At 61.6% G+C, this 55,069-nt stretch carries 58 protein-coding genes, 2 tRNA genes and 2 pseudogenes (1 of these 62 cut by a window edge); 35 read left to right on the forward strand and 27 right to left on the reverse strand.

Translation table 11 applies throughout. The features are described 5' to 3' along the window. The first annotated feature begins 269 nt into the window (after positions 1 to 269). Complete coding sequence (locus tag AUR66_RS04860; RefSeq protein WP_058571368.1) at positions 270 to 1,265, forward strand: radical SAM protein; 996 nt, start codon at positions 270 to 272, stop codon at positions 1,263 to 1,265. A gap of 608 nt (positions 1,266 to 1,873) precedes the next feature. On the opposite strand, the gene AUR66_RS04865 is transcribed toward AUR66_RS04860, so the two are convergent. Further along, positions 1,874 to 2,542, reverse strand: a complete 669-nt coding sequence (locus tag AUR66_RS04865) for a hypothetical protein (protein WP_058571369.1) — start codon at positions 2,540 to 2,542, stop codon at positions 1,874 to 1,876. 90 nt (positions 2,543 to 2,632) lie between these two features. Here AUR66_RS04865 and AUR66_RS04870 point away from each other — a divergent pair, with 90 nt between their 5' ends. The 3 genes from AUR66_RS04870 to AUR66_RS04880 all read left to right on the forward strand — a co-directional run bounded on the left by AUR66_RS04870 (position 2,633) and on the right by AUR66_RS04880 (position 4,541). Continuing rightward, positions 2,633 to 3,100, forward strand: a complete 468-nt coding sequence (locus tag AUR66_RS04870) for a TRAM domain-containing protein (RefSeq protein WP_058571370.1) — start codon at positions 2,633 to 2,635, stop codon at positions 3,098 to 3,100. 76 nt (positions 3,101 to 3,176) lie between these two features. Then, positions 3,177 to 3,671, forward strand: a complete 495-nt coding sequence (locus tag AUR66_RS04875; RefSeq protein WP_058571371.1) for a Tfx family DNA-binding protein — start codon at positions 3,177 to 3,179, stop codon at positions 3,669 to 3,671. 84 nt (positions 3,672 to 3,755) lie between these two features. After that, positions 3,756 to 4,541, forward strand: coding sequence for an SDR family oxidoreductase (locus AUR66_RS04880; RefSeq protein ID WP_058571372.1), 786 nt, complete (start codon positions 3,756 to 3,758; stop codon positions 4,539 to 4,541). A gap of 17 nt (positions 4,542 to 4,558) precedes the next feature. On the opposite strand, the gene AUR66_RS04885 is transcribed toward AUR66_RS04880, so the two are convergent. Then, positions 4,559 to 5,563, reverse strand: a complete 1,005-nt coding sequence (locus tag AUR66_RS04885) for a mannose-1-phosphate guanylyltransferase (RefSeq protein ID WP_058571373.1) — start codon at positions 5,561 to 5,563, stop codon at positions 4,559 to 4,561. Positions 5,564 to 5,611: 48 nt separating this feature from the next. Further along, on the reverse strand, positions 5,612 to 5,896 hold the full coding sequence (locus AUR66_RS04890; RefSeq protein ID WP_058571374.1) for a DUF7091 family protein: 285 nt from the start codon (positions 5,894 to 5,896) through the stop codon (positions 5,612 to 5,614). Between the two features lie 172 nt (positions 5,897 to 6,068). Here AUR66_RS04890 and AUR66_RS04895 point away from each other — a divergent pair, with 172 nt between their 5' ends. From AUR66_RS04895 to AUR66_RS04905, 3 genes are all read left to right on the forward strand, one after another. Beyond that, the gene (locus AUR66_RS04895) at positions 6,069 to 7,004 is read left to right on the forward strand and encodes a replication factor A (protein ID WP_058571430.1); all 936 of its coding nucleotides are present in this window, start codon (positions 6,069 to 6,071) and stop codon (positions 7,002 to 7,004) included. Further along, on the forward strand, positions 7,005 to 7,595 hold the full coding sequence (locus AUR66_RS04900; RefSeq protein WP_058571375.1) for an RPA family protein: 591 nt from the start codon (positions 7,005 to 7,007) through the stop codon (positions 7,593 to 7,595). Between the two features lie 155 nt (positions 7,596 to 7,750). Continuing rightward, complete coding sequence (locus AUR66_RS04905) at positions 7,751 to 8,173, forward strand: ribbon-helix-helix protein, CopG family (RefSeq protein ID WP_058571376.1); 423 nt, start codon at positions 7,751 to 7,753, stop codon at positions 8,171 to 8,173. 36 nt (positions 8,174 to 8,209) lie between these two features. On the opposite strand, the gene AUR66_RS04910 is transcribed toward AUR66_RS04905, so the two are convergent. Then, entirely contained in the window at positions 8,210 to 8,671 is a 462-nt protein-coding gene (locus AUR66_RS04910; protein ID WP_058571377.1) for a DUF5814 domain-containing protein, read from the reverse strand. A gap of 95 nt (positions 8,672 to 8,766) precedes the next feature. Between AUR66_RS04910 and AUR66_RS04915 the strand changes: the two genes are divergently transcribed. The 4 genes from AUR66_RS04915 (at position 8,767) to AUR66_RS04935 (ending at position 11,282) form a co-directional block, all read left to right on the forward strand. Further along, positions 8,767 to 9,411 carry an NADPH-dependent F420 reductase gene (locus AUR66_RS04915; RefSeq protein WP_058571378.1) on the forward strand — a complete coding sequence of 215 codons (645 nt, stop codon included), beginning with the start codon at positions 8,767 to 8,769 and terminating at the stop codon, positions 9,409 to 9,411. A 95-nt stretch (positions 9,412 to 9,506) separates the two neighbouring features. Further along, positions 9,507 to 9,579 (forward strand) — tRNA-His (locus tag AUR66_RS04920). A gap of 224 nt (positions 9,580 to 9,803) precedes the next feature. Further along, entirely contained in the window at positions 9,804 to 10,175 is a 372-nt protein-coding gene (locus AUR66_RS04925; RefSeq protein ID WP_058571379.1) for a hypothetical protein, read from the forward strand. A gap of 342 nt (positions 10,176 to 10,517) precedes the next feature. After that, entirely contained in the window at positions 10,518 to 11,282 is a 765-nt protein-coding gene (locus AUR66_RS04935) for a competence/damage-inducible protein A (RefSeq protein WP_058571381.1), read from the forward strand. Here the strand turns inward: AUR66_RS04935 and AUR66_RS04940 are convergent. Beyond that, complete coding sequence (locus AUR66_RS04940; protein WP_058571382.1) at positions 11,279 to 12,451, reverse strand: CBS domain-containing protein; 1,173 nt, start codon at positions 12,449 to 12,451, stop codon at positions 11,279 to 11,281. The genes AUR66_RS04935 and AUR66_RS04940 overlap by 4 nt on opposite strands. A gap of 87 nt (positions 12,452 to 12,538) precedes the next feature. On the opposite strand from AUR66_RS04940, the gene AUR66_RS04945 reads away from it, so the two are divergent. The 5 genes from AUR66_RS04945 to AUR66_RS04965 all read left to right on the forward strand — a co-directional run bounded on the left by AUR66_RS04945 (position 12,539) and on the right by AUR66_RS04965 (position 17,867). Next, complete coding sequence (locus AUR66_RS04945; RefSeq protein WP_058571383.1) at positions 12,539 to 12,922, forward strand: cupin domain-containing protein; 384 nt, start codon at positions 12,539 to 12,541, stop codon at positions 12,920 to 12,922. An 84-nt stretch (positions 12,923 to 13,006) separates the two neighbouring features. Further along, complete coding sequence (locus AUR66_RS04950; RefSeq protein ID WP_058571384.1) at positions 13,007 to 15,061, forward strand: DEAD/DEAH box helicase; 2,055 nt, start codon at positions 13,007 to 13,009, stop codon at positions 15,059 to 15,061. A 50-nt stretch (positions 15,062 to 15,111) separates the two neighbouring features. Further along, the gene (locus AUR66_RS04955; protein ID WP_058571385.1) at positions 15,112 to 16,968 is read left to right on the forward strand and encodes an SLC13 family permease; all 1,857 of its coding nucleotides are present in this window, start codon (positions 15,112 to 15,114) and stop codon (positions 16,966 to 16,968) included. Positions 16,969 to 17,017: 49 nt separating this feature from the next. After that, positions 17,018 to 17,090 (forward strand) — tRNA-Pro (locus tag AUR66_RS04960). 507 nt (positions 17,091 to 17,597) lie between these two features. Then, entirely contained in the window at positions 17,598 to 17,867 is a 270-nt protein-coding gene (locus AUR66_RS04965) for a DUF7571 family protein (protein WP_058571386.1), read from the forward strand. A 90-nt stretch (positions 17,868 to 17,957) separates the two neighbouring features. Here the strand turns inward: AUR66_RS04965 and AUR66_RS04970 are convergent, their stop codons facing one another. The 3 genes from AUR66_RS04970 to AUR66_RS04980 all read right to left on the reverse strand — a co-directional run bounded on the left by AUR66_RS04970 (position 17,958) and on the right by AUR66_RS04980 (position 21,074). Next, entirely contained in the window at positions 17,958 to 18,203 is a 246-nt protein-coding gene (locus AUR66_RS04970) for a DUF7861 family protein (protein WP_058571387.1), read from the reverse strand. Between the two features lie 3 nt (positions 18,204 to 18,206). Continuing rightward, a complete protein-coding gene (locus AUR66_RS04975) occupies positions 18,207 to 19,802 on the reverse strand; it encodes a spermidine synthase (RefSeq protein ID WP_058571388.1) in 1,596 nt (531 codons plus the stop codon). A 90-nt stretch (positions 19,803 to 19,892) separates the two neighbouring features. Next, on the reverse strand, positions 19,893 to 21,074 hold the full coding sequence (locus AUR66_RS04980; protein ID WP_058571389.1) for an inorganic phosphate transporter: 1,182 nt from the start codon (positions 21,072 to 21,074) through the stop codon (positions 19,893 to 19,895). A 337-nt stretch (positions 21,075 to 21,411) separates the two neighbouring features. Here AUR66_RS04980 and AUR66_RS04985 point away from each other — a divergent pair, with 337 nt between their 5' ends. Next, positions 21,412 to 22,098 carry a CRISPR-associated protein Cas4 gene (locus AUR66_RS04985; RefSeq protein ID WP_058571390.1) on the forward strand — a complete coding sequence of 229 codons (687 nt, stop codon included), beginning with the start codon at positions 21,412 to 21,414 and terminating at the stop codon, positions 22,096 to 22,098. On the opposite strand, the gene AUR66_RS04990 is transcribed toward AUR66_RS04985, so the two are convergent. From AUR66_RS04990 to AUR66_RS05005, 4 genes are all read right to left on the reverse strand, one after another. Next, positions 22,037 to 23,335 carry an RNA-guided endonuclease InsQ/TnpB family protein gene (locus AUR66_RS04990; protein WP_058571391.1) on the reverse strand — a complete coding sequence of 433 codons (1,299 nt, stop codon included), beginning with the start codon at positions 23,333 to 23,335 and terminating at the stop codon, positions 22,037 to 22,039. The genes AUR66_RS04985 and AUR66_RS04990 overlap by 62 nt on opposite strands. Positions 23,336 to 23,497: 162 nt before the next feature. Next, on the reverse strand, positions 23,498 to 24,094 hold the full coding sequence (locus AUR66_RS04995) for an L-threonylcarbamoyladenylate synthase (protein ID WP_058571392.1): 597 nt from the start codon (positions 24,092 to 24,094) through the stop codon (positions 23,498 to 23,500). 114 nt (positions 24,095 to 24,208) lie between these two features. Beyond that, a complete protein-coding gene (locus AUR66_RS05000) occupies positions 24,209 to 24,715 on the reverse strand; it encodes a redoxin domain-containing protein (protein ID WP_058571393.1) in 507 nt (168 codons plus the stop codon). After that, on the reverse strand, positions 24,715 to 24,984 hold the full coding sequence (locus AUR66_RS05005) for a glutaredoxin family protein (protein ID WP_058571394.1): 270 nt from the start codon (positions 24,982 to 24,984) through the stop codon (positions 24,715 to 24,717). The genes AUR66_RS05000 and AUR66_RS05005 overlap by 1 nt, the downstream gene beginning before the upstream one ends. Before the next feature lie 160 nt (positions 24,985 to 25,144). Between AUR66_RS05005 and AUR66_RS05010 the strand changes: the two genes are divergently transcribed. Next, positions 25,145 to 26,539: a hemolysin family protein gene (locus AUR66_RS05010; RefSeq protein WP_058571395.1), complete on the forward strand. Its 1,395-nt coding sequence runs from the start codon at positions 25,145 to 25,147 to the stop codon at positions 26,537 to 26,539. A 28-nt stretch (positions 26,540 to 26,567) separates the two neighbouring features. Here the strand turns inward: AUR66_RS05010 and AUR66_RS05015 are convergent, their stop codons facing one another. Genes AUR66_RS05015 through AUR66_RS21770 form a run of 3 tightly spaced genes read right to left on the reverse strand, consistent with a single transcriptional unit; the run spans position 26,568 to position 28,246 of the window. After that, positions 26,568 to 26,843, reverse strand: a complete 276-nt coding sequence (locus AUR66_RS05015; protein ID WP_058571396.1) for a hypothetical protein — start codon at positions 26,841 to 26,843, stop codon at positions 26,568 to 26,570. Then, positions 26,840 to 28,036 carry an inorganic phosphate transporter gene (locus AUR66_RS05020; protein WP_058571397.1) on the reverse strand — a complete coding sequence of 399 codons (1,197 nt, stop codon included), beginning with the start codon at positions 28,034 to 28,036 and terminating at the stop codon, positions 26,840 to 26,842. The genes AUR66_RS05015 and AUR66_RS05020 overlap by 4 nt, the downstream gene beginning before the upstream one ends. 42 nt (positions 28,037 to 28,078) lie before the next feature. After that, the gene (locus AUR66_RS21770) at positions 28,079 to 28,246 is read right to left on the reverse strand and encodes a DUF7859 family protein (protein ID WP_191965806.1); all 168 of its coding nucleotides are present in this window, start codon (positions 28,244 to 28,246) and stop codon (positions 28,079 to 28,081) included. 96 nt (positions 28,247 to 28,342) lie between these two features. On the opposite strand from AUR66_RS21770, the gene AUR66_RS05025 reads away from it, so the two are divergent. Continuing rightward, positions 28,343 to 29,371, forward strand: coding sequence for an ArsR/SmtB family transcription factor (locus tag AUR66_RS05025; protein ID WP_058571431.1), 1,029 nt, complete (start codon positions 28,343 to 28,345; stop codon positions 29,369 to 29,371). Positions 29,372 to 29,583: 212 nt separating this feature from the next. Here AUR66_RS05025 and AUR66_RS05030 read toward each other — a convergent pair whose 3' ends face one another. After that, positions 29,584 to 30,105 carry a metallophosphoesterase gene (locus AUR66_RS05030; RefSeq protein ID WP_058571398.1) on the reverse strand — a complete coding sequence of 174 codons (522 nt, stop codon included), beginning with the start codon at positions 30,103 to 30,105 and terminating at the stop codon, positions 29,584 to 29,586. A 131-nt stretch (positions 30,106 to 30,236) separates the two neighbouring features. On the opposite strand from AUR66_RS05030, the gene AUR66_RS05035 reads away from it, so the two are divergent. Further along, complete coding sequence (locus AUR66_RS05035; protein ID WP_058571399.1) at positions 30,237 to 31,181, forward strand: cation diffusion facilitator family transporter; 945 nt, start codon at positions 30,237 to 30,239, stop codon at positions 31,179 to 31,181. Between the two features lie 23 nt (positions 31,182 to 31,204). Here the strand turns inward: AUR66_RS05035 and AUR66_RS05040 are convergent, their stop codons facing one another. After that, complete coding sequence (locus tag AUR66_RS05040; RefSeq protein WP_058571400.1) at positions 31,205 to 32,230, reverse strand: threonine aldolase family protein; 1,026 nt, start codon at positions 32,228 to 32,230, stop codon at positions 31,205 to 31,207. Positions 32,231 to 32,346: 116 nt separating this feature from the next. Between AUR66_RS05040 and AUR66_RS05045 the strand changes: the two genes are divergently transcribed. Further along, the gene (locus AUR66_RS05045; protein ID WP_058571401.1) at positions 32,347 to 33,432 is read left to right on the forward strand and encodes an aminopeptidase; all 1,086 of its coding nucleotides are present in this window, start codon (positions 32,347 to 32,349) and stop codon (positions 33,430 to 33,432) included. 471 nt (positions 33,433 to 33,903) lie between these two features. Next, positions 33,904 to 34,056 carry a hypothetical protein gene (locus AUR66_RS21775; RefSeq protein ID WP_197409676.1) on the forward strand — a complete coding sequence of 51 codons (153 nt, stop codon included), beginning with the start codon at positions 33,904 to 33,906 and terminating at the stop codon, positions 34,054 to 34,056. Position 34,057: 1 nt separating this feature from the next. Here the strand turns inward: AUR66_RS21775 and lrp are convergent. Further along, positions 34,058 to 34,525, reverse strand: a pseudogene (lrp, locus tag AUR66_RS05055) (HTH-type transcriptional regulator Lrp); the annotation flags it as partial. A 117-nt stretch (positions 34,526 to 34,642) separates the two neighbouring features. Here lrp and glnA point away from each other — a divergent pair. Then, a complete protein-coding gene (gene glnA / locus AUR66_RS05060; protein WP_058571404.1) occupies positions 34,643 to 36,013 on the forward strand; it encodes a type I glutamate--ammonia ligase in 1,371 nt (456 codons plus the stop codon). Positions 36,014 to 36,080: 67 nt separating this feature from the next. Further along, positions 36,081 to 36,302, forward strand: coding sequence for a hypothetical protein (locus tag AUR66_RS05065; RefSeq protein ID WP_058571405.1), 222 nt, complete (start codon positions 36,081 to 36,083; stop codon positions 36,300 to 36,302). A gap of 67 nt (positions 36,303 to 36,369) precedes the next feature. Here AUR66_RS05065 and AUR66_RS05070 read toward each other — a convergent pair whose 3' ends face one another. The 3 genes from AUR66_RS05070 to AUR66_RS05080 all read right to left on the reverse strand — a co-directional run bounded on the left by AUR66_RS05070 (position 36,370) and on the right by AUR66_RS05080 (position 39,857). Next, positions 36,370 to 37,314 carry a phosphatase PAP2 family protein gene (locus tag AUR66_RS05070; protein ID WP_058571406.1) on the reverse strand — a complete coding sequence of 315 codons (945 nt, stop codon included), beginning with the start codon at positions 37,312 to 37,314 and terminating at the stop codon, positions 36,370 to 36,372. 2 nt (positions 37,315 to 37,316) lie between these two features. Then, positions 37,317 to 38,660 carry a YihY/virulence factor BrkB family protein gene (locus AUR66_RS05075; RefSeq protein WP_058571407.1) on the reverse strand — a complete coding sequence of 448 codons (1,344 nt, stop codon included), beginning with the start codon at positions 38,658 to 38,660 and terminating at the stop codon, positions 37,317 to 37,319. A gap of 66 nt (positions 38,661 to 38,726) precedes the next feature. Beyond that, the gene (locus AUR66_RS05080; protein ID WP_058571408.1) at positions 38,727 to 39,857 is read right to left on the reverse strand and encodes a tRNA (guanine(26)-N(2))-dimethyltransferase; all 1,131 of its coding nucleotides are present in this window, start codon (positions 39,855 to 39,857) and stop codon (positions 38,727 to 38,729) included. A 132-nt stretch (positions 39,858 to 39,989) separates the two neighbouring features. On the opposite strand from AUR66_RS05080, the gene AUR66_RS05085 reads away from it, so the two are divergent. The 4 genes from AUR66_RS05085 (at position 39,990) to AUR66_RS05100 (ending at position 43,356) form a co-directional block, all read left to right on the forward strand. Beyond that, on the forward strand, positions 39,990 to 40,334 hold the full coding sequence (locus AUR66_RS05085) for a hypothetical protein (protein ID WP_058571432.1): 345 nt from the start codon (positions 39,990 to 39,992) through the stop codon (positions 40,332 to 40,334). 424 nt (positions 40,335 to 40,758) lie between these two features. Continuing rightward, positions 40,759 to 41,580: an HVO_0234 family beta-propeller protein gene (locus AUR66_RS05090; protein WP_058571409.1), complete on the forward strand. Its 822-nt coding sequence runs from the start codon at positions 40,759 to 40,761 to the stop codon at positions 41,578 to 41,580. Positions 41,581 to 42,180: 600 nt separating this feature from the next. Further along, positions 42,181 to 42,753 carry a DUF7344 domain-containing protein gene (locus AUR66_RS05095; RefSeq protein ID WP_058571410.1) on the forward strand — a complete coding sequence of 191 codons (573 nt, stop codon included), beginning with the start codon at positions 42,181 to 42,183 and terminating at the stop codon, positions 42,751 to 42,753. A 15-nt stretch (positions 42,754 to 42,768) separates the two neighbouring features. Continuing rightward, entirely contained in the window at positions 42,769 to 43,356 is a 588-nt protein-coding gene (locus AUR66_RS05100; RefSeq protein WP_082682130.1) for a signal peptidase I, read from the forward strand. Between the two features lie 436 nt (positions 43,357 to 43,792). Here AUR66_RS05100 and AUR66_RS21120 read toward each other — a convergent pair whose 3' ends face one another. Further along, positions 43,793 to 44,164, reverse strand: a complete 372-nt coding sequence (locus tag AUR66_RS21120) for a hypothetical protein (RefSeq protein ID WP_157532998.1) — start codon at positions 44,162 to 44,164, stop codon at positions 43,793 to 43,795. A gap of 261 nt (positions 44,165 to 44,425) precedes the next feature. Between AUR66_RS21120 and AUR66_RS05110 the strand changes: the two genes are divergently transcribed. After that, positions 44,426 to 45,142: a CAP domain-containing protein gene (locus AUR66_RS05110; RefSeq protein ID WP_082682131.1), complete on the forward strand. Its 717-nt coding sequence runs from the start codon at positions 44,426 to 44,428 to the stop codon at positions 45,140 to 45,142. 71 nt (positions 45,143 to 45,213) lie between these two features. Here AUR66_RS05110 and AUR66_RS05115 read toward each other — a convergent pair whose 3' ends face one another. From AUR66_RS05115 to AUR66_RS21125, 3 genes and pseudogenes are all read right to left on the reverse strand, one after another. Beyond that, positions 45,214 to 45,825 carry a signal peptidase I gene (locus AUR66_RS05115; protein WP_058571413.1) on the reverse strand — a complete coding sequence of 204 codons (612 nt, stop codon included), beginning with the start codon at positions 45,823 to 45,825 and terminating at the stop codon, positions 45,214 to 45,216. 97 nt (positions 45,826 to 45,922) lie between these two features. Then, on the reverse strand, positions 45,923 to 46,801 hold the full coding sequence (locus AUR66_RS05120) for a hypothetical protein (protein ID WP_058571414.1): 879 nt from the start codon (positions 46,799 to 46,801) through the stop codon (positions 45,923 to 45,925). A 710-nt stretch (positions 46,802 to 47,511) separates the two neighbouring features. Continuing rightward, a pseudogene (locus AUR66_RS21125) lies at positions 47,512 to 47,604 on the reverse strand (IS5/IS1182 family transposase); the annotation flags it as partial. A 72-nt stretch (positions 47,605 to 47,676) separates the two neighbouring features. On the opposite strand from AUR66_RS21125, the gene AUR66_RS05125 reads away from it, so the two are divergent. Both AUR66_RS05125 and AUR66_RS05130 read left to right on the forward strand, forming a co-directional pair. Continuing rightward, positions 47,677 to 48,528, forward strand: a complete 852-nt coding sequence (locus tag AUR66_RS05125) for a ribose-phosphate diphosphokinase (protein ID WP_058571415.1) — start codon at positions 47,677 to 47,679, stop codon at positions 48,526 to 48,528. A gap of 54 nt (positions 48,529 to 48,582) precedes the next feature. Then, positions 48,583 to 48,813 carry a DUF7860 family protein gene (locus AUR66_RS05130; protein ID WP_058571416.1) on the forward strand — a complete coding sequence of 77 codons (231 nt, stop codon included), beginning with the start codon at positions 48,583 to 48,585 and terminating at the stop codon, positions 48,811 to 48,813. A gap of 52 nt (positions 48,814 to 48,865) precedes the next feature. Here AUR66_RS05130 and AUR66_RS05135 read toward each other — a convergent pair whose 3' ends face one another. Beyond that, the gene (locus AUR66_RS05135; RefSeq protein ID WP_058571417.1) at positions 48,866 to 50,140 is read right to left on the reverse strand and encodes an IS200/IS605 family transposase; all 1,275 of its coding nucleotides are present in this window, start codon (positions 50,138 to 50,140) and stop codon (positions 48,866 to 48,868) included. Positions 50,141 to 50,230: 90 nt separating this feature from the next. On the opposite strand from AUR66_RS05135, the gene AUR66_RS23235 reads away from it, so the two are divergent. Continuing rightward, on the forward strand, positions 50,231 to 50,461 hold the full coding sequence (locus tag AUR66_RS23235; protein WP_082682133.1) for a MarR family transcriptional regulator: 231 nt from the start codon (positions 50,231 to 50,233) through the stop codon (positions 50,459 to 50,461). 85 nt (positions 50,462 to 50,546) lie between these two features. After that, on the forward strand, positions 50,547 to 51,170 hold the full coding sequence (locus AUR66_RS05140) for a uracil-DNA glycosylase (RefSeq protein WP_058571418.1): 624 nt from the start codon (positions 50,547 to 50,549) through the stop codon (positions 51,168 to 51,170). A gap of 26 nt (positions 51,171 to 51,196) precedes the next feature. On the opposite strand, the gene AUR66_RS05145 is transcribed toward AUR66_RS05140, so the two are convergent. Continuing rightward, positions 51,197 to 51,352 carry a winged helix-turn-helix transcriptional regulator gene (locus tag AUR66_RS05145; protein ID WP_197409677.1) on the reverse strand — a complete coding sequence of 52 codons (156 nt, stop codon included), beginning with the start codon at positions 51,350 to 51,352 and terminating at the stop codon, positions 51,197 to 51,199. Positions 51,353 to 51,828: 476 nt separating this feature from the next. Here AUR66_RS05145 and AUR66_RS05150 point away from each other — a divergent pair, with 476 nt between their 5' ends. Both AUR66_RS05150 and AUR66_RS05155 read left to right on the forward strand, forming a co-directional pair. Then, positions 51,829 to 52,386: a hypothetical protein gene (locus AUR66_RS05150; RefSeq protein WP_058571420.1), complete on the forward strand. Its 558-nt coding sequence runs from the start codon at positions 51,829 to 51,831 to the stop codon at positions 52,384 to 52,386. A 260-nt stretch (positions 52,387 to 52,646) separates the two neighbouring features. After that, positions 52,647 to 55,069, forward strand: partial view of a hypothetical protein gene (locus tag AUR66_RS05155; protein ID WP_157533000.1) — the 5' portion only. 205 nt of this gene lie beyond the right edge of the window; only the first 2,423 of its 2,628 coding nucleotides appear in the window; its start codon is at positions 52,647 to 52,649; its stop codon lies off the right edge, out of view.

Consider the following 55,069-nt stretch of genomic DNA (forward strand, 5'->3'; position numbering starts at 1 on the left):
AAGACGCGGTCTACCGCCTTCGTCGGGGAGCGAACAGTGTCGACGTGGATGTCACCGGCCACGTTGAGCACCGCCGCCGTCGCTGCGGCGAACGCACCCTCGTCGTCGACGAGAAGGACCTGAATGGGAGCGTCTGCTTCGCGGACGTCCCGAAGAGCCATACCGTAATGTCAGGTTAATTGATAATAATCGTACCGCCGGATTTGACCTCCTCGCCGGTCCAAGTCGGACGCCTTTTGACGATGCACCAAGTATACGCCTACAACTGAATGATCTCGAAGGGTTGCGAACAGTGCGCCATGGGCGGAAAGATGGTGCTGTTCGTCTACGGGTACTGCGACCAGCGTGATTGTTTCTACTGCCCACTCGGCGAGAACCGCAAGAACGTGACCGACGTGTACGCGAACGAACGACTCGTCGAGTCCGACGAGGACGTCATCGAGGAGGCAAAGCGTATGGACGCCCTCGGGTCGTCTATCACCGGCGGCGAACCCCAAGAGGCACTCGACAAGACCTGTCACTACATCTCGCTTCTCAAAGACGAGTTCGGCGAGGACCACCACATCCACCTCTATACGGGTATCACGGGCGGGCGAGAGAACATGCGCCGACTCGCCGAAGCGGGCCTCGACGAGATTCGCTTCCACCCACCGCTCGAACTGTGGGGCGACATGCACGGCACCGAGTGGGAAGATATCCTCTACATCGCCCGCGAAGAGGGCCTCACGCCGGCGTTCGAGATTCCGGGCATCCGCGCCGAACCGGAGTTCCTCGAATTCCTCGACGAAGGTGCCGCGGAGTTCTGTAACATCAACGAGTTCGAGATGTCCGACGGGAACTACCGCCGGATGCAAGAGAAGGGCTACGAACTCCAAGAGGGCCACATGTCGGCCGTCGATGGGTCGAAGCAGGCCATCCTCGACGAGATGGGCGACCACGAGCGCGTCTACTTCTGTACGTCTGTCTTCAAAGACGCCGCCCAGCACCGCAACCGCCTGAAGCGGATGGCACAGAACCTCAGTCGTCCGTTCGACGAGGTGACCGACGACGGGACACTCGTCTACGGAAAGACCTACACCCCGGCCGAGCGCTTCATCGAACTCGGCGTCCCCGACGAGTTCTACAGCATCAAGTCGAACCACGTCGAAGTCGCGTGGTGGTTGCTCGAAGAGATGATAGAAGACGGCGACGTCGAAGACGGCGAAATCGTCGAGCAGTACCCGACGTACGATGGGACCGTGGTCGAGCGAACGCCGTTAGCCTAGAACCCACCTGTGCATCATTTTTGGTCCAGATTTTTGCGGGGTGAGCGACAGCGAACCCCGGAAAAAGGTGGGACTGGGACCGTGGTCGAGCGAACGCCGTTGGCGTAATCACGGCGTTTCCTTCCCCTCGGCTCTGTTGAAATCCTCAGTCGGTGATAGTTTATTAGAGTCGTGCTGGATACACAGCGCGAGTCGGTCGTACGTCCTGTTGTTACGCTCGTAGTGAACTTACCCACTTTTGGAGTAGTACGTCATTATGTTCTATACGCCGGGGTGCCTCTGACATCAAACGCCGGCGTATTGCTTAACCGAGATGCCCGCTCGGTTTGGGACGTGAGGTGGGAGAATCCCCATGGTGGTGGGGAATTCTCCACAACTTACACAGATACCCAGATGGTGGATAGTCGGAGTAGGACAGTCAGATTTTCGAGTTGAAACTGCACCCCTGTCGGAGATGGAACCGTGAGAAATCTGCGGTAGAACTCGATTGACCAAACTGATGGCCAGTTCTTCGAGGGAATGCTGAACTCACACTCTGTCTGTGTCACGCACTACTTATCGAGGCCTGAAGGATTCAACAGATACCTCCTCCTCAATTTTCGTCCCGTCTATCTCTGTCGCCCGCGCGTGAGCGCGACGAACAGACTCGGTGCCACCACGAGTGCTGCCGCCGCCGCCGTCGTCGCATCGAGCGGCAGTCGCATCGCGAGGCCGAACAACGCGACGGAGAGGCCGAGGAGGACGCCGCCGGCGATGCCGAGACGTTGCTGTCGGTACGTCGGCCGGAACCCACGGGCGTCGGCGTAGAGCGCGCCCGAGAGTCCAATCACGAGGCCGAGAACCGCACTGAGTGTTCCGAGCAGTGGCGCGAACGCGAGGAACGTCGCGCCGACAGCGACAGCAGCGACGAGGGTCTGCATCGGTGACAGCGGGTTCACGTCGGCGCCAAATCGAGTGGCGTAGGCGGCCGGCGGCAACACGACCACAGTCGCGGCCAGTAGTGCTGGAACGAGGCCGACAGACGGGCGTTCGAGGAGGGCAGCACCCACAGTCAGCACGCCGAGTGCGACACCGATGCCGAGGATAACCCTCGGGGGGAGCGCCTCCGTCGGGTCGTCGGACCGAACGATGCCGAACGCGACGAACGGGTAGCAGACGACGACACCGAACAAGAGCGGGCGGAACAGGGCACCGGTCAGAACTGCGGCAGAGACAGTCGCAGAGAGTCCGAGGAAGACACCGATGAGCAGTGCGAACTCGGGGACACGTTCGGCCATGGTTCGGGGTTCGGGCGGGCGGCAGAAAGCGTTTCGACGGGTGACGGCCTACCCGCAAGCGTTTAGACTACCCCTCGTGTACCTCCGCCCATGTCGGACTGTCCACTCGCGGACGAGTGCCCCAGTTTCTCTGAACGAATCAAGGGGATGGGGTGCCAATACTACGGCGACCGTGGCGGTGCAGAGTGGTGTGACCACTACGAGCGGCCCATCTACGAACTGAAGCAACAACCCGTCAAACCGGGCGAAGAAGTCGTCGTCACCGTGGAGGACATCCACGAGAGCGGTGCTGGTGTCGGGCGAACCGAAGACGGGTTCATCGTCTTCGTCGACGGCCTGCTACCGGAGGCGCGGGCAATCGTCCGCATCGACCAGGTGAAAGGGAGTCACGCCCGCGCGAAGAAAATCGTCGAGAGACTCCCGCTCGACCCCGACGCGGACGAATCGGAGGGCGAGACTAGCGAAGAAAGCGCCGCAGAGCCAGCAGAGTCGAAGAAGCGCTCGAAACCCAAGCGACCCGAAGCGCTCGGGAGCAGAGACAACTTCTGGGGCGAGTAGCGGCACCTCGCCGCCGCGGCCCAGTGGACAGTCAGCCTGCTGTATCTTTTTTCACCCCGGAAGCATATTCCGTGGTATGAGCGACGCTGGACACGACGACGAGACGGTCCCCGACGTAGACGAACTCCTCGACGCTGCAGGGTTCGACCCCGAGCAGAGCGTTCTCACCCGCCGTCAGGCCGAAGTCCTCGCACTCCGTGAGCAGGGAGTGCGCCAGTCGACTATCGCCGACCATCTCGGAACCTCGCGCGCGAACGTCTCCAGCGTCGAAGCGAGTGCCCGCGCCAACGTCGAGAAGGCCCGCGAGACGGTCACGTTCGTGGACGCGCTCACCGCACCCGTTCGCATCGAAGTGCCGGCCGGGAGCGACCTCTACGACGTGCCGAAACAAGTCTACGACGCCTGCGACGAGGCAGGTGTCAAGGTCAACCAGACGGCCCCAGACCTGATGAAAATCGTCTCCGACGCCGCCGGTGAGGCCGTGAAAGGCCGGGAAATCAAAGACCCGCTCTTCGTCGGCGTCACGAGTGACGGGCGCGTTCGCGTTCGCCGCCACGCGGACACGGTCTGACGCCGGCCGCCGGGGTGCGGGAGGTGTCGTCTCGAACCGACCGCCCACCGTACGTTTTTGCTCGCGGCGGGCGTCGCGTCCCACATGGACCTCGGAATCGACGGTGATACGGTAATCGTGACGGCGAGTTCGGCCGGTCTCGGGCGCGCGAGTGCCGAAGCACTCGCGTCCGAAGGAGCGAACGTGGTCATCTGCGGACGCGACTCGGAGCGTCTCGCGGAGACCGAAGCAGCACTGCGTGACCTCGCTGGCGACGTGGTGGGCGTCGAGACGGACATCACGAGCAAGAAAGAGATAGACGCCCTCGTGGAGGCGGCCGTCGAGGAGTTCGGCGGCGTCGACCACGTCGTCACGTCCGCCGGCGGCGTCCCGCCGGGCGGGTTCGCCGATTTGACGGAGAAAGAGTGGTACGGTGCGTTCGACATGCTCGTGATGAGCGCCGTCTGGACGGTCAAATCTGCCCGGCCACACCTCGAAGCGAGCGACGCCGGCACCATCACCTGTATCACCTCGACGACGGTCAGAGAGGTCATCGACGACCTCATCCTCTCGAACGCGGTCCGGCGTGGCGTCATCGGCCTCGTGAAGTCGCTCTCGCGGGAACTCGCACCCAGTGTCCGCGTGAACGCGGTCCTCCCGGGCGCACACGAGACGAGTCGTATCGAAGAACTAGTCGAGGCAGCAGTCGAACGCGGTGACCACGACACCTACGAGGAGGGTCTCGAATCGTGGTCCGACGGGATTCCACTGGGCCGCGTCGGCGACCCGCGTGAACTCGGCGACGTGGTCGCCTTCCTCGCCAGCGACCGGGCGAGTTTCGTCAACGGTGCGTGCGTGCCAGTCGACGGCGGACGACTGCGAAGCGCCTGAGAACTGGACCTGTCGGATTAGAACCGATCTGCTTCTTTCAACTGTGCGACTACCTCGCGGACACGCTGAGCCTCGGCTTTGGGGACGACGAGGACGTTCTCGTCCCACGACACCACCGCGAGGTCCGAGACGCCGACGAGTGAGACGTTCGCGCCGTCGGTGGCGACGACGTTGTCGGCGGCGTCGACGAACGTCGGGTCGTCTCCGAGTGCGACGTTTCCGTCTTCGTCGGCGGCGAGAATGCGAGCGAGGGCGTCCCACGACCCCAGGTCGTCCCACTCGAAGTGAACCGGAACGACAGCCGCGTCAGCTGCACGTTCCATCACCGCGTAGTCGATGCTGACCGCGCCGACGGCATCGAATCCGGCGTCCGGGTCGCCATCGTCGAGGGCATCGACCAAGGGTTCGAGCGGTGAGTCTCGCGCGGCGTCGAAGAGAGCCTCGGGCGTCCACGCGAACATCCCGGCGTTCCAGAGGTACCCGTCTTCGACGTACGTGGTGGCCGTCTCTTCGTCTGGTTTCTCGTGGAAGGCGACGAGGTCACGGTGGTCGCCGTGGTCCGTCCCGGGTTCGATGTATCCGTAGCCAGTGTCCGGGCGGGTTGGGTCGACGCCGAATGCGACGAGGGAGTCGGTGTCGGCGGCGACATGGGCCCCACGGGCCATCGCGTCTGAAAAGCCGTCGCCGACGTGGTGGTCGCTCGGGAGGACGACCACGACCGGATTGTCGTACAGGTCTGCGATTCGGTGGGTCGCGTAGACGAGTGCCGGGCCGGTGTCTTTCGCCGCGGGTTCGACGACGACGTCGGCGTCAGGTGCGTGGTCGGCTATCTGGTCGGCGAACGCTGGGCGCGTGGAGACGACGACGTGGTCGGCGAAGTCTGCGCGGGAGACGGTTTCGGAGAGTAGAGAGTGGTCGCCGTCGAGCGAGAGGAACTGCTTGGGTCGGGTGCTTCTACTCGCGGGAAAGAGGCGCGTGCCGGTTCCACCGGCGAGGACGAGGGCGACGATTGGACGGTCCATGCTCGGGGGTCACGCTACAGGGTGAAAATTCTACAGACAGTCGGCCGGTCACCACGTCTCGACGATACCCTCGCGGATATCCTCGACGCACCCCTGACAGTCCGGGTGGTCGGGGTCGAAGCACGCGGGGCGGCCTTTGGCGTCGATGGCGACGGCGCGACGCTCGACGTGTCGACGACAGACGATTTTCGCCCGTCCCTCTGCGTCGTGCGGAAGGGACTCGAACGCGTCGGACGACGAGTGGCCCTCACGGTAGGCACGTTTGACCTCCTCGTAACGCTTGCCAGCAGTTCGGGCAGCGCTTCGGATGATGCTCTCGAGGCGGTCGTCCATGCACAGTGATGTGTGCCCCGAGGCTATCAATTCCTCGCTCTTTTCGGGGGCGACACGCGCGCTCGACCGGCCGACGTTCACTTTCACTCCGCCCTATGCAACTTTTTATATGAATACGCATCCAAGCTCCGTATGCCTCCCAATGGAAACCAAGGTGGAGGCGAGGAAGACCATGACTGATTTGCGAACCCACGCAGCGGAGATAGCTGAACAGTTCTCGGACCACCTAGACGTGTCCGCAGACGAGGTCGAAGAACGACTCGAGAGCCTCGTCAGTGAGTACCGTGTCCCGGTCGACGAAGCGCGCCGAAGTGTCGTCAACAGTTACCTCGACGAGGCGGGCATCGACCGAGACGAACTCGGCGGTGGTGCCGGCGGCAACGAACAGACCCTGCTCAACGACATCGACGAAGACGAGCAGTGGGTCGACGTGCGAGCGAAAGTCGTCGAACTCTGGGAACCCCGGAGCGACGCCATCGCACAGGTCGGCCTGCTCGGCGACGAATCCGGCCGCATGAAGTTCGTCTCCTTTACCACGTCCGAACTCCCCGAACTCGAAGAGGGGACGTCGTACGCACTCGGGAACGTCGTCACCGACGAGTACCAGGGCAACTTCTCCGTGAAACTCAACCGCACGACGAGCATCACGGAACTCGACGAAGACATCGAAGTCGGCGACGACTCGACGAGCGTCGAGGGTGCACTGGTGGACATCCAGTCCGGGAGCGGCCTCATCAAGCGCTGCCCCGAAGAAGGCTGTACGCGCGTCCTCCAGAACGGGCGCTGTTCCGAACACGGCAACGTCGAAGGTGAGTTCGACCTCCGCATCAAGGCCGTCCTCGACGACGGCGACGAAGTCCACGAAGTCATCTTCAACCGCGAGATGACCGAGGAACTGACCGGTATCGAACTGGACGAGGCGAAGCAGATGGCCATGGACGCCCTCGACACCACCATCGTCGAAGAAGAGATGCGCGGCGACCTGGTCGGGTACTACTACCGCGTCACCGGGCCGACGCTCGGACGGTACGTGCTCGCCAACGAAGTCGAGCGCCTGAGTGACCCGACAGATGCTGAAGAACTGCTCGTCAAAGCGAGGTCGATGTAAATGAGTTCCAACGAAATCCCCACCCGAGAGGTCGCCCGACGCGTCTTCGCACAAGAGTTCAACGACGCCGGTTACACGTTCAAAGAGTCCGACGACGAACGCGCACCCGTCTACGTGCTGCTCCCGACGGGCGAGAGCGCAAACCGTATCTTCCTCGTCGGTACCCTCACCGAGAAAGAAGACGTCGGCGAAGACAACGAGTACTGGCGTGGTCGCATCGTCGACCCCACGGGGACGTTCTTCGTCTACGCCGGCCAGTATCAACCCGAGGCGGCGAGCGCACTGCGTGACCTCGAAGCGCCCGCGTACGTCGCCGTCGTCGGCAAACCGCGGACCTACGAGACAGACGACGGGAACATCAACGTCTCCGTCCGCCCCGAGTCCATCACCGAAGTCGATGCGGCGACGCGCGACCGCTGGGTGACCGAGACTGCGTCGCGGACGCTCGACCGAATCGACGCGTTCGACGACGAAGGCAACGAGTACGCACTGATGGCGCGCGAGAACTACGACCTGCCGGTCGACACCTACAAAGATGCCGCCATCGCCGCACTCGAGAGCCTCGAACAGGCCGACGAACTGAGCGCGTAACTCACCTCCACCGAGCGACGCGCCTCGGACATCGAGTCGACCAACACTGACGGCCTATTTCCACCGTCACACGCCCCATTTTACGCGGACGACCACGCCGAGAGCCCCTCGTCTGACGAAATCTTAAGTGCCCGGCCTACGGACCGTCGAGTATCATGGGCAACAAGAACAAGACCATCTCGTTCCGCGTCAACGAAGACGCGTTCGAGACACTCCGGGAGATTGCCGAAGAGCGGGACATCTCCCTGTCCGCCGTCTTCCGCGACTACGTGGACACGTTAGTTGCCCACGACGGTCAGGTACAGGTCGTCCCGAAACACGAACTGGAGAAGCTTCGCGAGGGAGAGAGCGACGAAGAGTCGTTCCCGCCGACGGTCGAAGTGCCGAAGAGTTTCATCCGCGAACACGAGCGCCTCGAACTGGAGGCCGAACACCTCCGCGAGCAACTCGAAGAGCACAAAGGCTACGTGAACTACCTCCGCGAGCAACTCGAACGTGACCACGACGATGTCGAGGAGGTCATCCAACTGGAGGACCTCGACGCGCCGGGCGAAGAACACTCGTTTCGACTCGGATAGCTGACGGCCCGAGCGACGACGAAACAGACGGTGACCTCAGCGCGGGCCGACGAGATCTTTTTTCGCTTGCCGCGCTTCGTCTAGCATCTCTCTGTCGCCTTCGACGTCGGCGAGTGCTTCGACCGATTCGAGCGTCCGAACTGCGTCGTCGAGGAACGACAGCACGTCGCCGGGATAGGCGTAGACCATGTACTCGTCGCTCATCACGTCGACGATGGCGTCGGGGCCGAGTCCCTGCGCCCGGAGTTCGAGGAGGTAATTGATGAACTGCCGTTCGGGGTACCCGGTGTAGATGTCGTCCGAGTTCTCGCAGTCGAGGAAGTCCTCGGCGAAGTCGAGGAGGCGGTCACGAGTCGCACCGTTGACTTTCGAGAGGCCCTCACCGGAGTAGAGGACTTCGAGCGTCGCCCCGCTGAAGACGCGCTTCGGGATGTTGGCGTCCAGTTGCGAGACGATTTGGCGGTGATTTTTGAGATAGATTTTGTCCGTGATAGCCACGCGTGGACGTCTCTACGAATCTGACGAGCAAAAGATTCCCGCTCTCGTCGCCTCCGAGAGGCGGCTATATTCCTGTCGAGTGCGTACTACGTGGGATGGAACCAAGTCGTATCGGTGTTCTCGGCAGCGGAGACGTGGGACGGGCACTCGGACGAGGGTTCGCCCGCCACGGGTGGGACGTGACACTCGGCACCCGAAGTCCGGACGAACTTCGAGCAGAGCTCGGCCCATCTGAGGAAGGAGTCGCCGTCGGCACGTTCGCAGAGGCCGCGGCCCACGGCGATGTGGTCATTCTGGCCGTCCTCGGCGACGCCGCGGAAGCAGTCGTCGATATGGCTGGCCCAGACACCTTCGCGGGGAAACTCGTCCTCGACGCGACGAACCCGCTGGACTTCTCCGAGGGTGTGGCACACCTCTCCTTCGGCGGAACCGACTCCCTCGGTGAACGGATTCAAGAGAGACTCCCGGACGCGTCGGTGGTGAAGTGTTTCAACACCGTCTCGAACAGCCAGATGGTCGACCCAGAGTTCGAGGAGGGAACGCCGCCGATGTTTATCTGCGGCGACGACGACGAGGCCAAGGAGCAGACGGAGGCCATCCTCGTCGAACTGGGGTGGCCGGGCGTGATGGACGTTGGCGGTATCACGTCTGCGCGGTATCTGGAAGCGCTCGTCCCCCTGTGGGTCCGTGTCGGGTCGAATCTGGGGACGTGGAAGCACGCGTTCAAAGCGGTGCAGTAGGGGTGTGGTCTGGTCGCCCACTGTGAGCGACTGTCACCCCGACGCCGTAGCGTAACGTATTTTAGTCGTAGCGGATTACAGATGGTTGCAGCGTGTCCGGGTTGGGGTAGTGGACTATCCTTCAGCCTTGTGGAGGCTGAGACGCGGGTTCAATTCTCGCACCTGGACCTTCTTCACATTCTCACACTTTCGAGCGTGTGCTCACGCCAGTGAGCACCGCGAGACCCGTCTGAGAATGTGCGAAGTCCGACGGAGAGAATTGAACCAGCGAGCAGCTTGCTGCGAGTGAGGTTCACGCGAGCGATGCGAGCGTGAGTCGAAGACTCACAGCGTTCTCGAACTGACCCGCCCAGACCCACAAGACACATACACAGATAGTTTGACACGAGCGTGTGAAATCAGCCACACGGGTTCTCGTCCTCCTCGCGGTCCTCCTCTCAGCAGGGTGCCTTAGCACCGCACCGACTGCCGAGCAGACGCAGACGGCGACTGCCACAGCGAGTTCAACACCAACACCGCCGATAAGCGACGACGAGGCAATCGAGCGAGCGACCACGTACCACGAAGCACAGATGCTGGACAGCATCGAATACGACGAGTACGATGTGGGGCGTCCGACTACACGGGTCACGAATCGAGCGGAGAGAGGCGTGTACGTCGAGGTGGAGCAGGGATACTCGCACACCAGTGGGGGAGTGAGAGTCAACCATTTGACGGAGGCAAAATACTTCGTCAACGAGACGACTATCCGGCAAGTGTACTGAGAGCAGACTGAGACAGGATGCGAAAAAATTCACAGTCGAATCGTGACTGGACGCCTCAGAATGCCCTCTGAGGCCAGGTTCGTATCGTGCGTCTCCGCCGCGTGTTTCTGAACGAACGCTACGCGTTCGTCGTCCTCGGATGCGACCGAGAACTCACAGTTGTACCCCCGCGTCGCGGCAGACGACTCGTGTGGACATTTCTGTGTCACCACCTCCGTGGCACGATAACATAGCACTCGATTGAGCATAACCGTTGTGAACCCGTCTGAGACAGGAGAACCGTCGCCGACAGACCGACCAAAACGAGTACGTCTTTCTCACAGCGACCCTACCACTCAGCCAATGCACGTCGCCATCCTCACCGTGGGTAACGAACTGCTCGCCGGCGATATCGAGAACACGAACGCGACGTGGATAGCCCAGCGACTCACCGAAGGCGGCGCGACGGTAGCACGAATCCAGACGGTTCCCGACGACCACGAGGTCATCGCAGACGTGGTCGCCGAGTGGAGCGACGCCTTCGACGCGGTCATCGTCACCGGTGGCCTCGGCGGGACGCCGGACGACATCACGATGGAGGCCGTCGCGGCAGGGTTAGACCGCGAGTTCGTCGTCGTCGACGAGGCGGCCGAACAGGTCGAGACGACCATCGCCGCCATCCTCGAACGGCGACCAGACATCGACTTCGACCTCGACGTGGCGTGGTACGCCTCGATGCCCGAGGGAGCCGAGGTACTCCCGAACGACGAGGGACTCGCGCCGGGATGCCGAGCAGGGAACGTCTACGTCCTCCCGGGCATCCCCGACGAGATGAAACCGATGTTCGACTCGATTGCCGAGCGATTCGCCGGCGACAGAGAATCCCGTGAGTTCTACGCCGACGCGCCGGAGGGGGCAGTCGCCCGCGAACTCGGGCAAGTCGCCGAACAGTTCGGCGTCGAAGTCGGGAGTTACCCAAGCCGTGGCGGGCCGACGCGCATCAAACTCTCCGGATTCGACCCCGTCGTCCTCGACGACGCCGTCGCGTGGGTCTGGGAACACGCGACGGTCGAACTGTACGAGACAGAAGCAGCGGTGAAAGAAGCGAACCGAGAGGCGTCGAGTTAGCGGAGTTGCGCGAGTCCGCCCTCGCTCCGTGGCATCGCGTCGAGCGACCCGCGACTGCGGATGATGTTGAACGCAGTCACGAGGTCAGACCGCGAGACGAGTCCGACGAGTTCTCCCTGTTCGTCGACGACCGGAAGTCTGCCGACACCGCGTTCTTGCATGAGGGCGATGGCGTCCATCGCGTCGGCGGAGGGGTCGATAGTCGCGAGTTCGTCGCTCATGATGTCTTCGACGCGGTAGGCGTCGCGTTCGACTTCTCTGACGCCGCGAGCGTCGTCTAGTGTGACCATCCCGACGAGGGCACCGTTTCTGAGGACCGGATACCCGGTGTGCCGTTCGACGAACATCCGTTCGAGGAGTTCCGCGACGCTCGTCTTCTCGTCGACGACGTCGAGGTTCTCGCGGGCGGTCATGATGTCGTTGACGACGACATCTTGAAACGTCGCTTTGAGGACGGTCTGTTGGGCCTCACCGGACGCGCCCATGTAGATGAAGAAGGCGAGTGCGACCAAGAAGAGGTTGAAGAACAGACCGAAGATGCCGAGCAGGAAGGCGAACACCTTCCCGACTTCTGCGGCCATCTGGGTCGCCTTCGCGTGCGGGCGGGTTCGGGCGAGGAGGGCACGGAGGACGCGTCCACCGTCCATCGGGAAGCCTGGGAGCATGTTGAACACCGCGAGCGAGATGTTCATCAGCGCGAGATAGCCAGTGACGAACTTCAGCGGTGCCAGCGAATCGGGCAGCGCGACGAAACCAGCGTACGCGACGATGCCGATAGCAACCGAGACGAGTGGTCCGGCGACGGCGATGGTGAACTCCTGTTTCCAATCCTCTGGAATCTCCTTGAACCGGGCGACGCCGCCGAAGAGCCACAGGGTAATCGACTCGATTTCGTAGCCGTATCGCATGGCGACGAGTGAGTGCCCGAACTCGTGGAGGAGGACGCCGGCGAACAGGCCGATTGCGGCGGCACTGCCGAGAATCCACTGGAGGGACCCGTCTGAGAGGGCTTCACCATCGATAGACGTGCCGAAGAGGTCGTTGATGAGGAGCGATAGGTTGCCGACGTCAGACCCGATAAGCCACGCAAAGAGCGGGAGGATGAGTAGGAACGTGAGGTCCAACCTAATCGGGATGCCGAAGGCGCTACCGATGCGGATTCCTCGCATACCGGTACTAGCCACGCAGGGGGCTTAAGTAGTCAGGCCAGTGGGAAGGGGGCAAGGTTTACGCGGACCGGCGATGGACGGAGAGATATGAGTGATTCCCGACCGGAACCAGTCGTCAAGCGCGGCGGCGATATCGACTACGAGGCAGTCGGTGCCGCCGAGGGCATGTCCAAAGGCGTCCTCGTCTCTGACGCCGACGGGGCGCCGAACTTCGCCATCCGTCGGTTCGTCCTCGACGCCGGTGCGTCCGTGCCGAAGCACACGAACGAAGTCGAACACGAACAGCACGTCCTCTCCGGGCGTTACGTCGTCGGCATCGAAGACGAAGAGTACGAAGTCGAAGCGGGCGACTCTATCTTCATCCCTGCGGGCACCGTCCACTGGTACCGAAACGAGTCCAGCGAGGAAGGGTCGTTCCTCTGTGCGGTTCCGAACGGTGACGACACGATACAGGTCGTCGACGACGAGTAAGCGACGGAGTGGCGTGGTCGTAACCAAGGGTCTGCACGACTCGCAGGCGAATCCCTGAAATACCACGTCACCGTAGCAGGCATCGTGTCTAAACAGGTCACCCGCGTCGACACGCTCTTTCTCCACCAGGTGGACGACGACTACCTCGTGGTCGTCCAGCGGGATGGAAAGCGGGTGCTCCGCGGGAAACTCGAACTGAAAGAGACGAACGCGGGGCCCCGCCCGTTGCGATTCCTCGTCATCCGCAAGGGCGAGGAGACGCCACGCGACCCGAGTCAGTTCGTCGAACTCGCCCGGTCAGCCTCGCGAATTCGCATCTCCCAACAGACCTCGAACGACGGTCGCGAGGAACTCAAGGAGATGCTCGACGGCTACCAACTCGAAGCGCTCGTCGTCCGCACCTGCCGCCGGTGTTCGGCGAACGGCCGCTACTCCCCAATCACGGACGAGACAGCCATCAAAGCCGAACACGAGTACGTCTGCCGCGACTGTGCCGTCCGCGAACTCGAACAGGAACTCTCGTTCGCCGGCGGCCTCACGAAAGCGGCGCAAGAACGCCTCGAAGAACTCCTCTACGAGACGCAGGACCTGACCCGAATCACGAACCTCTTACAGGGCGAGTTGGACCCCGACCTGACGAAGTTCGACACCATCAGCGCGACGACCGAAGACGTGGACCTCGTCGACACCGCCGACCTCGACGTGCATCCCAATCTGAAGTCGATGCTCACAGACCGGTTCGAGACGTTGCTTCCCGTCCAGAGTCTCGCCGTACGAAACGGTGTCCTCGACGGCGACGACCAGTTGGTCGTCAGCGCCACCGCGACGGGGAAGACGCTCATCGGCGAACTCGCCGGCATCGACCGCATGCTGAAAGGAAAGGGGAAGATGCTCTTTTTGGTCCCGCTCGTCGCCCTCGCCAACCAGAAACACGAGGACTTCAAGGAGCGATACGGTCACCTCGGGAAGGTCACAATCCGCGTCGGCGCGAGTCGAATCAACGACGACGGAAACCGCTTCGACCCGAATGCGGACGTCATCGTCGGCACCTACGAAGGTATCGACCACGCACTCCGGACGGGCAAAGACCTCGGTGACATCGGCACTGTCGTCATCGACGAGGTCCACACGCTCAAAGAAGAAGAACGCGGCCACCGTCTCGACGGGATGATTTCGCGATTGAAGTACTACTGCGAGACGCGAGCAGCACGCCGCGACGACTACGGCGGCGCGCAGTGGATTTACCTCTCTGCGACCGTCGGCAACCCGAAGTGGTTGGCCCAGAACCTCCGCGCCAACCTCGTCGAGTACGAAGACCGACCGGTCCCCATCGAGCGACACGTCACCTTCGCCAAGGGGCAGGAGAAACCCCGCATCGAGAACCGTCTCGTCAAGCGGGCGTTCGACACGAAGTCCTCGAAAGGATACCGTGGGCAGACCATCATCTTCACCAACTCGCGCCGGCGGTGTCACGAGATTTCGCGGAAAATGGAGTACAACGCCGCGCCGTACCACGCCGGACTGGACTACAAACGCCGAAAGCGGGTCGAACGCCAGTTCGCCAATCAGGACCTCGCCGCCGTCGTGACCACCGCTGCACTCGCTGCAGGTGTCGACTTCCCGGCGTCACAGGTCATCTTCGACACGCTGGCGATGGGTATCGAATGGCTCTCTGTACAGGAGTTCAGCCAGATGCTCGGTCGAGCGGGACGGCCCGACTACCACGACAGAGGGACCGTCTACCTGCTGGTCGAACCCGACGCCTCGTACCACAACTCGATGGAGATGACCGAAGACGAAGTCGCGTTCAAACTCCTGAAAGGTGAGATGGAAGCGGTTCGAACCGTCTACGACGAGTCCGCCGCCGTCGAAGAGACGCTGGCTAACATCGTCGTCGCCGGGAAGAAGGCGAAGTCGCTCAACGACCGGATGCTGGGAGAACTCCCGACGACCCACGCAGTGGGTAAACTGCTCGAATGGGGCTTCATCGACGGCCTCGACCCGACACCGCTCGGTCTCGCGGTTACCCGGCAGTTCCTCTCACCGAGCGAGGCGTTCCGCATCCTCGACGGCATCCGGAACGGCCTCTCGCCGTACGACATCGTCGCCGACCTGGAACTCGCCGAAGAAGGTCGGTAGCGACTTCCGAATCCCGCACGCTTTTCGGGTGCCGGCGCGTCCGTGACTCCGTGGTAGCGATAACGCCGGCCATGCTCGTCGTCTTCGCCGTCATCCTCGTCGCGTTGGCGTTCTTTGCGACCGAACCGGTTCCTGTCGACGTGACGGCAATCGGGGTCATGGTGACGTTGATGTTGATTCAACCTGTCTCGGAGACACTGGTGGGTGTCGGTCTGCTCGGTACACCTATCGTCCTCTTCGAGTCGTATCCAGGCGACGCACTCTCTGGGTTCGCTAACACGGCGACGCTGACGGTCCTCGCGATGTTTATCCTGAGCGAAGGCGTCCAACGGACCGGCGTCATTCAGATACTTGGCGCGAAGATTTCGGCGCTCACCGGCGAGAGCGAGTTGAAGCAACTGGGGGCGACTGTCGGTGTCGTCGGTCCCATCTCTGGGTTCATCAACAACACCGCCGCCGTCGCCATCTTGCTGCCGATGGTGACCGACCTCGCAGAGCGCGGACGAACCTCGCCGTCGAAACTCCTCTTGCCGCTCTCGTACGCCTCCATGTTCGGTGGTATGCTGACGCTCATCGGAACGTCGACCAACATCCTCGCCAGTGACGTGTACTCGCGCATCACCGGGGAAGCGCCCTTCTCGATGTTCGAGTTCACGACGCTCGGCGCCCTCGTCATGGTCGTCGGGACGGTTTACCTCCTCACAATCGGTCGACGACTCACGCCCGCACGAATCGAACCCCGACTCGACCTGACCGAGGAGTTCGAGATGGCCGAGTACCTCACCGAAGTGGTCGTCCGCGACGACTCCCCACTCGTCGGCCAGCAGGTCCAGCAGGCCCTCGTCGAGACGGAGTTCGACGTGGACCTCCTGCAACTGATTCGCGGCGACAGCGTCTTCCTCGAACCTCTCGGGCCGAAGGAGATACAGACTGGCGACGTGTTCACGGTCAGGACTGACCGCAACACCCTCGTCGAACTCCTCGACGTGGAAGGCCTCGACCTCGTCGGTGCGACGGTCACCGAAGACGAACTCGAAATCGCCGACAGAGGGCAGAACCTCGTCGAAGTGGTCGTCGCACCGGGGTCGTCGCTCGTCGGCGAGTCGCTGGCGACGGCGAGTTTCCGCCAGCGGTACGACGCGACTGTCCTCGCCCTCCGGCGTGGTGGCGAACTCATCCGACGCCGAATGGACAACTTGCCACTCCGCGTCGGTGACACGTTGCTCGTACAGGCGACGACCGAGAGTATCGAGCGTCTCGACACCAACCGTGACTTCATCGTCGCCCAAGAAATCGAGCGTCACGACTACCGCGAGTCCAAGATTCCGGTCGCCGTCGGTATCGTCGCCGGCGTCGTCGCGTTGGCGGCACTCGACTTCATTCCAATCGTCGTGTCGGCCTTGCTCGGGTCACTCGCGATGGTCGCGACGAAGTGCCTCCGTCCGACCGAACTGTACGACGCTGTCCAGTGGGACGTCATCTTCCTCCTCGCGGGCGTCATTCCGCTCGGCATCGCCATGGAGAACTCCGGTGCCGCCGAACTCCTCGCCGAGATGGTCGTGATGAGCGGCGAGTTCCTCCCCCTCGTCGCTGTCCTCGGCGTGTTCTACTTCGTGACGGCGCTGTTGACGAACGTCATCTCGAACAACGCGAGCGTCGTCCTCATGATACCCGTCGCTATCGAAGCGGCGGCGACGTTGGGCGCGCGTCCGTTCTCGTTCGTCCTCGCGGTCATGTTCGCGGCGTCGACGGCGTTCATGACGCCGGTTGGCTACCAGACGAACCTCTTCGTGTACGGTCCCGGCGGGTACAAGTTCACGGACTACATGCGCGTCGGTGGCCCGCTACAACTGGTCCTCGGCATCGTGACGACCATCGGGGTGGCGTACTTCTTCCCCCTGACCTGACGATTAGGAACGAAACCCTTTACACTACGACGAGAAGAGAAGTATATGCGGGACCGTGGGTTAGCCTGGTATACTTCGGGCCTTGGGTGCCCGTGACCCCGGTTCAAATCCGGGCGGTCCCACTTCTATGCGAACTCACCTACCGAGCACCGCGTAGCGTGTGCGAGGGACATCGAGTTCGCGGTGGATGGACGAAAAGCGGATTTGAACCCGACGAGACCGAACGAAGTGAGGTCGCGGCTTGGTTCACAATCCGGGCGGTCCCACTTCTATGCGAACTCACCTACCGAGCACGTCGTCACGCACTAGCACCACATCCCAGCACCGGAGGTGTTATGAACCGAAAGAAGAGACGAACAGATAGGCGGCACGGTCAGCAGCACCTTTCAACCACCGTGGTTTCCACGTGTGGTCGCCGCTGACTGGCCTACCCCGTCTCTCTAACAATCACGAGCGACGGCGCTCGTACATCCCGAAACCACCACACGCAGAGCGTCAGGTACGCAACCGGACCAGTCGAATCTCCTCCGAACTGCTCGGCGTGAGCGACTCAAGAACACAGTTTAGACTCGTGATAGTCTGGGCGACAAGTATTTGTGGAGTGGTCACAAGTGACATAGTGTATCGCTATGAAGCCGTGCCACAGTTGTCAGGCGGTCATCGACGAGTACATCTTGGACAAACAACTCGAGAACCTGCGCGACCTCACAGTCGACGATTTCAACGTCTGTGCGGACTGTGCGACCATCGTCGACGATGCGTGCGTGGAGTGCGGCGGTGCCGTGTACGTCCCACGAGGAGAATCAGTCACGCCCGACTATTGTCCGGCGTGCCGGTCTGACCTCATCGAACGTACCGGCCACGACCCCGGGTGGACCTGCGATACCATCTCGACCTGAACGGTACCGTAGCCCGGGACCCACTGTTTCTTCGTTCACACGCGATAGCGGTTCGCTCCCGTAGAACGGACGTGACCCGCTGAGTGTGACTCATCCGCCTTTCTTTCGGTACCAAAAGCGCTCACCGACGGGAGACTGTCCTGCCTCGATGTCGAGTCTGCTGACGAAGAGGTCCCGAATCGCGAGCGTGACGACCAACTCGACGGACTCGCCGTCGTCACTCCGGGCGTGGACGACCCAGTGACCGTCGCGTTCTTCGACTGCCTCGACGGTTCCTTCGGTCCAGCGGTCGACGTCGTGCGTCGGTTCTCGGGCGTGGATTCTATCGTGGGGCATCTGTCAGGCCGCGACTGCAATCTGTGCTGTCGCGTTCGCATCGCTCGCGTTCGTTTCGCTCTCGTTCGTCTGCTGGATGACGTACCGTTGGCCGACCATCGGGTCCAGTAGACTGTCGATAGGAGCGCGGTCGTCGCGCAGAAGAGGCACGTCGTCTGTCGGTTCGTCGTTCCGGTACGACGAGAGTTCGGCGGCGAGGTCGATGCCGACGTCGCGGTGCTGGTTCCGCGCTTGCAACTCGTCGCGCGTCACGAGCGTCGCGTCTTTCGTCGCCACGACTTCGATGTTCTGGACGACGACGCTCCCGGCGGTGGGGAAACTGTACACCTGCGGATAGACACGGTTCATCGTCTTGTACTCCGCACGGTAGAACTGCGAGGCGGGGCCGGAAGGAGCGGAGATGACGTTCGCGAAGAGGATTCCGTCTTCGTCGAGTCGCTCCGAGGTGAGGCGCATGAACTCCACCGTCGTCAGTTCGAACGGTACCTTGTCTTTCCGGTAGGCGTCGAGGACGATGAGGTCGTACGTCTGGTTCGTCTCACGGAGGTACTGTCGTCCGTCCATCGTGTAGATGTTGAGTCGGTCGGACTCCTCGACACCGAAGTACTGCTTCGAGACGGACACGACTTCTGGGTCTATCTCCACCACGTCCACGGTCACGTTGGGATACATCTCGTTGAACACCCGTGGGCCGGTGAATCCGCCGCCGCCGACGAACAACACCCGGTCGATGTCGTCGGAGAGCAAGAACGGGACGTGGAAGTACGAGGTGTAGTCGAAGACGTGCCGCGTCGGGTCGTCGAGGTCCATCGCGCTGTGGGGTTGTCCGTCGAGATAGAGCGTTCGTGTGTCACCGGCGTCGACGACGCGGAGTTCCTGATACGCGGTCTGTGTGTGGTAGACCGTGGTCCCGGCGCTGTCGAGGCCGAGACCACCAGACATCGTGGCGACGACGAGCAGAAGACTGACACCGACGCTCCAGTACACCTCGTGGCGACTGACGTTCGGACGAGCGATGTGAACTGCCGTGGCCACCGAGATGACGCCCAAGACGAGGCCGATTTGGGGGACACTCAACGACGGGATGAGGACGAACGTCGTCGCGAACGCGCCGACGATACTCCCGATAGTCCCGACTGCGTAGACGTGGCCGGAGGCGGCACCGACCTCGGACCGTCCCGACAGTTCCGCTGCGTACGGGCTGATATAGCCGAGGAGGTACGTCGGCGGGCCGAAGAGCAGCGTAATCGCCGGGAGCGACGCGAACCGACTCGGCAGTGGCAACCCGGCCATCGACTGCAAGAAGAGGTCGCCGAGGAGGATGACGCCCGCGATGTACGCCGCCGTGGCGATGAACACGCGGACGAGGCGGTCGTTCGACGCCTGTTCCGCCTGCTTGCCGCCTCGATGATAGCCGAGACTCAGCGCGGCGAGGAAGACGCCGATGATACTCCCCCACGTGTAGATACTGCTGCCGAACTCGGGCGCAATCATCCGGCCCGCGAGAATCTCGAGTCCCATACTCGTGACGCCGGAGACGAACACCGCCAGTTCGGGCCGTGTCATCCGGAGAGGAGAGAGGGAGGGCGTCGAAGCCATACTGAAGTCGTAAGGGCCAGATAGGTATTAAATCACGCCAGTGACACCTGCGAGAGCGTCGGCGCGGAGAACTCGGTTGAATTGACGATTCTACAGCATCGAGATACCGATGAACAGGACGTATCCGGCGACGAACGAGAGCGCGAACGACCCGACCCACGCTCCGAGCGTCTTGAATATCTTCTCGCGACTGATGCCCGCGCCGCCGGTGATTGCCGCCCCGCTTCCGATGATTGCGGAGACGACGATTTCGTTGAAGGAGACGGGGACACCGAGGAAGACGGCGACCTGTGCGATGAGGAACGAGGGAATCAACGCCGAAATCGCCCGACGTGGACCAAGCGACGAGTAATCCTGTGAGAGCGATTTAATCATCCGGGGCGCGCCCATCCACGCCCCGACGAGGATGCCGAACCCCCCGCCGACGAGGACGGCAGTGAGTGGAATCGCCATCGTATCGAACAACGGGAGCAGTGGTCCGACGGCGAGTCCGACCTGCGACCCGCCGGCCGAGAAGGCGACGAGCGACCCGAGTGCGAGGAGGAACCGGTTCATCGCCCGGTGTTCGTCGCGGTGGATGTCGAAGCGGACGAGTGCCGCGATACCGACTGCGAAGAGGAGTGTCACCACGAGTGGCCCGTGCACTGTCACCGAGTCGAGTGACGCGCCGACGACGCTCGCGAGTGATTGGCCACCGTCTGGACCGCCGAGGACGGCGAACTCGATGTTGGCGACGACGGCGCTGACACTGGCTGCGAGCGCGGGGATACAGATAGATTCGGGTGCCCACTCACGCGAGAGCACGCGGGCGAGTCCGTAGGCGAGTCCACCGCCAACGAAGGGCGTGAGTACCCACACCGATGCGATTTCCTGGTACTTCGCCCACGCCGGAGCACCGCCGAGTGCGATGCCGATACCGATGACTGCACCGGTGACGGTGAACGCCGTCGCAATCGGGATTCCAGTCACGATGCCGATGGCCATGAGGCCACCTGCGAGGAGTAAGACGACGACGGCGGCCAGAGGTGAGAGCGCGACACCGTCGATGAGACCAGTCCCGATAGCGGCCGACACGCTCCCGCCTTGGACCACGGCACCCAGAAACGCGATGACGCCGACGACGAGTCCCGCGCGCATTATCGAGATAGCGTTCGCGCCGACTGCCGGTGCGAACGGCGTCGCACCCGCCGACCCGGCACCGATTATCCACGCCATGAACAGGCTCACGGCACTCGCTACGGCGACGAGGGCCAGCGACAACACATCAACCATCGGAACACTCGGAAGAGACCATCATGGTTCGAATTCGGAGGCGGGGTAGTCTGTCTACAGGTGGAGATTCTCAGTTGGGGTCAATTAAGTCTTAAGATAGTGTTTCACATTAGCCGCAATATTAATCGACATCTCAGACTCAAAGGTGCATTCAAAGCACGTTAGAAAGGACAGCACACCACAAGTCGTGACGCCTCACCTCACAAGCGACCCACGGATGTGCAATTCTGTCTGGGAGAGGTACGCTGTCGTCGGAGACGGTCCACGAGAGGGGGAGCGCGAAGAGGGAGCGCAGAGAGCGCGGAAGTATAAATACGAAGACGGTACCAGACGGGCTATGTCGTCACGAATCGCCGCCTCGGACCTCGCACACGCCGCGTACTGCCCACGGCAACTCTACTACGCGCGCCGCGACAGCGACAGAGAACCGCCGCCCACCGTCGGCGACATTCGCGCTCTCGCATTCGAGTACGCGTCCCTCGTCGACGCCAGCGACGACGAACTCACGGCCAAACCACTGGCGACTACGCCCACGACGTACCGGAGGAATCTCCGCCGTCTCCGCGAGCGAGACGAGTGGGAGTCACTGACGAATCCAACGAGGAAGGACGTCGTACTCGCGGGGAAAGACTGCCGCGGCGTCGCGCACAAACTCGTCGGCGACCCCCCAGTTCCGTCACTCGTCTCTCCGGGGACGCCACCCGAACGCGGCGTGTGGGAACCCCAGCGTGTCCGGGCCGTCGCGGTGGCCAAGGCCCTATCGTGGGAACGAGAATCAGCAGTCGAGCGAGCGTTCGTGGAGTATCCAGCAGTCGGTGTCGTCCGAACCGTCCGACTCACGACACAGAACAAAGCGGCGTACCGTCGGGCACTCAGGGTCGCGCGCGGACTCGACTTCGTCCCACCGCGCCTCCGTAACTCGGCGAAGTGCGAGGGGTGTGCCTACCGAGAGCAGTGTGGGGTCAGTGACCCACGACCGAAGTCGTGGGCTTGTCAGTGGACTCCCCTTCTGCCGTCGATTTGACGGAGGCATGGAAATCACCATTCAGGTTCAAGGTCCCCGACGTCAGCGCACACTGACAGGGTGCGCCTCCACCCGAAGACTTCTGCCCCGAGTGGAGTTTCTTGAGCAGTTTACGAGCGACGTTCTTGCTCGCGTTGTAGTCCGCGTTCAGTTCGTACTCGCACTTCTGACACACAAACTGGTGCTTCGACCGGCGATTGTTCTCGTGCGTAAACCCACACGACGAACACCGTTGAGACGTGTACGCAGGACTCACTTGCCCCATTTCAATGCCGAACATCTCCGCCTTGTACTCAACGTACTGGTAGAGGCGTCGGAACGCCCACGCGTGGTATCGCTTTGCACCAGCCATCCGTTTGCGAATGTCGGTCAGATACTCGAACGCGATGTGCGTACAGCCGTGGTAGTGGGCTTCTTCGAGAATCTGGTTAGATGCTCGGTGGAGTTCGTCTTGCATCCAGCAGTGTTCGCGGTCTTTCATCGACTGAATCGACAGGTGGGCCGACCGCGTGCCCGTCTGTTGCATCGACCCGCGAGTCTTCTCGAACTCTCGGCGTCGGTGGTTCATCTCGTCGGCGTTCCCGATGAATGCGCCTGTTGAAGTCACGGCGAGCGAGCCGTCCACGTTCAGGTCAACGCCAAGGACTGTTCTGTGCTTGGCATCAGAAGAATTAGCAGTGGACTGGTCTTGCTCGTCTGTGGCTCGGCGCATCCGTGCGTGGAGGTAGAACGACTGTGTGGTACGGTCGTACTGCAACGTAGACATACGGAACTCGTAGTCCTCGTTCAGCAGGTACTCACCAATCGGCGTTCCCTCAGTTTCGCTGGGAATCACATAGTCGCACTCAACGCGACCATTCACTGTGGAAAGGGAAACGTGGTCGCGGTGGAACGTTGCGGAGCGTTTGTCGTAGACGACGCTCCACGCATCGAAGTGCGGTTGGCTGGTGTTATCGCCTTTCTTGAGTCGAGAGACACCGCTTTTTGTGGCCTCGATAGCACGTCGAATCCCTTTCTGGACGAGGTTCGCGGTCAACTCTGTCTCGCCTCGAAGTTGGTCGTAGAGGGCGTTCTCGGCCTTCTTCTTTGAGGTTACGCAGTAGTCGTGTGGGTATCTCCACGCCCACTCTGCGGTGGTGTTCGCACAGTGGAGGAACTGGTTTTTGGTTTGATGGAGGTCGTCGCACCGCTCGTTGGGTACGTCGAGTTTGACTTTGACGGTGCGAATCACCTCCATCGTTGGTTCACATATTGAACCATCTCTTTATACCAATACCGATTAACGTTGGTGGGTCGGTCTGCTACCACTCGTGGATTGATTCGAGTCTTGACGGGTTCCTCCCAAGGCTAAAGCCGTGGTCTTCCTCCTTGCAATCATGTGAAGACGCGTTCGTTGCGCTCACTCGTCGGCTTCTAACCACGCCTCGATGTCGTCGGCCATCGCGCCACGCCGGTGGATGATACCTTGGCCGGGGTCTACGACGGTGCTCTCGGTGCCGGGCGTCGTCCCGCCGTCGAGGACGACAGCGACGGCGTCGCGGATGTCGTCCGAGAGTTGTTCGGGGTGCGTGATGCTCCCGGTGCCAGACCGGTTCGCACTGGTCGCCGTCACTGGCGTCTCCGCCGCGCGGAAGAGTCGACACGCGAGTTCGTGGTCGGGGACGCGGACGCCGACACGGTCACGCCCGGCGACGAGTACGTCGGGGAGCGTGTCGCGGCGTTCGACGACGACGGTCACCGGGCCGGGGAGGAATCGGCGCATGAACGCCACCTCACGCTCGTCGGCGACGACGTGTTCGAGCGCCGCGTCGACGTCCGGAAACCCGGCCGAGAGCGGTTTGGAACGGTCTCTGCCTTTGATGTCGAAGACGCGTTCGACGGCAGCCGGGTCCGTCGCGTCTGCGCCCATCCCGTAGACAGTCTCGGTCGGATAGACCACCGCCTCACCGCGGCGAATGGCGGCCGCCGCCGCCGCCACGTTTTCGTCGTCACTCATGGGAGAATCGAGGGGTGACGGGCGAAAAAGCGTGACGAAACAGGGTCTCGCAGACGGGCGACGCGGGACGGAACGAGACGAAGACGCGAAAGGAGAACGAGGGACGAACCCGGATTAGCGTTCGTCGACTGCGGCGACGATTTCGTCGTAGTCGGGGAAGTCCGGCCACTCGTCTGCGACCCACGCGTACTGGATTTCGCGCGTCTCGTCGAGGAGGAACACGGCCGGTCGGTGTTCGGTGATACCGGTCATGTCGTCCAAGTCGTTCTCGATGCCGTAGTCGGCCGCAACGCCCGCCGCGGGGTCCGAGAAGAATCGCGCGTCGACGTCGCGTTCGGCGACGAACGTCTTGTGCTCGTACGGCGACGAGATAGAGACGCCGACGGCCTGAATCTCCTCGAGGACGCCTCGGTCACGGAGGTTGTTCCAGACGTACGTCGACGGGAACGCGCCGTCCATCGTGTGGAAGACGAGGAGGACGGGGCCGTCGTCTGTCAGGTCGGACAGTGAGGTGTCTTCCCAGTACTCGTCGTCGACGAGCGGTCGGGTGAAGTCCGGTGCGGTGTCGCCGACACCGGGCGCGTCGTGCGGCGGAAGTTCGACGACGTCGAAGTCGACCATTATGCGCCCTCCCCGTTCCCGTAGGTGCTCTCGAGGTAGTCGACGATGTTGGCCGACTCGGACATCGTGACGCCGGTGTTGTCGTCGACGATGGCGGGGACGGTCCGTTTCCCGGAGACACGCTTTACGACGTTTCGGTCGGAGTGCATCGGTTCGACGAAGCGAGAGTGGTAGTCGAGTCCCTGCTCGTCGAGGACGCGAACGACCCGCTCGCAGTACGGACACGCCTGCAACCGATACAGGGTAATCGCCGGCTGGTCGTCGGACATGGACACTCGTTGGGACGAGCCCCGCCTAAGCTCTTCGCTCGCGGGTATCCACGCCGCAATGCCGCACAGGAAATCGATTTTTCCACCGACCGTGGCCCGGTCCGGCGGTGTTGCCGAGGGCAACTCTTAATTCCGGTGCCATGCAAGACTTCGTAGTTACATGGGTTTGCCGCCGCTACTCTCACTTCCAGCCACGTTCCTCGCACCCCTACAGGCCTCGAACGTCCCGCTGGACGACACGACAATCACGGTCCTCGGTGGGGCCGCGATTCTCGTACTCATCGCACTCTCGGCGTTCTTCTCGTCGTCTGAGATTGCGATGTTCTCACTGGCGAAGCACCGCGTCGACTCACTAGTCGAAGAGGGTGTTCCCGGTGCAGAACGGGTGAAAGCGCTCAAGGAAGACCCACACCGTCTTCTGGTCACCATCCTCGTCGGCAACAACATCGTCAACATCGCTATGTCGGCGTTGGCGACGGGACTCCTCGCAGTCCTCGACTTCGGCCCCGGCCAGTCGGTGCTCATCTCGACGTTCGGCATCACGACGCTCGTCTTGCTGTTCGGCGAGAGCGCGCCGAAGTCCTACGCAGTCGAGAACACGGAGTCGTGGTCCCTCCGCATCGCCCGCCCGCTGAAGTACGCGGAGCTCGTCTTGCTCCCGCTCGTCGTCATCTTCGACTACCTGACGCGCTTCATCAACCGCATCACGGGCGGCCAGACGGCAATCGAAGCGACGTACATCACCCGCGACGAGATTCAGAACCTCATCGAGACGGGCGAACGCGAGGGCGTCATCGAAGAGGAAGAACGCGAGATGCTCGACCGCATCTTCCGGTTCAACTCCACTATCGCGAAAGAGGTCATGACGCCGCGACTCGACATGACTGCTGTCCCGAAGGACGCGACCATCGACGAGGCCATCGAGACGTGTGTGCAGGCGGACCACGAACGCGTGCCCGTCTACGACGGCAACCTCGACAACATCATCGGCATCGTCAACATCCGAAACCTCGTCCGCGAGCAGTACTACGGTGAACGCGGCGTGAGTCTCGCAGACATCGTCTCGCCGACGCTCCACGTCCCCGAGTCGAAGAACGTCGACGAACTCATGGCCGAGATGCAGGACACGCGGATGCAGATGGTCATCGTCATCGACGAGTTCGGGACCACCGAGGGTCTCATCACCCTCGAAGACATGGTCGAAGAGATCGTCGGAGACATCCTCGAAGGCGACGAGGAAGAACCGTTCGAAGAGGTCGGTCAGGACACGTTCCTCGTCCGCGGTGAGGTCAACATCGACGAGGTGAACGAGATGCTCGACATCGAACTCCCGGAAGGTGAGGAGTTCGAGACGCTCGCGGGGTTCATCTTCAACCGTGCCGGGAGACTCGTCGAGGAGGGCGAAGAGATTTCCTACGGGAACATCGTCATCCGCATCGAACAGGTCGACAACACCCGCATCATGAAAGCCCGCATTCGGACCAACGTGGGCGTCGAAGACGAAGCGAGCGACGACGACGACGACGAAGAAGCCGAAGTCGAGACGGACGTCTGATTCGAGCGTCGATGCTCTTTCTGTGCTCTCAGCCGAGGAGTGTAAACGACAGCAGGACGAGCGCTAGCGAGACCAGCGTGAGGACGAGGAGTCCACGCGGGTCTGCGGTGCCGTCGCGGAGGCGTTGTGAGCGTGCCCGGAACCGAATTGCCAGAAAGAACCCGCCGAGACCGACAGTCCCGAACGTGAATCCACGGAGAGAGATGCCGGTCACGATTGCCATCGCGACGTGATAGACTCCAAAGCCCGCCCAGAGGGCGGCGACGAGGTTGGCGAGTGCTACGCGGAGACCACGGACGTTCACACAGGGAATACGCTCGACACGAGCGTAAAGACGCCGTACCCCAGACCGAACGCGAGGACGAGTGACCCAATCCACGCGAGGACGGTGTACACCATCTTGCGCTTCGAGACGCCGGCCCCGCCGGCCGCGAAGCCCGACCCGATGATGGCACTCACGATAATCTCGTTGAACGAGACGGGAACGCCCAGTGCGACGGCGGTCTGTGCGATTGCGAACGACGGAATCATCGCCGCGATAGAGCGGCGTGGGCCGAGCGAGGAGTAGTCCTGTGCGAGCGCCTTTATCATTCGCGGGGCACCGGTCCACGACCCTGCGAGGAGGCCGATACCCCCGCCGACGAGGAGTGCAGGAAGCGGGACGGTCACGGCGTCGAGGAGAGGGACGAGTGGCCCAATCGCCAGTCCGACCTGACTGCCTCCGGCAGAGAACGCGACGAGGCCCCCGAGGACGAGGAGGAACCGACGCTGCCCCCGAACCGGGTCGGTACGCATCCACCGGGTGACGATGGCTCCCGCGACGATGCCGACGAACAGCATACTCGCGACGAACCAGACTGATTCACCGAACCCGACACCGGCGAGGTCGACGGCGGACGCGCGTGCTATCGATGCGGACGACCCGTCTGCACCGAGACCGGCGAACTCCATGTTGGCGACGAGGAGACCGACGATGCCCGCCAAGACGGGGACAGTCGCGGACTCGGAGAACCGTTCGGAGCGAAGCGCCCGCGCAGTCACGTACGACGCCCCGCCGCCGACGAACGGCGTAAGTACCCACAGCGAGACGATTTGTTGATACTTCGGCCACGCGGGAGTGCCACCCATCGCGAGGCCGACACCGACCACAGCGCCCGTGACGGTGAACGCAGTCGCAATCGGGTACCCAGCGAAGACGCCGAGGGCGACGAGGATTGCCGCCGTGAGAAGCGCGATGACGGCCGCGGTCACGCTGAGCGTGACGCCACCCACGAGTTCGGTTCCGACCGCGTTCGTGACGTTCGCACCCTGTAAGATAGCCCCGGAGAACCCGAGGAGACCGACGATGAACCCCGCACGCATCACCGAGATAGCGTTGGCACCGACTGCCGGCGCGAAAGGTGTCGACCCCGACGACCCCGCGCCGATGGCCCAGGCCATGAACAGACTGGCGAGTGCAGCGACGCCGAGTGTGAGGAGTGTCCCGACCGCTACCACAGGAAAACCTCCATCGCTCGGTTCTGGATGTTTGACGACATCCTAGCGCCGCCGGGCGTCGTCGTAGCCCTCGCGCAGTCCGAGGAGCGTCCGTCGAACGAGGAGATACGCGAAGAAGACGAAGAGCAACATCACGACGAGCAACCCAGTGAACACTGGGTCACCGGCGAGAAAGTCGACGATGCCGTCTACGACCAGAGGGTCGGTCATGTGCGAGCATTCCGAGGGCACCGGGTATAGCCATTTCGGCGTTGGAACGTCACAGAACATTAACACTCATGCTGAGAAGGTGTGAAAGGCGAGTCGATGGCCGACCTCATCCCCTCCAGTTCCGGAGACTCGACCGACGGCCAGGACGACCGGGACCCCCGCGTCATCGGCCTCGACAGTGACGAGGCCGACGACTTACTCGGTGCCATCTCTTCTTCGACTGCCCGGTCTGTGCTCGCGTCGCTCCACGAGTCCCCGGCGACGCCCTCCGACCTCGCGACAGACGTCGACACCTCGTTACAGAACGTCCAGTACCACCTCGGGAACCTCTCTGAGGCGGGACTCATCGAAGTCACGGATACGCGCTACTCCGAGAAAGGACGCGAGATGAACGTGTACGCGCCCGCCGACCGTGCACTCGTCGTCGTCGCCGGGCGCGAAGACGACACGAACGGTCTCAAGAGCGCGCTCACCCGTCTCATCGGCGGTATCGGTGTCCTCGGTATCGGCGGGGCCGTCCTGAACCGCCTCGCGCGGACGGGGAGCGTCTTCCCGTTCGCGACGACCGGTGGTGCAGACGGCGGTGTAGAGAGTGCTGGTGGCGGAGCCGAAAGTGCCGACCTTGGAGGCGGCGACGACGGTGCTGGCGGCGCGAACGAATCGACGACCAGCGACCTCGACGCATCCTTCACCGGAGAGAGTGGAGACGTGAACGCGACTGGTGGTGAGCAGACCACTGCCGCGGATGCGACGACCACCTCGGACGGCGGCGGATTCAACATCGCAGAGGCGACGACGACCGAGTCAGCAGACGCGACCCAAACCGTCGCCGAGGAAGCGACCAAGACAGTGACCGAAGCGGCCACCCGAACCGCCGCAGAGACGGCCACCTCGACGCCACTTCCCACCTCGTCGCCAACTGCGACGCCGGTTCCGACGGCCGAACCAACCGTCGAACCGACCACGACGGCGGTCCAGCAGGCTACCGACGCGACGATGCAACTCACGAACGGGACGTCGGGGGCGGCCGACCTGCTCGGGTCGTTGTCGCCGGGTGCACTGTTCTTCCTCGGCGGCCTGACCGTCCTCGTAGCGTGGGTCGCACACGGAGTGCTCCGTGACTAAAACACCTGTTTTAGCTTACGGTGCGTATTTGACCCGTCCTCTCATACGACTGAGTACGAGGCGACGTCGAGCCAGACGACGACGGGTCCCTTGCCCCCAACGTGCGCCCCTGCCCCCCGTCGACCCCGCTTCGACGTGGCCTCGGAACGCCCAGAACAGGCCCTCCACCTGTTCCCGCTGATTCTCCCGGCCCTCCACCGGAACACCCGTGTTCAGTGCCCGCCGGGCACCACACGGAACGTCTGAAACACGTCGCCGTCGACCGTGACGAGTCGCCCGCGGAGACCACCGTCCGGCAGTTCCTCGAACTCGGCGTGCGCCTGCCGGTTCCCTCGCGGTTGGGCGTGACTTCCCGGATTGACGAGCGGAATCTCTCCCGTCCCGTCGAACGTCGGTCGGTGGCTGTGGCCGAAGATGACGGCGTCTGCGCCACGTTCACGACCGAACAGCGAGAGCGCCGTCCCGCCGCCGCGTCGCGTGTGCGTCATCGCGAACTCCACGCCGCCGTAGGTGAAGTTCCGGGCTTCGGGAATCCGAGCGCGAATCTCCGGGCCGTCGTTGTTGCCGTAGACGGCGAGGAACTCCTCGGACTCGTCGACGAAGGCGTCGAGCACGGACTCGCGCATGAAGTCGCCCGCGTGGACGACGAGGTCAGCGTCGCGGACCGCGTCGAGCGTACGATTCGTGAGGCGATGGCCGTCTGTACTGTGGGTGTCGGAGACGACGACGAGCATACTCGGTCTATGTATCGGAGAGATTGAAACCTACCGACTGCGGACCGAGAGACAGCACGCGTGAGTAGGGGTGGACCGCGACATGTGAGCGTGGCGGAACATCTATCCGCGCGGGGGGAGTGGCCCACGACATGGCAGGCAGTACGTCGGTCGTCGTCGCGGCCCTCTTCGCCAACGGGGCCATCGCCATTCTCAAATTCCTCGGATTTCTCGCGACTGGAAGCCCCTCCATGCTCTCGGAGACGTACCACTCCATCTCTGACACCGGGAACCAGGTCTTCTTGCTCATCGGTATCCGGTACAGCAGGCGCAAGGCGACCCGCCAGCACCCCTTCGGGTTCGGTAAGGCGCAGTTCTTCTACTCGTTTCTCGTCTCCGTGATGCTCTTCGGCATCGCCGGGTGGGAGTCCGCAAAACACGGATACGACGCCCTGATGCACCCGGCCCACGGGGGCGGCGCGGAGAGTCTCCTCCTGTTCGGGATGGAGATACGTCCCGTCTGGGTCAACGTCACCATCCTCCTCGGAGCCATCGGGTTCGAAAGTTACGCCTTCGTGAAGGCGAACGCCGAACTCCGCCGCCAAATCGAGGAGTACGAGTGGAGTGGCCTCGCCCAGGCGTTCCGCGAGACGAGCGACGTGACAACCCTGACGGCGTTCACCGAGGACACCGTCGCCCTCGGCGGTGCGATGCTCGCACTCGTCGGCATCGGCCTCACCGAACTGACGGGTAACGAGATGTTCGACGCCGCCGCCGCCCTCCTCATCGGTATCCTCCTCATGGGATTCGCCGTCGCACTCGCCTGGGAGAACAAGCGTCTGCTCATCGGTGAGAGCGTCCCGACGCGGGAAGAACAGGAACTCAGAGATATCGTCCGCGACGACCCCCGTGTCGTCCACGTCGACAAGTTCCGCGCCACCTACGTCGGCCCCGAGAAACTACTCGTCACCCTCGACGTGAGTTTCGACCCCGAACTCGACACCGAAGAGATAGACGACCACATCACCGCCATCGAAGAGAAACTCAAAGCGGCAGACGAACGGGTCCACTTCGTCTACATCGAACCCGAGTTGTAAGGAGAACGTTCGGCGACCCCGTGTCAGTTCGACTCGACCGCTTCCGCGACGAGTTCGACCGCTTCTTCGACGTCTGCACCCGAGACGTTCAGGTTCGTCGTGAATCGGGTGTGATACTCGCCGAACGTGCCGCCGAGGACGCCCACGTCGTCGCACAGGCCGACGAACTCCTGTGCCGTCAAGCCGGCACCTTCGGAGTCGACGACGACGATGTTCGTATCCGGCGTCGGAACCGATAGCCCCTCGATGGCGTCGAGGCCGTCCGCGAGGACACGGGCGTTCTCGTGGTCGTCGGCCAGTCTGTCGATGTTGTCGAGTGCGACCAGTCCGGGTGCCGCGATGATGCCGGCCTGTCGCATCCCGCCACCGAACTGCTTGCGGACGCGCGTCGCCTGCTCGATGAACGCCTCACTGCCGGCGAGAATCGACCCGACTGGTGCGCCGAGACCCTTCGAGAGACAGAACATCACGGAATCGACGTGCTCCGTCATCGCCGCTGGGTCCTCGTCGAGGGCGACACAGGCGTTGAACACGCGTGCGCCGTCGAGGTGGACGGGAATGTCGAGTTCGTGTGCCGCCTCGGCCGCCGCGTCGATGTCCGCTTTCGGGATGGCGACGCCACCGCGGGCGTTGTGGGTGTTTTCGAGACACAGGACGCCGGTTCCGGCGACGTGAAGCGACTCCTCGCGCGCGTGGTCGCGGACCTGTTTGGGCGTGGGGACGGCGCGGTCACCGCCGTCGAAGGCCCGAACTTGCAGGCCAGACAACTGGGCAAATCCGCCAACTTCCCACTTGTAGACGTGGGCCTTGGCGTCGACGAGCGCTTCTTGTCCGGGGTCGGCGTGGACGCGGGCGGCGATTTGGTTCCCCATCGTCCCGGAGGGGACGTACAGGGCGTCTTCCATGCCGACTACCTCGGCCGCACGCGCTTCGAGTTCGTTCACAGTCGGGTCGTCGCCGTACACGTCGTCGCCGACGTCGGCATCCCGCGCGGCGACACGCATCTCGTCGGAGGGGAGCGTCACCGTGTCACTTCGAAGGTCAATCATCGCGCGAAGAGACCGCACCGAGTGAGAAATAGCCGGTGGTCTCTTCGAGTCTCGCTTTGTGGTGGCAACATTTGCGGTTCGAAAGGTGTTTGCCCCGGGGACACACACGACGCGGTATGGACCCGCGTATCCGCGAACACGCTCAGACCATCGTCGACCACTCGACACGCGTCGAAGAGGGCGACAACGTCGTCATCTCCGCACCCGCAGTCGCCGAAGACCTCGTGACCGCCATCTGCGAACTCGTCGGTGAACGCGGTGCGTACGCCGTCAACCTCGACAGCAACCCACGGTTCGGGCGCGCGTTCCTCCGTGCGTCCGAGGCGGACGAGTTCGAGACGCCGGACCACCAACTCGCACTCATCGAGGCGTCCGACGTGTACATCAACGTCCGCGCCGAGACGAACGCGACGGAACAAAGCGACATCGACCCCGCGACAAACGCGGCGTGGAAACGCGCTTACAAGCCGATTCAGGTCGAAGCGCTCCAGAAGCGCTGGTGTCTCACCCAGTACCCCGCGTCGGGAAGCGCCCAACTCGCCGGCATGAGTACCGAAGCCTACGAGAACTTCGTCTACGACGCCGTCAGTCTCGACTGGGAGAAGCAGGCCGAACACCAACAACAGATGGTCGAACTCCTCGACGACGCCGACGAAGTCCGCATCAAGTCGGGTGACGAGACAGACGTGACGATGAGCGTCGCGGGTAACGTCACCATCAACGACAAGGGCGAGCACAACCTCCCCGGTGGGGAAGTGTTCACCGCCCCCGTCAAGGACTCCGTCGAAGGTGAGGTGTACTTCGACCTGCCACTGTACCGACAGGGCCGCGAAATCACAGGCGTCCGCGTCACGTTCGAAGACGGGAAAGTCGTCGACTACTCCGCAGAACGCAACGAAGCGGTCCTCGACGGCGTGTTCGACACCGACGAAGGTGCCCGTTACCTCGGCGAACTCGGTATCGGGATGAACCGCAACATCGACCAGTTCACCTACAACATGCTCTTCGACGAGAAGATGGGCGACACCGTCCACATGGCCGTCGGCTCGGCGTACCCGGAGACGGTGGGCGACGACAACGAGGTCAACGAGAGCGCCGAACACGTGGACATGATCGTCGACATGTCCGAAGATTCGGTCATCGAACTCGACGGGGAAGTCGTCCAGCGCAACGGGACGTTCGTGTTCGAAGACGACTTCTAAAACATCTCTGCGGTCTTTTTCCTCCAGGTTTTGCGGGTGTGAGCGAAGCGAACGCCCGGAAAAAGTGGAACTGCGACGTCCGTGTTCGAAGACGACTTCTGAGTGGTCTTCGGTGTCTCGCAGACTGTCACGATACTGAGGGAAACCGATTCGGTATCGTGGAGAACGACGAACCGGTCGCTTGAGTTCGACCAACGAACGCCCGTATTTTTTCGACTGTCGTCCAAAAACCCGTAGTTCATCTCCGGGATTCTCGCGGGAGAGTCCGTTACGTCACCGAGTCTCCAGTCGAAACGTTGCCCTTCGAATACTTCGACAGTCTGTTCGGCAAATTCCGTCAGACGAACGTCACACATCGGCAAAAATCAGGAATCTCCACACGAAACGATGCCCTTCGCACTCGATACAGAGTTGTGACACAAATTCACATGGCCACCAGATTTATCCAGGCTTCAGCGAGAGTTCCCTTCGATGCCAGCCGTCCAGTGTAGAACGTGCGGACGCGACGTGGGCGTCCACGAGATAGAGACGACGACGCGAACGAGTGCTGGAGGATTCGACACACGGTATCGGTGTCCCTACTGCCGCGAAGAGATGCGAGACGTGAAAACGCGAATCGTCTGACCTACTCGTCGATGTCGAGTTGGAACTGTTCGTTCTCCGTGACGGCGTTGAGCACGACGGACGTGTTCGACTCGCGGATGTCGACGTCGGTGAGCAACTTCTTGATTTGCGTGTTCATGCCGTCTGTGTCGCGGAACTTGCCGATGGCGATGATGTCGTAGTCGCCGGTCACCTCGTAGACCGAAATCATCTGCTTCTCCGTGCGGAGTCGCTCTGTCACGTCGACGAGCGCCGACCCCTCGACTTTCAGTTGGATGATGGCGGTGACGTCGTAGCCGAGCGCGTCGTAGTTCACGCGCGGGGTGTACCCCTCGATGACGCCTTCGTCTTCGAGGTCCCGGAGGTGATTCGAGACAGTCGTCACCGACACGTCGAGTTCTTCGGCGAGGCTTCGCAGACTCGCCCGACCATCGCCGAGGAGTGCGTTGATGAGCTTCGCATCGAGGTTTTCGTACGTCATTACATTGAAAGTCCGTCCGGGGGCATTAGAATTTTACGAATATCCAATTCTGTGGCGACACTCGGGGAATTGCATTAAGCGGAAAGGTCTTTATAGTTCGCGTGTTCGAACCGTATGTCCAGGAAAATGACGGAAGAAAACGTACGAACCGATGGTGGTCTGAGCGCGGAAGCACAGGCAGTCATCGACGAAATCGAAGAGAAGAATGTCGACTTCCTGCGCCTCCAGTTCACCGACATTCTCGGTACCGTAAAGAACGTCTCCGTCCCGGCCTCGCAGGCCGAAAAGGCGTTCACAGAGGGAATTTATTTCGACGGTTCGTCTATCGACGGCTTCGTCCGCATTCAGGAGTCGGACATGCGCCTCGAACCCGACCCGTCTACGTTCGCTATCCTCCCATGGCGGCAGAAAGAAAACAGCGCGGCGGCCCGCCTCATCTGTGACGTGTTCAACACGTCCACAGGCGAACCGTTCGAGGGTGACCCGCGCGGTGTCCTGAAGCGCGCTATCGACCGTGCAGACGAGATGGGCTACGACATCAACGCGGCCCCCGAACCGGAGTTCTTCCTGTTCGAAGAAGACGAGAACGGTCGCGCGACGACCGTCACGAACGACGCCGGTGGCTACTTCGACCTCGCCCCGAAGGACCTCGCGTCCGACGTGCGCCGTGATATCATCTACGGCCTCGAGAGCATGGGCTTCGACATCGAAGCGTCGCACCACGAAGTCGCCGAAGGCCAACACGAGATTAACTTCACGTACGACGACGCCCTCTCGACGGCCGACAACGTCGCGACTTTCCGGTCCGTCGTCCGCGCCATCGCGGCCGAACACGACCTGCACGCGACGTTCATGCCCAAGCCCATCGCCCGCATCAACGGGTCCGGCATGCACACGCACATCTCGCTGTTCCAGGACGGCGAGAACGCGTTCCACGACGAGGACGACGAGTTCAACCTGAGCGAGACTGCCAAGCAGTTCACCGCAGGTATCCTCGACCACGCGCCCGCAGTGACGGCCGTCGCCGACCCGACGGTGAACTCCTACAAGCGCCTCGTCCCCGGGTACGAAGCACCGGTCTACATCGCGTGGTCCGACCGCAACCGCTCGGCGCTCATCCGCAAGCCGGCCGCCCGCACGCCGGCCGCGTCGCGTATCGAGGCTCGCTTCCCCGACCCGTCCTGTAACCCGTACCTCGCTCTCGCAGCACTCATTCACGCCGGTCTCGACGGCATCGAGCGCGGCCTCGAGTGCCCCGACCCGGTCCGCGAGAACATCTACGACTTCGACGAAGCGAAGCGCGAAGAGTACGGTATCGAGACGCTCCCGAAGGACCTCGGCGCTGCTGTCGACGCCCTCGAAGAAGACGAAGTCATCCAGGAAGCCCTCGGTGACCACGTCTACGAGAAGTTCGTCGAAGCCAAGCGCTCCGAGTTCCAGGACTACCTCGTCTCGGTCTCCGAGTGGGAACTCGACCGCTACCTCGAGACGTTCTAACCGCGACGGACCCGCAACAGTCGCTTATTTTTCGTAGCTCACAACCGAGAGCGGCAGGGCTGGGCTTATGCCCGACCGGAGAGAGGATGAGACGATGACCATCTTCGCGGACCTCGCCTTCGTCGTGTTCGGCGTGGTGCTGTTCGTCTTCGCGGAGGACATGCTGTTCGCGCGCCGATTCGGTCCGATTACCGACGGTGCTCGGTCGTCCGAGACGGGAGGGTACGCCTTCCGCTTTCTCGGACTCGTCTTCGTGGCAGTCGGTGTAGCGAAGCTTCTCGGATTCTGAAGCGGTGCAGGGAACGGAGAGAGAGCGGGGAGCCGAAAAGAACGCGAGAGTGTGGGTCGTTCCAGCGTCAGTCCGCACGCTGCGCGACGGTGTCGCCGGCGAACCGCATCTGCAACTGCGGCGCGACGAGGATGAACGCGACGACAGCGCCAGTCGCGAGCACCACGACCGGAATCGGCGCGTCCAGCGCGTCGGCCGCGACCCAGAGACCGCCCGCCCCGAAGAACGAGACGAGTGCGACCGGTGGTGACAGCGTCGGGAGCGACTCGTGGTCACTGAGACGCGACCATCCAAAGAAGCCACCGAGCGACCCACCGAGAGCGGCAGCAGCGTTTTCACCGTGGTGCGGGACACCCGTCACGAAGACCACGGCGAGCGCCAGTGAAGCGAGGACAGCAGCGAGCGCAAACAGGCGTCGCGGGTCGAGGTGGCCGGGGGCGTCGTCCGCGGCGGCGACAGTGAAGACTGCTTTCAGGAACACGAGGCCGAGGAGGACGCCGACGACGACGTCAACGCCGTAGTGGACGCCGATGACGACGCGGGAAAGCGAGACAGTTCCGACGATTGCCGCGGCAGCGAGGATACGCCGGCGGCGGTCCCACACGTCGAGGACGACGGCCGCAGCGCCGTAGACGACTGTCGTCCCGAGGGCGTGACCGCTCGGGAACCCGAATCCGTCGTCCGTCGTGAACGAGACGAACAGGTCAGAAAGCGGACTTGGCCACGCAGGGGCGGCGGCGATTGCCGCCGTCGGTGGCCGGGGGAGCGCGAATCCGACTTTCAGTGCGGTGACGAGTGCGAGCGACCCGAGTGCGAGACCGACGAACGACGCCGCTGTCCGGCGCGGGCGGTCGGAGATGCGCGGCCAGCACACCCAGTACAGCGAGGTGAACGCGACGAAGAAGAACCACTGGTCGCCGAGTTGGGTGACGAGGCCGAACAGGAAGACGATAACGTCCGGAAGGTCCGTCAGCACCGTCTCGCCGACACCGCGAGTCTGGAGGAAGAACATGGTTAGCTCCGACGTTCACGGACCGCGTCCACGGCGCGTCCGGGGACACCGAGTACGTTCAGGCCGATGCCGAAGATGACGAACAGGACGTAGAGCCCCAGCGTCGACAGGAAGATGATGAGCATCGCGATGACCGCGATGAGGTCAGACTGGAGATAGTAGAACGCGCCGAGGGTGAGGACGACGCCGTAGAGGAGGACGAGATACGGTCCCCAACCACGGGCTTTCCCGCGGCGCACTCGACGGCGGACGTACCGCTTCAACTCTTCTTCGAGTTTCGGCTTCTCGACAGTCCGTTCGGTTACGTCGGCCTCGAACGCGTCGAGGTCCGCACGGAGTTCTTCGACCTGCGATTCCAACTCCTCGATATCGGGAGCGCCACGCGGAGAGACGGACGCACCGGCAGGTTCGTCGTCACCGGCGTCGTCGCCCGTCCGCGGACCATCTGTGTCACCTCGGTCGTCGCTCATATCCGTATGAGCATCATGTCGGCCTCCCGTATGTTGTACCTGCCGGTCCACCGCGCCCAGTCCCCCCGACCTGTCGCCCGGTTCCGAGGGGCCATCGCCGCCGACGACACCCGCGAGGACGGCGTTGATCACCGCACCAGAGAGGAGTGTGAGTCCGGAGAAGTAGAACCACGTCACGAGGAGTAAAATCGACCCCAGCGCACCCGCGACGGACGCACCGGCGACCTGTGCGTAGAAACCGAACCCGACGCCCAGCAGCGTCCACGCGATGGCCGCAAATATCGTCCCCGGGACGACCTGTCGTGGCGTGAGGCCGGCGTCCGGAAAGACGTAGTAGAGCGGAAAGAACGCCATACAGAGTGTGAGTAAGAGGAGAAGCGGCGAGAAGAACTCGACGAATGGGACGTTGAGGATGCCGAGGACGAGGGTGAGGACGGCGACGCCGATGGTCCCGACACCGATGCTGACGAGTGCGACGATGCCATCACGCATTTGGTCGAGGATGCCGCCTGCTTCCGAGCCATAGATTCTCGAAAAGGCGATGTCGAGGCCGCGGAAGAGTTTCAACGCACCCCACGTGGTGAGACCGAGACTCACCAGACCGACACTCCCCTGTCCAGTCTGGTCCGAGAGTGCCTCTTGAACGAGGTTCTGCCCCGTCGGAACGAGGTACTGCTCGACGAGTGCGGTGAGCTGCATCTCGAGTTCTTCGCCGCCGACAGCAGTGGCGACGAGGACGCCGAGGACGAGAAGTGGAATGAGCGAGACGAGCGTGTAGTAGGAGATACTCGCCGCGAGGAAGGATATCTCCTTCTCGCGAATCGTGTCGACGACTGTCCGTGCGACGGGGACGAGGTTTCGAATCTGTGCGCTCACGTATCACGTCAACGACACGGAAGGAAAAGAAACTATCTCGAATCCGGATACGAAGGCTCTGCGCCCTTACGCTTCGGGGTCGAGGTGCGCAGTCGCCTCGCGAATCTCTGCGACAGTCGCGTCCGTCTTGAACGCAGTCCCGTGGTAGTGTGCCGGTGTCGCGTCGAATCCCGCGTCGCGGACGGCGTCGAGGAACACCTCCATCTTCGAGGCGGACCGGCCCCAGAGTTTGCAGAGACGATGCTGGTCGAAGTGCGTCGGCGTGTCGAGTTCGACGGCGAGGGTTTCGAGCATGCCTCGGGCGCGTTTCGCGGTGCCGAAGTCGTCTGTCACTTCGTCGCGGACGGATTCGACGAAGTCAGCGTCGGAGATGGGGCCGAGCCAAATCGGTCCGGCTTCGAGAATTCGTGTCGACCCGCAGTTGGAACACGCCTCTGGCGGGTGGGCGACGAGCGAATACTCGGCCTCGCGGTGGAGACAGTCCTCACAGTGGTAGACGAACCCGGTCGATTCGAGGAGTTCGTCGGCTTTCGTCGCCCGGTCGTCGAGTTCGAGGTAGGTTCGCGCGTAGTGGCGCGTCGCGTGCGAGAGAATCGGAACCGCGGCCTTGTCGTAGCGGGCGGCGGTTCGGACCATCGCGCCGACGAGGACGCGAAGTCCCATCTCGGGGTGGTAGTCGGTGTTCTGCGGGACGCACCCGTACTTTCGAATCCCGCTTTTCTGGTGAGCACCACAGAGGGGCGCGGTGTCGGTGGCGGTGACGCAGACGAGGTCACGCGTGTTGGCGAACGCCGGGTCGGCGAAGGGGATGGGCGTCCCGAACGGGTCGAGGTCGACCACGTCGAAGACGGAGTCGTACATGAGTGCGTTCGCGTTCCGGTGGACTGCTTCGCCGCCGGTCCCGGCGTTGTCGAGGTTCGATTGGGCGAGTTCGACGGCGTCGACGTCGAGGTCGGCGCAGGTCACGTCGTAGCCTTCGGCGGCGGCGCGGACGCCACGGATGCCAGAAGCGGCCATGGCGTCGAGGTACGATTCGGCGCGGGGTTCGCGTTCGCGGAAGGCCCGGAGGACGGCCACCGTGACGTCTCGGTTCAACTCCTGTGTGGGGTTGTAGAAGACGTCGTCGCCGGTCCCTTCGGACGCCCCGTCGCGGGCATCGGGCACCTCGATGTCGACGCCTCCCTCGCTCACGTGCATACCTCGCGTTCGCCCGCGCGGGGGGAAACCGGTTGCGATGCGATGCGATACGACGCGGCGTGGTGCGATACGAAGACGACGAGTCGACACCGCACCGAATGCGTTTTGTCCGGCACCCGCGAACGCGACGACGTGGACACGGTCGACGACTGGCGAGAAGCACTCTCCGAGGCGGGCCGCCTCTCGCCGCCAATCGTGCAGGCCATCGTCGATGCCCACGGTGACCGGGGCATCAAGGCCATCGAGGCCGTCTCTGAGCGACGGGTGAAGCGCTACCGCGACTTCGACGTGGTCGTCGGCTACGACGACGAGTACGTGGTCGAAGGCCGCGGGTGCACCTGTAAGGACTCGATGTACAACCTCGACCCCGACGAGGGCGAACGCTGTTGGCACGTCATCGCCGTCGACGTGGCCGAGGGTCTGGACGAACTCGATTACCACGACATGTGGTACTCGGACGTTCGAGAGTTTTTGTGAGTGCGGACGGAACCGGGTCTGCTGAGACGCGTATTCGATGCTCGATAGTCGCGGCTGTGTTGAGTAGCGTGTGCGCAATCGGCGCGTGATTCTCACGACGTACCTGCCGTCCTGACAAAGCCAACGGCGAACTAAATGATAACTAGTCAACAATACTAATACGACGTACGTGGAACTGCCAATGCCGGGGTGCCTCTGACAGAAAACGCCGGCGCCACCGCCGGACCGAGATGCCCGCTCGGTCGTGGCGATTTGGTGGTGGGGGGAACTGCCCCATCCCTTTTGTACAGATTCTCACCAAGAATCACGAGTTCGAAGACCGAGTGTCGAAAAAGAACAGTGAGTCTCCGAGGCGACGCTGTCACCGGCCCCTGAGAACGACCACAACGTTTTCCGAACCTCATCTCGAACCCCGGAGCAACTGATGGCTGATTTCGACCTCTCCATCGACGAAAAACGGGTGTACGCGGACAAGTCGGGCAAGCAGACGGTGTACGTCGCAGCGGAGATGGGCGTCGTGAGCGTGGACGTCTCCGACGACTTGGTCGGCGGGTTCCGCATCGACCACCGCTGTGAACCCCGAGACGTGGCCGGGTCGCCGGGCGAAGTCGCCGTCGCAACCGCCGACGACGTGCTGTTGGTTCAAGACGACGAGTACCACGAACTCGACTTCGGTCCCGCGACGACGGTCGGATTCCACCAGAACCGCGTGGTCGCCGCCGCGGAGTCGGGCCGGGTCGCGTACTTCGACGAAGACGGGTGGACGGACCTCGGGACTGTGGACGACGTTCGCGCCCTCGACGGGAGTCTCGTCGCCGCCGCGGACGGCGTCTACCGTATCGGCGACGACGGTCTGACCCACGTCGGCCTCGACGACGCACACGACGTGTCCGACCCGGCGGGTCGCCTCGGCGGTGCCGAAGGAACGCCACTCGCCGCGACCGAATCGGGACTCTACACCCTTGGAAACGGCTGGATGGACACGTTGGAAGGGAAGACAACCGTCGTCGCGTCGATGCCCGATGGCCGCGCCCACGCCGTCGGTCCAGATGGTGTCGTCTCGCTCGAAGACGGTGAGTGGGTCGCCGACCCGATTCCGATGGACGAAACGGTCGTCGGTCTCGCCCACGACGCGCGAGCGACCTACGCCGTGACCGATGCTGGGACGCTCTGCGTGCAGATGACTGGAAGCGATTGGCGAACACAGGTGCTCGGCCTCGATGCCCTCGGTGTCGCGGTGCGCTGAGCCGCGACGAGAACGAGTTCTGCTGACACGAATAGAATCAGATAGGTTTCCGCGAGCGTGCTGAATACAGCGCGCGAATCGGTCAGAACCAACTCATTCTGTCCGTGTCTTCTTTTCAATGGCAACAAGTGACTCATCAAGTGCATCGAGTACGTCGCGATTGCTCGGCTCATCGCCCCAAGCGTAGCGGTACGTCGTGGTACGTAGGTCGATTCTTGCACCAACGACCAGTGATGGGTCTGGTTCGTTGTCGCCGTATTCCTCATTCTTGGACACATCCCTGCTCTCTGTTCGCTTTCTGTGTTGCTCGTTAAAGAGGGCGACATGGCACCAATTACCAGATAAATGATAATTAACCGGTGATATGTTCGATATATCGAATGTCAGTCAGATTCTAACTAAGTCAATCTATCCGATATGTATCTACTATATGTACATACCATTAGTAGATAACCAACCCCGTTCGGGAGGCTGGGAGCTAAAGCCCACAAATAACGGAGTAAAACGTCCTCATCAGGGGAAGTTCGAAGTTGCATGCCAACTAGATGCGCTCCTGAAGAGAGGGTCGGGGAGCTCTATCTTTCAGATAAATCGATACCCATGAGCGTGTCGAGTAAAGCGTCGGAATTGGAGGACGCCGACTCGACGGAAGTGACCCAAGACTTGGCGTTCGAAGTGTTGAGTTGTCGCCGACGGCGGGACGCGTTGCACTATTTGCTCCAACAAGAGCGAACAGTCGAACTCCGAGAGCTCGCGACGAACTTGGCCGCGTGGGAGAACGACGTTCCGGTCGAGGCGGTCACGTACAAACAACGGATGCGTGTCTACACGGCGTTGCGGCAGTCCCACCTACCGAAGATGGACGATAATGGTATCGTCGAGTTTGACGTGGACCGAGGGACTGCAACACTGACAGACGATGCTTCAGAATTACAGGTATACCTGGACATCGTCCCACACAACGAGATTCGGTGGAGCAAGTACTACGTCGGTCTCGGGGTACTCTGTGCAGCGTTCATCGTCGGTGCTGTTGTAGGAGTGCCTCCGTTCGCACAGATTCCTGGTATGGGGTGGGCAAGTCTCGTCACGACGCTCTTTCTGGTATCTGCAGTGGCCCACAGCTATCACGACATGAACAATCGTCTCGGGAGCGATGGGAAGCACCCCGCCTAAAGGGTTGTACCAGTGATGAATCTCAAATCGACCGCGCACGCGGTTGGCCTGGTCGTCCTCGTCGTGACAGCCGTACTAATGACGGTCATCGCGGCACCACAACTGGTCGGAGCAGACCACACCTACACGGTGGTCTCCGGAAGCATGGAACCGACGATTCACGTCGGCGACATCGTGTTCGTAACCGACACACCGGCATCGACTATCGAGAAAGGAGACATCATCACCTTTGACAGAGACCGCAGTGACGATATCCGAACCACCCACCGGGTCGTGGACGTCGTCGAGAGAGACGACGGATTGTTCTTCAGAACCAAAGGCGACGCCAACGAGGACCCCGACACAGCCCTCGTTCCAGCGAGCGCCCTCGTTGGGGTGGTATCCGTTTCGGTTCCGTATGTCGGATACGTGCTTGTGTTCGGGGCGACCGATGTCGGCATCGTTGCCTTCGTCGTCATTCCGGCAGTCTTGCTCGTGCTCTCGGAGGCGTGGAATCTACTTCAGGTGGACCGCACAGAGAGAGGGGCTCTCGACTCCTTGGATTCCAGCGGTAGTCGGCCGAGTAGCGAGTCATCGGCGAACGAAGGAGGTGGGGCCAGATGAAACGAACAGCACACTCGGTAGGCTTTACCCTCCTCACGATAGCGCTCGCCGGTCTCGTCACCCTCGCAATCGTCACCACGGCGCCGACGCTGGCAGGGTTCACCGATAGAGAGGGGTTAATTTCGTCGTTTCACGCGGGCGACGACTTCGCTTACGAAGTGAACGACATCACCGTCGAACCCGCCCCGATTGCGGAGGACTATGAAGGGGATGTTGTCATCACGATGGCACTCCCGAACGCTGAGAACGTCACACAGTCGGAGATTCGTATCTCCTTGGCGAACGACGTAGTCTCCGTGGCTGATAGCCGAGTCGAATGTGACGACGTCTGTCGAGTTTCGGTCTCTTCGGAGATGCTCTTAGACCGGACCAAAGAGACTGGAACGTACGACCTCGTCGTGAATGGAGAATGGCAAGGTGGACAGACGTTCGTCGCTCAGACGGAACTTACGGTCGAACCCGAGTCCGGTAGCCTGAGCATCGAGTCGGCCGAAACCGAAACGACGTCGTCGACGACTACGACAAACGAGACGACTACGACGACTACGACAAACGAGACGACTACGGCGGATGGGACGGATACGTCCACCCCGACCGAAACCGAGACGACTGAGTCGTCGACGCCAACCGCATCGCCCACTCCTACTCCAACCCCCACCCCGACGCCAACCACGTCGCCCACTCCTACTCCAACCCCCACCCCGACACCAACCACGTCACACACTCCTACACCAACCCCCACCCCGACGCCAACCGCATCGCCCACTCCTACTCCAACCCCCACCTCGACGCCAACCACGTCGCCCACGCCGACACCCGAACCGACGACCGATTCGGACGACACAGATAGTTCGTAGCGTTTTCAGCGACGCGACCACCGTCCATTCTTCGAACTGACCGACCTGTACAGCCGAACGAAAGTCACGCCGGTCATAATTTCGACTGTTGGGCTGTCGCCGCGTGTACTGGCTGACACACACTTCAGCCAACTATAACTGTACAAAGGCCAACTGCTTTAGGATATTTTGAATCGATTTAAGAATAGGGCGACCACAGAAAGTGTGGAACGATGCAGCCCCGACACTGGTCGACAATCGCCGCGGTACTACTGGTCCTACTCGCCGGTTGTACCACGTTCGTGAGCGAACCGACCTCAACGCCCTCACCGACGCCGTCACAGACACCGACTCCGACTCAGACTCCGATTGCGACGTCGGACCCGACTCCGACTCACGAGTCGACCCCTGAACCGACTACGACGTCCGAACCGACTGCGACGCCCGAACCGACCGAGACGTCGACGGATTCCGTACTGAGCGACCCGGACGACCCCGGAGAGACGAGTTACACGACGAACGACGAGACGGTGACCTCTTCGGCGGTCGAACGGCTCATCCACCAGCGAGTGAACGAGATTCGTGTCGAGAACGGACTGTCCGAACTAGCGTACGACGAAACTATGGCGTCAGTCTCGCGGGCGCATAGCGAGGATATGGTCGACCGCGACTACTTTAGCCACACCAACCCCGACGGCGAGCAGCCCTGGGACCGATACCATGACGTCACCGACGAGACGTGCCGGGCCTCCGGCGAGAACATCGCCCAGAACTGGGCCGGCTACGGTGCGAGTACGAGCGAGGACGTCGCGAACGCTATCGTCGACATGTGGATGGGCTCGACGGGACACCGACAGAACATCCTCTCGTCGTCCTACAGCGAGGAGGGACTTGGCGTGTACATCACCGCGGACGGCGCGGTGTACGCCACGCAGAACTTCTGCCGCTGACCCCGCTCAGGGCGGCCGTCGGAGGGAGAACCGTCTCCACCCTTCCGGACTCAGTCGCCGAGTCCCATCACTCACTGCTCGGAGGGTTCGGTCTCCCGCGGTGGGTCCGGACCCTCAGCCGGTGAGTCACCTGACTCCCCCGTCCCGCGGACCATCATTCCGAGGTTCCACAGTTCGTTCAGGACGAGCAGGCCGAACGGGACCACGACGAGGGCGATGAAGCCTGTTCCGGACTGGGCGAACTGAACGACGTGCCCGACCTGTGGGATGACGAACGAGACGCGACCGATGAGGGCGGACTGTGGGACTGGTTGGGCATCGACCTCTTCGAGGGCGTCACCTTTCGTCCTGTACGCGAGGCCGTCGTCGGTCTGCATGACCTCTACCACCCGGTGGGTGGTGACGCTCTCGTCGTCGCTCGGGGAGTCTCGGTAGCTCTCGTAGACGATGATGTCGCCCTCTTCGATGGACGTCGGTTGAGCGTCTTCGACGAGGATGGCGTCGTTCGCGTGTATTGTTGGGCTCATGCTGGAGGAGACGACGATGTAGCTCGTGTCCGCGCCAGTGGTTTGTGGCACCGCGAAGGCGAGGAACGGAGCTACGGCCGCGACGACGAGCAGAATCACGACGGCTTTCGTAACCTTGCTCTCTCGGAGTGCGGTGAGTCGGTGGCTGAGTGTCATTGGTGGGTGTGGAGTATCGAAAAATGTGGGTTAGTTTCGGACGTTGAGGGGGAGGGGGTGTCCGGTCAGTTCGTGACCGGGTGGTCGTCTGGTCAGCTTAGCTGTTGTTCGGGAACGAGGCTTCGCCGTTCACCTTGTCGCCTTCGTCCTGTATGAGTTCGAAGCCGACTTTCGCGATGGTCTTGTCGGACATCGCGATGTTGGCGTCCTGGTAGTACCACTTGTTGCCATCGATCATCGTGTAGGCGTTGTCCTCGTCGAAGCTCCCGAAGACGCAGAAGAGGCACTTCTCGTCGGGGTCCATTTGCTCGTCCTTGAAGTCGATTGTCACCTTCTTTCCTTCGAGGTCGTTCAACTTGCCTTTGAAGTACGTGAACGGATTCGAAATCGTCTCCGTGTGTGGGTCGGAGTCGGTCGTCTGAATGACCTCGCCAACCGTCCCGTCGTCGAAGTTGACCGGTCGGCACTGCCACGTGCCGTTAACCATGCACCAGATGAACCCACAGACGTTGAGGAACTTCGAGAGCTCACCTTTTCCGTCCGAGTAGTCCTTGAGGTACCGGTATTCTTTTTCATTTTGATCGCTGGTCTTCCACCGCCAGAGTTTGGACTCTTCCATCTCGTAGCTGGTGTTCTCCAGGTCCTCGACGTCCTTGAGTTTCACCGAGAGCTTGTCACCGGGGACGGTTCCCACGTTGGTGAGGTACTCGCAGTGCTTGAACCAGTCGCGGTTCTTCAGGTTCCTGAACTTCACCTTAACCGGGCCGTTCCTCGCAGAGCCGACCTCGTACCCATTGTCAGTGTGGTAGATTTCCTGGAACCGGAGGTCGAGGCGGCCAGCTTCGGCCTCGAAGATCTTCTTTTCTCTGTCCGTGAATCGTGCCCACGCGCTCGCACCGGTCGCGCTAGCGACGCCGATGGTGCCGAGGCTGAGCAGTGCTTTGCGCCGCGTCAACTCGAATTTGTCGTCTGCCATTGTTCTCACCTGCTGCACATCCGGTCGTTCGAGAGTCGTCAACGGCCCCGACCGCTCGTCGGGACCGCCCGAACACCGGGAGTGCGCATTCACAACCACGACTCATACCATAGTATATATACACTCGTTGACAGGTTCATATACGGACCCTCGCAGTTCCCGAACGAGTGCAAGCCAACGCGTATTGGGATACGAGACATTGCGTATCGGGATGCTAGGCAGCGTGTATGCCTGGCGACCGAACCATCTATGAGTGCTTAGCAGTGCTTAGGAGCCGCCTATGTCGCCGGTGGTCAGAATCTCCGGGGTGACGTCGGGCAGCGGGGGTCAGCCATGGTGCCGTCACCTACCGACTACTCGTCGGGGGCCCGTAGAGGGCGTACAGAATGTGTTTACAAGCGGCGTTGTCTCTCCGAGCACAGCGTTAACCAGCACGACACGCAAAATATCAGAAGGTGTACATTGACTGGCTACGAGCCGAAAGGGCTCTCGAAAGAGCGCGCCAGAGAAGTCGCCGACCAGTCAATCGCCGACAAAGAGATGGCACTGGACACACTCGCCCGTGAGGAATTGACCGAACGAGATGCCTCCCGTTCTACAGATAATCAAGGCAGAGTGCCTCGGGGCTCGACCCCGAAGATGAATGCCGATCACGCCCAACATATTAATTCGAATGGCTCTGGTGAATCGCCATACATCGGTTGATTTGGCTATATTGCGGCACCCTTGATGTTATGAACGACACATTTCAAGACGAGTTCACGAAAGTCACGGTACCATGTCCGCGCACGCATGGCGACGCCGGGGTACGCTGACACACGCCCTAGCCGAACACAACGAAAAGCGGTTTTACCCCTCACGAGAGACGAACGGGTATGCTCGTACCCGGCGCATCTTCACAGGCACTCACGGCCGCACTCGCTTCGGAACTCGGCGAGTCGATTGCGGCCGTCGAGTACGACCGCTTCCCGGACGGGGAGACACTCGCGGCGGTCCCCGGTTTCGACGCCGACACCGCGACCATCGTCGCCAGCACCGTCAGCAACGACGCCTACATCGAACTCCTGCAACTCCAAGACGCCGTCCGCGAGGCCGGTGCCAAGGAGGTCACGACGGTCATCCCGTACATGGGCTACGCCCGTCAGGACAAGGCGTTCGAAGTCGGCCACCCCATCTCGGCCCGCGCCGTCGCCCGCGCCGTGAGTACGACTACCGACCGCGTCGTCCTCGTCAATCCTCACGAGGACGCTGTCGCCGACTTCTTCGACGTTCCCGTGGACATCGTCGACGCTGCCGGCCAACTGGCCGAACCGCTCTCCGACCTCCACGACCCCCTCTTCCTCTCACCGGACGACGGGGCTATCGACATCGCCGAAACCGTCCGTGACGCCTACGGCGACGGCGAGACGGACTACTTCGAGAAGGTTCGCCTCTCCGGAACCGAAGTCGAGATTACGCCGAGTGAGACCGACTTCGAGGGACGCGACGTGGTCATCACCGACGACATCATCGCCACCGGGTCGACGATGAGCGAGGCCGTCGCCGTTCTCGCCGACGGCGGAGCGAAGCGCGTCTTCTGTGCCACCGTCCATCCACTCCTCGCGCGGAACGCCCGGACCAAACTCTGCCGCGCCGGTATCGAACGCGTCATCGGCACCGACACCATCGAGTGCGAGGTCAGCGACGTGTCTGTCGCGTCGGTCGTCGCCGACGTTCTCGAACGCTAGCAGACCACACACTCTCTCGCAACGATTTTCTCCTCTCCCCTATCTCGAAGTGCTATGGGACGTTACGGAAACCTCGATTACCCATTCCTGGCGAAGACTGGACTCGGCCTCGGCCTCGCACTCTTCCTGTTCGGCGCTATCGGCGCGAAAGTCGCACTGGCGGTGGGCGGTGGGCAGATTCCAGGATGGGAGCGAACGCTGTTCTTCGACGCCGAGTGGATTGGCATCGCCCTCATCCTCTTTTCGCCCATCGTCTTCGGTATCGTCCTCCCACTGACGGAATGACATCCACCCCAGAATCAAAACTGGGGCTTCCTCTACTGGATAGTAGCGGCTACTAGTCCACAGAGGTAACTTTCGGGTTCGTATGTACCACGTTGGGACGGTGAGAGCATGGTGACTCTGACCAGTTGTGGTCGTCCCACTTGAGGCATACAGGCCGTGCCATCGGCCTTACTTCGGTCGTCTGCTGTCTAAGAAACGTCTCCGACGCCACAAGATCTGCGTGTCCTTCGAAACCACAGCCGCATGTGAGAGTGTCTTGATGACGCGTTGTGTTCGTCGTGGATCCACATTTCGGACAGGTCTGCGATGTCCATGCTTCAGAGCGAATTTCAACGTCTATACCAAACTCCTCAGAGGTGTATTGGAGACGGTTAACGAACCGCCGGAACGCCCAGAAGTTGTGTGTCTTCTCGTTTGCACGCACCGACCAGTGAGTGTCCAAGACACCCGTCAAGTCGCCCGCATATATCGTTGTAACACCCTCGTGGAATAGGCGCTTGATGAGACTGCGTACAAGTGCATCCTGTGCGTGATTACGACGACGTGTTCGCCGTCGGTACAGACGTTTTATTCGCTTGGTCGTCCTGCGCTGGTTTTCAAGTTTGGACTGAAGATGTGCAATCTCGCGTGTCGTTTCACGGAACCGCTTGAATAGATCACGTCCTTCGTAGAGATACTGTTGACCGGTCGTTGTCGTACATGCGACAAGGTTGTTCGCACCGATATCCAGAGCGGCAATTTCATCTGCCAGTGGATGTGCCAGCCGAGAATTGTCGATAGTGACTGGCTGAAAGGCCCTGAACTGTTTCGAGTCCTCATCGTAGAACAACTCCAACCGACCTTGTTTTTCGTACTCTTTCCAATTTGGGTTGCCCCGGACTTCGAGACGAAACCGTTCGTTGTATTCAATCCCGTACTCTTGTTTCAGATCCTGTCCAACAAGAATGTCGAGTCGAGAGTATTCACCCCACTCAATGGAATAGGACGTATTTCGAATGTACGTCCGAAGGTCCCGTCCATCAGAAGCGTTACCCCAGAAGCCTGGTTTTCCATTGGCTTCGCCCTTCTTTTTGAGTGCAAAGAAAGACCGCCATGCTTCACGGTTTTTGCGTTCGATTTGCTGAACAGTGGCTGCGCCAAGCGTTCCACCGTATCGCCCACGGTACTCGCTGATATCCCAAACATCGCCGTCTGAGCCAGCGAAATTTTTGTGTCGCTCGTAGTTAATCTCGTTCCAAAGAGCTGCTGAGGCATCCAACAACCTACGAAGTAACTCCTCGTCCGCGTCGGACTTTGGGATTACCTCGAAGGTGTTGGTTCGCTTCATCCGTATTTTGGAATACTTGTTCCAATATTAAATAGATATCGAAAGCGGAGTTCCAAAAGTTAAGCAACGAGGATATGATAAAGAGATCAAATGGATAGTTCCGAGGGCGCAGGACGGCCGAGGAAGGTGACAAAAAAAGATGTGTACGAAGCGTTTAACCGCGTACCTGGCCCTGCAGCGACTGGTTCAGAACTTGCACGTGAACTGGGCGTATCGAAGCAAACAGTTCTCCGTCGACTCCACGACCTTCACGAACAAGGGTGCGTAGAGAGCAAGGATTGCGGTGTGAAAATTTGGTGGCGTGATGATACACCTGAGTAGTGCTTGCAGAGCTTACGCCTATCCTCAGAACAGAGCCAACCTAAAGTAATAACCCACATTGTGTATTTCTTTCTTGAGTACGTACATGCCCGACCCACGATTCCCCGACGCGGACGACAGACTCGTCACGGAGAGCGACTGCGCGCGATGTCCGGCGTTGGTGGAGTGTCGAAACCGCATCTCGTGGGGTGTCGGCCCCAGCGACGCCACGGTGTTGGTCGTCGGCGAAGCACCGGGTGCGGGAAACCCGGACGCAGAACGCTGGCAAGGCGGTAACTGGACCGGAATGTCCTACACGGCCCAGCACTCGGGACGACGCATCCGCGAAACGATGGCCACTGTGGGCTACGAAGACGACGTGTTCTACACGAACGCGGTCAAGTGCTTCCCCTCGGACGGCGAGGGGTCGAACCGGGCACCCAGCGCCGAGGAGAAGGCGAACTGTCTCGACCACCTCGTCACCGAACTCGAAACTATCGACCCCGACGTGGTGATTCCGACTGGTCGCCACGCCACCGAGAGCGTCTTGTCGCTCGACGACATCACGCTCGACGGGTTCCTCGATACGGTCCTCGAACCCGTCGAGAGCGACCGGTTCGGCTACACAATCGTTCCGCTTCTTCATCCTTCGTACCGGGACGTGTGGCTCTCGCGTCTCGGATACGAGCTAGACGAGTATTTCGAGGATTTGGCGCGGGTGTTGCCGTGAGTAGGAGAAACGGCCGAAGGTCGGTGTTAGAGTTTCATCCAGACCACACGCGTGGCGTGGAACTTCTTTTTCCGTACTTTTCCCGCATCGTGGAGTTGGTTCAGATAGTAGTTCGTCGTCGTTCGCGGGAGACCGAGAGCGTCACCAAGTTCACGTGCCGTGTACGGTTCGCCAGTTCTCATACCGTCTAGTACCTCGTTGAGGTTCATTCGAGTGGTGAACTGCCCGTCATCTTTGCGTGGTTGAGAGTCTGTTTGTGTCATGTACGCATTTGGCACGACGATACAGTCGAGAATAAATACCAATTATTGCGCAATTCGAGCGCAATTTGCGCAATCTGATGGCACGATTGCGTCCACGGGATTCAAAACCACTATCCGCAATTGACCGATTGCGAAGTCGAGAGCAATTCACCGTGGCGGTTGCACGCAATTGCGTCGCAACAGCCATTTTGTACCAGCGCGGGATCGAATCTTACAGGAGAACCACCATCCTCGACATTAGCCGATTCAGAGAACAGGTTGCGAAAGAACGGCGACAGTACCTTCTCTTCGGCCTCCTCTCCGTCGCGGTTGTGGTATCCACCGGCGTACTGACTGTCGTTCACCCGGTGGTGTTTCGCCCGTATTTCGGCGGTCTGAATCCTCTTGCCGTGGTTATGGGTGCAGTCGTTCTAGGGTTCGGACTCGTGACGCTCGTTCTCTCTCGTGGCTGGTTTGCGGTGTACACGCCCGGGCCACTCCGAGAGCGCCTCGGCCTCACCGTCTTCCTTCCGACACTTCTCGGTGCGGGGATGGCGCTGGTCGATTTCGTCGCCGTCCTCCCTGCGGATACCAACGTCCTCATCCCGGACTCGCTGCTGTTCTACCCGACGATGGGATTCGTCGTCGAGATACTCTTTCATCTCCTTCCGCTCTCGCTTTTCTTCCTCGTCGTCCCCTCACTGGCCGCAGAACCCGACCGGTCGCTTCGGGTGTGGGTCGTTCTCGTCGCAGTCGCAGTGCTCGAACCTGCCTTCCAACTCTGGTTCGGGTTTTCGGAAGCCGTTCCCCTCTGGACCACGGTGTACGTCGGCCTGAACGTCCTCGCCATCAACCTGTCCCAACTGTATCTGTTCAGGCGATACGACTTCCTCACGATGTACGCGTTCCGCCTCGTCTACTACACACTCTGGCACATCGTCTGGGGGACGGTCAGACTGGAGATACTGTTTTGACGGCGTACCGACCCATGGGACGACGCTGTCTCTCAGTATATGAGAATTTTGACATTAGATAAGCCCGCGCGTGTCGTACGTTCTCGTACAACAATAGTCGGGGGAGACACCATGGGAAGCGACAGACAGTGCCTGACGTGGGGTGCATCGTGAGCCGGTTACCTGTAGGTCGCGTGTCTGTCCTGGTTGTCACACTCATCGTACTGTTCTCAGGAGTCGCACCGAGTGGAGTAGTTGCCGGCGAGAGTGCTACGCCCACGGTGGAGGACCTCGACAGTGCATCACTGTGTCCAGCGTCCTATCCATCGGGTCAGGGGAGTTGGAGCCTCATCGCATCCAGGTCTGGAGCGGCCGATACCCCGCTGCCGAACGGCCTCCGAATCAACACCTGTCACTACTCAGAACGTGGCCAAGAGCCCATCGCCGGTGGGGAAGGCTACATCACGTTCAGTGTTCGGTGGGTCGACGCTGAGGACGTGTCAGGAAGCATCGACATCTGCGAAGTACCAGATTCGGACCCGTACGTACGGTCTGCCGACCGCGCGGTGCGGGTATCGTGGAGCGGTTGGTACAACCAGACGTACGACCCCGATGTCGTGGGAGACGCAGATGACTGGTTCGAAAAACTGGCTCAAGGGCAGATTGGACCGGACGACGCGGCAGCGCGGGCGTTCGCCCAGCAGCTCTTGGAGACAGTCGAACCACATGCAGCGCCGTGTACAGGCGTGCCGGCGTCGGGGGCGAGCGTCGAACCGATCGACACAACGAACCGGACGGAGACGGGACGGGAGATGGCCTTCGGTGGCTACGTCTTCGCCTACGACGAGCAAAACCAGTACCGAGACCTCGAAGAAGTACAGGTGATTCTGCACGTCACCGAGGGAGATGCCGTGCGGTCCTATGTGACCCACACCGACGACACGGGAATTTACGCAATCCGAGTACCCAACGTGTCCCCCCAAGCGAGCTATCAACTGGAAGTCCGGTTCGAAGACCGGGACGAGACGTTCGAACTCTACCGTCGTGGAGAGCCCACGCTCCTTCCTGTTGGGTACACCATCGCTCCCCAGTCTGTGGAGGATTTCGACATAAATGGTCTCGTCATGACACACGTCATCTTCCAAGCAGACATGGCCGACTCGGAGCCAGTTCACCTGCGTGCAGATGGGTCGACGAGTCGGCTAGCGGCAACCGATGGGGCACAGGCGTACCAGACCGCGCTCGTCTACGTTGACGCCCAGACGGCACTCGACTACGGTCGGAACCGCCTGAACGTCGACTTCGACGAGAGCCTCCCAATCTGGCTCGAAGACGTTCCTGGAGACAGTAGTTTCACCCCCGACCCCGCGAACGAACAGCTCGTCATCAGGGCACCACCACCTACCGAACGACGACAGACGGTCTACCACGAGGTGGGCCACTACGTCAACTACCGGAGCGAAATGGGCAAGAAAGACAACATAGGTCACAGACCGCCCACTGAGAGCCATCAAGGTGTGCGAAACCCTGATTCGACGGACTCCTTCGCGGAAGGGTGGGCCGGGTTCTACACTGTCCTCGTCGAGGGGCACGCAAGCAACCCCACCGGGTCTGTGTACTACACAATCGGCCGCCCAAGCAACCTCCAAGACAACACACACAGCCGGTGGCTCAGAAATCCGGACGAGAAGGTACCGGACGAGGAGTTGATCGTCGCCTCGTTGCTCTGGGACGTGATGGACGACGACACCGCCAGGCCATCACCGTTCGCCCGACAAGAACAGGGAGACGATGTCTCGTGGGGACTCTCTCGTCTCTGGGAGGCGATGCACGACCAGGAGGACCTCACCACAGTTCGCGACCTCTACGTCGTGTTGAAAGCCGAGGCTGGTGAACCCCTCCCGGGACCGAACGACCCACCGACCGACCTCGACCAGTTGTTCATCCTCCACGGCTTCTACTCAGACAATAACGGCGAGCCCGGGTGGCAACAGGGTGAGCCAATCGGATTCGCTGACGGGTACAAATCCACGGTGGACCCCACCGCCGCGTGGGACAGCGATACGCCACCACCCGGCATCCGCGAGAGCCCACCCCCCTTCGCGGGGCCCTGGCTCGACGTGACCGTCGTAGACGAAGCCGGTCGAACGATTCCGTACGACCGACTCCAGATGACGGTTGTCAGTGAGGATGCGACCAGTCAGTACGAACTGACAGCCGACGCCGACACTGGCTACTACCCGCTGGCTTTTCCCCCCGACGCCAAGGCCGTCACCGTGCAGGCTCGCCTGCCCGGATACGGAACGGGGACGTACGAACTCACCCAACAGGAGTACACAGCGGTTGGCGAAGAGAGAGGACCTGAGACAGTCGTTCCAGTGACGCTGCGCCTGCCGGAACGTCAGGTTTCTCCACTCCCGTGGGTCCAAGCTGAGCGGACATCCAACGGCACCGTCTCACTCACCTGGCCGCAACCTGACGCAGGGTCGACCGTCGTGGTCGTCCGACAGGCGGTTCGGCCGCCACAGGCGCCGAACGACGGCGTTGTCCTGTACGAGGGGGCGGGGACCAACGTCATCGACGACGTACCAGCACCCGCGTTGGGAACCTACTACGCTGTCTTCGTAGTGTCACCTGATGGTGGCGTCTCACAGCCGACTGTCGCCAGCAGTCAGGCACCGCCGTTGTCACGTGACCAGGTGGT

It is taken from the genome of Haloferax profundi, assembly GCF_001469865.1.
GTDB lineage: Archaea > Halobacteriota > Halobacteria > Halobacteriales > Haloferacaceae > Haloferax > Haloferax profundi.

Excerpts from the sequence above, each read along its gene's own strand:
- AUR66_RS04860 (WP_058571368.1), top strand. The coding sequence starts at position 270 with ATGATCTCGAAGGGTTGCGAACAGTGCGCCATGGGCGGAAAGATGGTG.
- AUR66_RS04865 (WP_058571369.1), bottom strand. The coding sequence starts at position 2,542 with ATGGCCGAACGTGTCCCCGAGTTCGCACTGCTCATCGGTGTCTTCCTC.
- AUR66_RS04870 (WP_058571370.1), top strand. The coding sequence starts at position 2,633 with ATGTCGGACTGTCCACTCGCGGACGAGTGCCCCAGTTTCTCTGAACGA.
- AUR66_RS04875 (WP_058571371.1), top strand. The coding sequence starts at position 3,177 with ATGAGCGACGCTGGACACGACGACGAGACGGTCCCCGACGTAGACGAA.
- AUR66_RS04880 (WP_058571372.1), top strand. The coding sequence starts at position 3,756 with ATGGACCTCGGAATCGACGGTGATACGGTAATCGTGACGGCGAGTTCG.
- AUR66_RS04885 (WP_058571373.1), bottom strand. The coding sequence starts at position 5,563 with ATGGACCGTCCAATCGTCGCCCTCGTCCTCGCCGGTGGAACCGGCACG.
- AUR66_RS04890 (WP_058571374.1), bottom strand. The coding sequence starts at position 5,896 with ATGGACGACCGCCTCGAGAGCATCATCCGAAGCGCTGCCCGAACTGCT.
- AUR66_RS04895 (WP_058571430.1), top strand. The coding sequence starts at position 6,069 with ATGACTGATTTGCGAACCCACGCAGCGGAGATAGCTGAACAGTTCTCG.
- AUR66_RS04900 (WP_058571375.1), top strand. The coding sequence starts at position 7,005 with ATGAGTTCCAACGAAATCCCCACCCGAGAGGTCGCCCGACGCGTCTTC.
- AUR66_RS04905 (WP_058571376.1), top strand. The coding sequence starts at position 7,751 with ATGGGCAACAAGAACAAGACCATCTCGTTCCGCGTCAACGAAGACGCG.
- AUR66_RS04915 (WP_058571378.1), top strand. The coding sequence starts at position 8,767 with ATGGAACCAAGTCGTATCGGTGTTCTCGGCAGCGGAGACGTGGGACGG.
- AUR66_RS04935 (WP_058571381.1), top strand. The coding sequence starts at position 10,518 with ATGCACGTCGCCATCCTCACCGTGGGTAACGAACTGCTCGCCGGCGAT.
- AUR66_RS04940 (WP_058571382.1), bottom strand. The coding sequence starts at position 12,451 with ATGCGAGGAATCCGCATCGGTAGCGCCTTCGGCATCCCGATTAGGTTG.
- AUR66_RS04945 (WP_058571383.1), top strand. The coding sequence starts at position 12,539 with ATGAGTGATTCCCGACCGGAACCAGTCGTCAAGCGCGGCGGCGATATC.
- AUR66_RS04965 (WP_058571386.1), top strand. The coding sequence starts at position 17,598 with ATGAAGCCGTGCCACAGTTGTCAGGCGGTCATCGACGAGTACATCTTG.
- AUR66_RS04970 (WP_058571387.1), bottom strand. The coding sequence starts at position 18,203 with ATGCCCCACGATAGAATCCACGCCCGAGAACCGACGCACGACGTCGAC.
- AUR66_RS04975 (WP_058571388.1), bottom strand. The coding sequence starts at position 19,802 with ATGGCTTCGACGCCCTCCCTCTCTCCTCTCCGGATGACACGGCCCGAA.
- AUR66_RS04980 (WP_058571389.1), bottom strand. The coding sequence starts at position 21,074 with ATGGTTGATGTGTTGTCGCTGGCCCTCGTCGCCGTAGCGAGTGCCGTG.
- AUR66_RS04985 (WP_058571390.1), top strand. The coding sequence starts at position 21,412 with ATGTCGTCACGAATCGCCGCCTCGGACCTCGCACACGCCGCGTACTGC.
- AUR66_RS04990 (WP_058571391.1), bottom strand. The coding sequence starts at position 23,335 with ATGGAGGTGATTCGCACCGTCAAAGTCAAACTCGACGTACCCAACGAG.
- AUR66_RS04995 (WP_058571392.1), bottom strand. The coding sequence starts at position 24,094 with ATGAGTGACGACGAAAACGTGGCGGCGGCGGCGGCCGCCATTCGCCGC.
- AUR66_RS05000 (WP_058571393.1), bottom strand. The coding sequence starts at position 24,715 with ATGGTCGACTTCGACGTCGTCGAACTTCCGCCGCACGACGCGCCCGGT.
- AUR66_RS05005 (WP_058571394.1), bottom strand. The coding sequence starts at position 24,984 with ATGTCCGACGACCAGCCGGCGATTACCCTGTATCGGTTGCAGGCGTGT.
- AUR66_RS05010 (WP_058571395.1), top strand. The coding sequence starts at position 25,145 with ATGGGTTTGCCGCCGCTACTCTCACTTCCAGCCACGTTCCTCGCACCC.
- AUR66_RS21770 (WP_191965806.1), bottom strand. The coding sequence starts at position 28,246 with ATGACCGACCCTCTGGTCGTAGACGGCATCGTCGACTTTCTCGCCGGT.
- AUR66_RS05025 (WP_058571431.1), top strand. The coding sequence starts at position 28,343 with ATGGCCGACCTCATCCCCTCCAGTTCCGGAGACTCGACCGACGGCCAG.
- AUR66_RS05030 (WP_058571398.1), bottom strand. The coding sequence starts at position 30,105 with ATGCTCGTCGTCGTCTCCGACACCCACAGTACAGACGGCCATCGCCTC.
- AUR66_RS05035 (WP_058571399.1), top strand. The coding sequence starts at position 30,237 with ATGGCAGGCAGTACGTCGGTCGTCGTCGCGGCCCTCTTCGCCAACGGG.
- AUR66_RS05040 (WP_058571400.1), bottom strand. The coding sequence starts at position 32,230 with ATGATTGACCTTCGAAGTGACACGGTGACGCTCCCCTCCGACGAGATG.
- AUR66_RS05045 (WP_058571401.1), top strand. The coding sequence starts at position 32,347 with ATGGACCCGCGTATCCGCGAACACGCTCAGACCATCGTCGACCACTCG.
- AUR66_RS21775 (WP_197409676.1), top strand. The coding sequence starts at position 33,904 with ATGCCAGCCGTCCAGTGTAGAACGTGCGGACGCGACGTGGGCGTCCAC.
- glnA (WP_058571404.1), top strand. The coding sequence starts at position 34,643 with ATGACGGAAGAAAACGTACGAACCGATGGTGGTCTGAGCGCGGAAGCA.
- AUR66_RS05065 (WP_058571405.1), top strand. The coding sequence starts at position 36,081 with ATGCCCGACCGGAGAGAGGATGAGACGATGACCATCTTCGCGGACCTC.
- AUR66_RS05070 (WP_058571406.1), bottom strand. The coding sequence starts at position 37,314 with ATGTTCTTCCTCCAGACTCGCGGTGTCGGCGAGACGGTGCTGACGGAC.
- AUR66_RS05080 (WP_058571408.1), bottom strand. The coding sequence starts at position 39,857 with ATGCACGTGAGCGAGGGAGGCGTCGACATCGAGGTGCCCGATGCCCGC.
- AUR66_RS05090 (WP_058571409.1), top strand. The coding sequence starts at position 40,759 with ATGGCTGATTTCGACCTCTCCATCGACGAAAAACGGGTGTACGCGGAC.
- AUR66_RS05095 (WP_058571410.1), top strand. The coding sequence starts at position 42,181 with ATGAGCGTGTCGAGTAAAGCGTCGGAATTGGAGGACGCCGACTCGACG.
- AUR66_RS05100 (WP_082682130.1), top strand. The coding sequence starts at position 42,769 with ATGAATCTCAAATCGACCGCGCACGCGGTTGGCCTGGTCGTCCTCGTC.
- AUR66_RS05110 (WP_082682131.1), top strand. The coding sequence starts at position 44,426 with ATGCAGCCCCGACACTGGTCGACAATCGCCGCGGTACTACTGGTCCTA.
- AUR66_RS05115 (WP_058571413.1), bottom strand. The coding sequence starts at position 45,825 with ATGACACTCAGCCACCGACTCACCGCACTCCGAGAGAGCAAGGTTACG.
- AUR66_RS05120 (WP_058571414.1), bottom strand. The coding sequence starts at position 46,801 with ATGGCAGACGACAAATTCGAGTTGACGCGGCGCAAAGCACTGCTCAGC.
- AUR66_RS05125 (WP_058571415.1), top strand. The coding sequence starts at position 47,677 with ATGCTCGTACCCGGCGCATCTTCACAGGCACTCACGGCCGCACTCGCT.
- AUR66_RS05130 (WP_058571416.1), top strand. The coding sequence starts at position 48,583 with ATGGGACGTTACGGAAACCTCGATTACCCATTCCTGGCGAAGACTGGA.
- AUR66_RS05135 (WP_058571417.1), bottom strand. The coding sequence starts at position 50,140 with ATGAAGCGAACCAACACCTTCGAGGTAATCCCAAAGTCCGACGCGGAC.
- AUR66_RS23235 (WP_082682133.1), top strand. The coding sequence starts at position 50,231 with ATGGATAGTTCCGAGGGCGCAGGACGGCCGAGGAAGGTGACAAAAAAA.
- AUR66_RS05140 (WP_058571418.1), top strand. The coding sequence starts at position 50,547 with ATGCCCGACCCACGATTCCCCGACGCGGACGACAGACTCGTCACGGAG.
- AUR66_RS05145 (WP_197409677.1), bottom strand. The coding sequence starts at position 51,352 with ATGAGAACTGGCGAACCGTACACGGCACGTGAACTTGGTGACGCTCTC.
- AUR66_RS05150 (WP_058571420.1), top strand. The coding sequence starts at position 51,829 with ATGGGTGCAGTCGTTCTAGGGTTCGGACTCGTGACGCTCGTTCTCTCT.